Below are 55,073 nucleotides of genomic sequence, written 5' to 3'. Positions count from 1 at the left end.
TTGGGTAGACCTGCAGGGAGACCATTGAGGTGCTGCACGCGCTGATCCATCAAGCGCAGATCAGGCATCAGGATCGCGGCTTTATCCAAAGCCGCAAGCTGATACTTCGGCTCGGCCCTTAGAGCCGCCGCGGTACCATAGCCGAAATACGCAGCCACGATCTCGTGGGCGTGACCTGATCCGAGCTTGCCGCCGGCCAGATCGTTGAAGGTCATACGCAGAAAGTCTGCGCACTTCTTTTGGATGGTAGACATGGCAAATCCATTTCACACCGGCGTCTTAGTGGCAGTCACAAGCGCTTCATGACCACCGCGCGCCGGCAGAATGGTTGCCGTTCGGGTGTTCGATTGGGAAATCGAGATGCCGCCTTTTGGGTCGCTTGCAGCCCGGGCGATCGGCTCCTGACGCTCAATATGGTCATTTTGTCATTCGCCCGCAACCGGATTTGTGACGATTCCGGTCGCTGGCATTTGCTGCTATACTGCGTTTGCGCCGTGGTGGTGGTGGAAGGCGCGACCGTCAGACCCCTATCTCACGGAGCCCACCACCATGATTGCCTTGGGACCACTGCTTATTTTCCTCGCCATAGGCTTCTTCGCCTGGCTACTCTTCACGCTTGCGGTCTTCGCGGTGCCCGTCTTCGCCGGCGTGACGATTGGTCTTCGGGCCTTCCACACAGGGGCTGGCGCTCTGGGCGGAATCGCGGTTGCGTTCGCGGCTGGCGCCGTAACCTTCGGCATCGGCCAACTCGCGCTCGCCCTCGTGACATGGGCTTGGCTGCGGCTCTTAATCATCATCCTCTATGTCGCGCCCGCGACCGTCGCCGGTTACAGCGCGACGCATGGAATCGCCCAGATGGCGATGTCTTCGCCCACCTGGCAAACGGTCTTCGCGATCGCCGGGGCCGTTGCGGTCAGCATCACGGCCTTGGCTCGCTTCACCGGCATGGCCGCAGACGGGCCGGCAAGATAGCGCTTGACGCCGGGCTGATATCAATACCGGGGCGGGCCCGGCAGGAACCTAATCCGGCCGGATATCACGAAGGCTTCGAAGCTTACCGCCGATCGATGTGGACGCAGATACAATCAGCATCATGGGGCGTTCGAGTTCTTCGGCCAATTGCGGCATCTGCTGGATCTGCTCGCGTGTTGGGGCAAACTCCTCGATCCGCCGAATTTGAAGGCCTGCGCCGATCAGCGTATTCAAGGTAGTGCCAAGTGTCCTGTGGTATTTCAGAACGCCCTTGGCAAACCAGTCCGTCCGACGTTCGCCCTCGACGGAATATCGATTGACCGGCCAGGTTTTGCGGCCCTCCTCATCGGAAATCCAGTGCGGATGTGCCGCGGCCATGAAGATCGGATGCTCAATCGTAAAGACGAAATGCCCGTCAGGAACGAGCGTTTTGCGGATCACATGTACGAGACGGCCAAAGTCCTGAACATAGTGAAAGGTCAGTGCGCTGTAGGCGAGGTCGAAAGCCGCCTCAGGGAGGTCCAGTGTGTCGAGATCGGCGATGCGATACTCAATGGCCGTATCCGCTGTGTCCGCCCTGGCACGCTCGATCATGTTCTGCGACAGATCGAGACCCAGAACCGAGGCCGCGCCCTGCTCGCGCATCCAGCGCGAGGCCCAGCCGAAGCCACATCCGAGATCAACGACACGTTTCCCGACCAAATCGGGCAGCATGGCCCGGATCGCCGGCCATTCAGGAGCGCCGTCCAGCCCATGCACCTGCCGGGGCAATTGGCTGTAGCCAGCGAAGAAATCGGGATTGTCGTAGATATTCTGCGCCATATCTGCCTGCTATTCGGCTTTTCGCTCTGTGCCGCTCCGGATGATTCTTACGCATCCAAGTCGAATTGTCGCAGTGGGCTGCGCCATTTGACGAGCCTATCCGGTCAAGCTGCTTCTCGCGCCGGAAACGAAAAACCCCGGCATGAAAGCCGGGGCTCCCGTGATGCCACGACGTACATCCGGCCGCGACAAGCAGGCGACAGTTAGCACGGAGTTTTCGAAGAAAATGTGACCTTCGCCTCGTCGTTCTTGAATGCCGGCCGATTTCAGCGTGCTCGTTCATTTCATCGAGTGGGGCACTCTATTTCTTCTGTCCAAGACCTACGAACGGGCGGGACAACGGATCCCATCGAGCCGCTTTCGCGCGGAGACTTGCGATCGGCTCGTTCAATGATTTAGATGGGAAGGTGTTTTTTCTTTTTGGAGCAAATGACGTGGCGTTAGGGACTGTTAAGTGGTTCAACCCGACCAAAGGCTATGGGTTCATTGCGCCGGACGACGGTGGCAACGATGTTTTCGTGCACATCTCGGCGGTAGAGAAGGCCGGCTATACCTCGCTTGTTGAAGGCGCGAAGGTCAGCTACGAGCTGGTGATGAACCGCAGCGGCAAACAAGCCGCAGAAAATCTCCGCCTAGGATAAGGCGCAGCTCGACGTCCTGGCATACTTTGAGCTAGCCTGAATCTCGTGGTTTTGAGACCTTTGGAAGATATCCTAGTTGGCGCTCGAGGGCGGCCAAAGTCGAGTGGGCTGAATCCAAACGTGCGGTCGCCTCAGTTAGGTTGGCCCACGCTTCGTTCTGCCGCGAGACAGCTGCCGAGCCGATCTTAATGCTATTCTTAAGACACCGCGTGTCTTGGCTGCGTAAGGCGCGCCCCAATTCAGGCAGTATCCTGGTCACCGCTCGATGCGCGGAACGTTCTTTTCGCTCCAGGCGGCCGACCACGGCGAAGGCCTCACGATAGTTCCATATCGCTTCGATGGCTCTGTTTTCAAGATCGCTTTTGTCGCTCATCCGGTTCTCTTCTCACTCGAGCTCTTAGCGGTCATCATTTGCGCGAGATCCTCCTCTGGGTCCGCGCGGCGAATTGTCGTAACCCCTGTAGGGGCGGGAAGGCCTGGCGCAAGCCGGCAGCGTCCATTGGAAGGGGCTGACTCGATCAGACATCCAGCGTGCTCGCATTCTAGTCTGTGAGCTTCACACAGAGCGGCCAAGCATCGAGACACGACCGATCATCGCAGAGTGGCAGTTTCGTGGCAGTCGTTGTGCGGCATCGACCAAACGGTGACGGATCACAACTACGGCCAGCCGCTCTCGTGAATGGGGCGTGCTGCCGACGCGCGATCGCGGAAGCGGAGATCCGTCCGTCTCGATTACAGAGGGCTAAGCAGCATTGGATTCGTTGGGCCAGCTCTCTCGGTGGGCTCCCAAATCGCCACGTTCTCCTTGATGTCAGCTCTGTTTGGATCGAGCGCACCAACGGCCTCTTCGATGGATGGATCTGGCCGAAGGACGGCTGAAGCCTCGACCGCCTTTGGCGCAACAGCGGCGTCACAACTTTCTTCCCCTGCCGGCTGCGCCGCCATTCCTCGCGCGAGACAAGAAAGTTCCTCCTTTGCTGTCCAGCCCCTTCGGGGTGCGCCGTCGATCGCCTCCGGCCTGTCGATCACCATCGAGGCCGCAAGGTGCGGGCTCGAAAACAGAGATCAAGGAGAACTACCATGGCGACCATCGGCACCTTCAAGAAGACCGGCAACAACGAGTTCAACGGCGAGATCGTCACTCTCTCGCTCCAGGCGAGGAACGTCCGCATCGTCCCCGAAACCAGCCGCTCGGGCGACAACGCCCCCAGCCACCGGATCTATGTCGGCCGGGTCGAGATCGGGGCCGCCTGGTCCAAGCGCTCCAACGAAGGCCGCGATTATCTCGGCCTCAAGCTCGACGATCCGAGCTTCACCGCCCCGATCTTCGCCAACCTCTTCGCCGATGAAGAGGGCGAGGGCTTCAGCCTGATCTGGTCTCGCCCCAACCGTCGCAACGGCGACTGAGCCGATCCGCAATGCCCCGCCCGGCTGGCCCGGGCGGGGCACCGCCACGCTGAGGAAGCGCGAAGGCACCTCGTTTGCCGTGACGGCGCAAGCGGCAAGGGCGTAACCGATGCCGATCAGCGGCCGCGTGCCGATTTGATTGGACGTCTTTGGTTGGCCTCGATCACGCTCTCGACGATGTCTTCCCAGTCCGGACAAATGGCGACGAGACGATCCAGCACTGTGGGATCCCGTTCGATCTGGCCAAGCGCCTGAGCGCGCCACTGGTCGTTGAAACTAATGCTCATCAGTCCCAGGCATTCGACAACCGAACTGTCGGGGAGCAAGTGCTCCATCGTTGCCGTCACTATGCCGGTCCACTGTTGGATCAGATGCCACGGCTCCGCCTCGCGCCGCGCCTCCAACTTCTCTCCGAGCAGGCCAATCAGCGCAAAGAACCGCGTTGGCCAAGGTTGCGGCCTGAGTTCCGTGACCAGAGCATCCACTGTCTCGCGAATGTCGGCTGGCAAGTGCTCGTACAGAGTCATGAGGCCTACTCCATCTCCCCAGCATGCTCGTCCGTTTCTGAACTAGGCATGCGCTTTGGAGACAGATCAGATTTACGTAAAGCCGACTATCAACTTATGCGTGAGGCAATGCGGAGTTGATTCACGACGTGCCGGTGTTGCGGTGGGGCACAAAATTGTCGCGTCATCGAGCCCGATGGGAATGAACCGTCGTTCGCTTGACGAGATCGGTTGCTTCGACGCCGAGCGCCTCCGCGATTCGGCCAAGCACGGTCACGCTGGCCGACACATCTGCGCGTTCAATTGCGCCGACGTAACGGACGCTTAGTCCAGCGCCATCGGCCAACTCTTCCTGCGTCATTTTCTTCACATGACGTATCCGACGCAGATTGACCGCCATGACCTCCTTGAGATCCATGGCAACAAGGGAACTCACATCGGAATGATCGTTCCAGGAACGATCGTTCCGATTCGTGCGTCACTGTGCTATTCATATCGTCTGGCTAGGCCCTGGTGTGCCGCTTCCGGGGAGCGCCGCGATGCGATCTGCGCATCACGGCACAATTCGAGTGTGACGATTTCCCAGCTTGCAAAGTTCTGGAGCTTAGATGAATTCTAATCGCTGCATCAATGCTGAGGGGCAATTGCAATGAACGGCGCGCCATTCCAGGACCGGCCGCCAATAACGGATCGCGTCAACGCCTATGACGAGAAACATCTTGCTATCTACGTTCGGTTGTTGATGGCCGAAGAGGAGGGCGCCGACTGGCGCGAGGTGGTCAGCGTGATCTTCGGCCTCGACCCCACGCGCGAACCAGATCGTGCCAAAAATGTCCATGATAGCCATCTCGCCCGCGCGCGATGGATGGTGGAAGCCGGATATCAGGGCCTTTTGGAACCGCGGATGCAGTGATTTGCGCCCCAATCACGCAAATTGCGATCTCGCGTGATGCAACCTCCGGGTCTGGTCTCTTGTAGCGTCTTTAGGGATCGTGGTGCGGGGCACAGAACAAAAAGACGAGAAGACAGACCATGCCGACCCAGTACTGGCGCTCGCCGGAGACCATCGAACGCCTGAATCGTCTTGAGCGCCCGGGTTTTGCCCTCGAATTCCTTCGTCGCAATGCCGACTACCGCCGCGACTTCGCCCGCACTGAGCGACAGATCGCGCGCGGCGAATCCGATCCCAACACCATCCGAACCAGTTTCGCACGTCGATGGAGGTTGCGGTGTCGCCCATGACCCCGCCTCTCCGGTTTGGCCCGAACCAGCCATTTGGCTGCCCGAGGCATCACCGGGAACATTGATCCTGACGCCCGCGCCGCCGGACTTCGAGACCGTTCATTCGATTGATCGCAACGCTTTCGGACTGTCGATCGTCGGGCGGACAGATGCTGACGGTCGCGAGCTGGTTGTCGCCGACGGCTCGGGTGAGCTCCATGTCAGTTTGCGCGACGAGCAGGCCGCGCGCCGTCCCGCCGTGCTTGTGCCGCTCGACGGCATGGGCGAACTGCGGGCCGACGTGGCGCTACACTTCGTGCGTCGCCTCAGCGGCCAGCGCACCGGTCTTCTCCCGGCGGCGCTGCGGCTGACGTCGTTTCAGAAACGGCGACTGATTCAGCTCCTGCACGCCTTCGACGTCCACGACCTGGGTGGCGGCCCGCGAGACGTGGCAGCGAAGGTGCTCGCCTCCGACCACGCTCAGCGCCGCTCGGTCGAGTGGAAGGATTCTCATGCCCGCCGCAAGGCGAACCGGCTCATTCACGATTCAATCGCTTTGGTCGAGCGCGGCTATCTGAAACTTCTACGCGGCCTCTGATCGGCTCCCCGATTCCTTCAAGCCATCGACCTGATGAGTTAGTTGCGCCCCGGTAGTACGCCTGGCTTCGCCTGGTTGCGACGATGGGGGGACACAAACGTACGTCAATTTTCGTCCACCCCCAACGCCTGAACTCTCCGCCACTCTGGCCCGGACATGCCGCGACTTGGCCGCGGCACTTCGAGGCAAGACGGAGATCTCCCATGCTCGACAGGCCTGCGCAACTCGCCACCCGTTACGTGCGCACCCCCGAGGCCGCGCGCCTCCTCGGCATCTCGCCGCGCACGCTTGAAAAATATCGCTGCCATGGCAATGGCCCGACTTTTCGCAAGCTCGGCGGCCGCGTTGTCTACGCCATCGGCGATCTCGAAGCCTGGGCCGATCAGGCCGCCTGCAGCTCAACGTCGGATCCGCGCTACCTCGAAGCGCGCGCCGCCGGCAACGCGCATCGCTAAGGCAACGCTCGTCATGTCGTCGCGTCGCCTCATCACACCCAGCGAGCGAAGCAAGCTCGACCCGTTCGTTGTCGCCACCGGTGATGCCAGCCCGCGTGATCAACGCGACCTGATGGAGCGCCCGTTCTTTTCGCTCGCCAAGGCCAAGCGAACAAGACCGATCCTCTACCAGACCGGCGACGTGTGTGTCGAAGTCTATGCAGTTCCTGAGCACGGTATGGCGACCATTTGGGATGCCGACGTGCTGATTTGGGCGGCGAGCCAGATTGTCGAGGCCGAGAACCTCGGTCTGAAGACCTCGCGCTTCCTGCGCTTCACACCCTACCAGCTTCTGACCGCAGTCGGCCGGCAGACCGGCGCCCGCGACTACAAGCTCTTGAAGGGGGCATTGGCCCGCCTGCAGGCGACCGTCATCCGCACCAGCATCCGGCAGGGGGAGCATTGGCGGCGCCACCAGTTCTCATGGATCAACGAATGGGAGGAATGCGCGACGCGCGACGGTCGGGTGCAGGGAATGGAATTCGTCCTTCCCGACTGGCTCTATCGCGGCGTCATCGATCGCTCACTCGTTCTCACGATCGATCCGGCCTATTTCAGCCTGACTGGTGGGATCGAGCGCTGGCTCTACCGCGTCGCGCGCAAGCATGCTGGCCGCCAGCCGAGAGGTTGGCTGTTCGAGGTCGCACACCTCCATGAGAAATCCGGCAGCCTCGCCAAGCCTGCAGACTTCGCCTTTGATCTCCGCCGGATCGCGGCACGTCAACCGCTGCCAGGCTACTGCCTGAGCATCGAACGCAGGGAACGCCGAGAGCTATTGCGCATCCTGCCATCGAAGTCATTCACAGCTCCTGTGGACGGCGCTGTGAATCAGCTCGGGACTTCGGGCGTTCACACTATCGGGACTCCGGGCGTGCCGGTATCGGGATTCCGGGAGTGCAAACCACAGCTAACGCTTTGGCCAGGAAACACGATCGCCTGCCCTAACTTAGAGTCTAACTTAGAATCTAACTGTTGTAGTGGGGCCGCGCGTCTTGCGGATAACACCGACATCCGCGCTCAGCCGCCAACCGAGCACCCAAGCCAACCATCTCTGCCGCTTTCAGGTCGCAAGACGGGAGGCATGCGATGATCGTCGCCGTGCTCAACCAGAAAGGCGGTGTCGGCAAGACCACGCTCGCCCTGCACCTCGCCGGCGTATGGGCGCTGCGCGGAAAGCGCGTGACGCTGATCGACGCTGACCCCCAGGGCTCCGCATTGGACTGGTCGCAGCAGCGTGCGCGGGAGAATGTCGCACGGCTATTCGGCGTCGTTGGCCTCGCGCGCGATACGCTCCACCGCGAGGCGCCGGAAATCGCACGCACCGCCGATCATGTCGTCATTGACGGACCGCCGCGCGTCGCGGGACTGATGCGTTCGGCGCTGCTGGCGGCGGATCTCGTGTTGATCCCCGTGCAGCCGTCGCCATTCGACGGCTGGGCCTCGGCCGAGATGCTCGCTCTGCTGCGAGAGGCTCGCATCTATCGTCCGCAGCTTCCTGCTCGCTTTGTGCTCAACCGCTGCGGCGCGCGCACGATCATCGCCCGCGAGACTGCCGAAACTCTCGCCGACCACGATCCGCCGGTGCTCGCCAGCACCATCGGCCAACGCGTTGTCTTCGCCGACGCCGCTCAGTCCGGACGGCTCGTCTTCGAGTTCGTCGAGCAGAGCGCCGCCGCCCGCGAGATCGCCGCGCTCGCGGCAGAAGTTGCGAGGTTCGCGCCATGAGCGACCGCTCTATCAAACGCGGCTTCGCCTCGCGTCCGGGCGATGCCGAGAGCTGGATCAAAGCCAGTGATACGCCGCCACGCAGCGTGAATGATGCTGCCGCATTCACCGCGCGCCTGACGATTGACGTCACGCCCACGCTGCGCGGCCGCATCAAGGTCGCCGCGTTCCAGCGCGGCGTGACCGTCGCCGACATGCTGCGCGAATTGCTGGCGCGAGAGTTCCCCGCTGACGCCCCGGAGAACCGTCATGAACGACAATGAAGCCTTGCCGCCGCGTGCAGTGCCGCCCTCGCATCGACGGGATGTCGCGCTCACCCATGTCGAGCTGACCTGGATCGAGAAGCGGATCGAGCACTGGCTGCGCTTCGGCCGCCGCGCGGAGGAGAAGATTCTCGACCGTCGCCGCAGCATCTCGAGCTTTGAGCCGGGCAGCATCTTCGGCTTCGTCCGCTGGGCATCGAACGACTATGGCACCGTGGTGTCGCGCATGGACATCGTGCGTGCCGTGGAAGCCGGGCAGCGCTATCAGACGCTGCCCTTCGTCCGCCCCGGTGGCGAAATCCTGCTGCGCGTTGATAGCTGGCCGAAGGTCGAGCGCGTGTTGCAGGCCATCGACGCCATCGAGGCGCTCTCCATCGATCCGGCTGACGCCGCACCCGAATACTGGCGGCATCTCCACAACCGTCTCGCCGCCGACCATGTGCCGCGCGCCTACACGCGCGAGCAGCATATCGCCTGGCTCAAGCGCCGGAGCGTCACGCCATGACCCGCTTCGGCTATCTCATGTTGACCTACCTTGCGGCGCTGGTCGCCGGCGCCCTGGCCCTCGTTCATCCTGCGCCGCGGCTGATTTGGAACGCTACCGCGAGCACGCCAATAGGGCTCTACGCGCTGCATCCGCTCGGAGAGCTGCGCGACTTGGAACTGGTCGCGGTACGGCTGCCGGAACCGATCGCCAGCTTCCTTGCCGATGGCGGCTTTCTTCCAAAAGGTCTGCCGCTGCTGAAGCGTGTGATGGCGCTGCCCGGGCAAACCGTGTGCCGGTCGGGCGATGCCATCACGGTCGATGCTGTCGATGTCGGCGCCGCACACGAGCACGATCATCGCGGCCGTCCGCTGCCGCGTTGGAGCGGTTGCCATACCCTCGAACCGGGCGAGGTCTTTCTCATGAACCCGACCGTCCCAGACAGCCTGGACGGCCGCTATTTCGGCGCGCTCCCCGTCAGCTCGATCGTCGCGCGCGCAGTCCCGCTTTGGACGGACGAAGCCGCCGACGGCCGTTTCGTCTGGCGCGCCGCCACTCATTGACCCGTTTCCAACCCAGCAACCCAGGAGCTTTCCCATGGCACAAATCGGCCAGTTCACGCGCGATAAGTCCGGCTTCACCGGTCGCGTTGAAACGCTGTTCTTCGAGCGGATTCTCACCCTCGTCCCGGCCGAATCCTCGGATGCCGAGAACGCGCCGGACTACCGTATCCGCCTCGGCGATGCCGATGGCCCGGAGATCGGCGCAGGTTGGAAGCGGACCGGCGAGAAGGCCGGCGATTACGTTTCGCTCGTCATCGACGACCCGGCGCTGCCGCGGCCGATCCGCGCAAATCTCTTCCAGTCGGGCAACGACAAAGCGGCCTGGACGCTGAACTGGAATCGTCAGCCCCAACGCGCCGAGCGGGACTGATTGCATGCAGGATCCTGTCGCGCGTGCCGCCAACCAGGCGCATCAACGGTCCACCCCCTTGTTCGGGGAAAAGCCCTCTCATAACTCGGGTCCACGCAACCGTCGGGCGGCCGCCACGCACAGCGGCGGTCAAACCGGTGGTCCGTGCGCACCGCCGGTAGGCAGCAAGACGCCTCGCCATGATGGCGGAGACAGGGCGAGCCTTGCCGTTCTCCTCCTTACCGGCCTGCTGGTGATTGGCGGGCCAACGGCAGCAGTGTCCGGGCAGAGAGCACCGGCACGAAGTCAACCGGCGAGCGATCACTACGCATCTCATGTGGCAGAGGCCGCGCAGCGCTTTGGCATTCCGGCTGCATGGATACGAGCCGTCATGCGGGTCGAGAGCAATGGCGATCGGCGTGCCGTCTCACCCAAAGGCGCACTCGGCCTGATGCAACTCATGCCCAAGACTTGGGCGGACATGCGCGCGCGCTATGGTCTCGGGCGCGATCCCTTTGATCCCCGTGACAACATCCTCGCCGGCGCCGCCTTTCTTCGCGAACTGCACGACCGTTACGGCTCGCCGGGCTTTCTCGCGGCCTATAATGCAGGTCCCGGCCGCTACGAGGAGTTTCGGGATAGACACCGTCCACTGCCCGCGGAGACGACAGCCTATGTCGCGGCCATCGTCCCTTTTGTCGACGCGGAGGGAGCGCCAGGACCTCTTCTCCTCGCGGCTTCTTCTCGTTCATCCTGGACGCGGGCGCCGCTGTTCTTCGACCACGCTGACGGGCCGTCCCCTGGCGCGCGAGCGGCGCTCGATCAACCCGCGCACGGCGGCTCAGTCGGCACTACGGTGCACGATATTTCGGCGATTGCGCCGCAGTCGGAGGGCCTGTTCGTCGCGCTCTCGGCCATGGGGCGATCGCAATGACTGCACGGCATCTTCAACGTCAATGCGCGGATCGCGGTACGTCTGCAGGCACCCTTGTTGCGGCGGCTGCACATCGGGCAGCTCGCGATATCAGCTGTCAGTTTCCAGGTTCGCTGGCGCCCCTTGACGAACATTCGGTTTGCATTCGAAACGCTGCAACACAGTCATACGGGCGATGCCTTCGGCCCGCGCTCTACTCGTCGCTTCGCTCCTCACCGAGCCACCCTACGGGTGTCTCGGCCCTTCGCGTAACGATCGCTATCGCAAACACTCGCAAACAGTGGGGGCTTCCGCGAGTACCGACCGAACGATGGCGAGATAAAAGGCCGCAATGTGCGGCTCGGTCGGTTGGTTGTTTGTGCTGCTATTTTTCCTCGGGTCCGCAATGTGCGGCTTCGGCGCGCAATGTGCGCTCGACTATCAACCCGTTGCAGGGATTCTGCATTCCGCACATTGTCGAGGCTGGCCATGGCTGAAGACAGCGATTTTCAACCACGGCCCGGCCGCATCCGCTCCTCGAGGAGCCAGCGGGCCAAGCCCTTCATCGCCCAGGCGCTTGCCGCCGCTCAACGCGCTGGCGGCGGCATTTCGCGAGCCGGCCAGCTCGTCAGCCACCGTCATTCGCGCTTCGGCCGCGGCCGAGCCGCCAGCGTGCGGGCAAACCGTCTGCTCACCGGCCGCTCGCGTCTGGTGACCATCAAGACCCGGGTCGTCCGGCACAGGGCGAGGTCGGCGCCGCTCGCGACGCATCTCGGCTATCTCCGGCGCGAAGGCGTGACCCGGGACGGGGAGAAGGCCCACCTGTTCGGCCCGGGCACCGAGGATGCCGATCCCAAGGCCTTCGCCGAGCGCTGTCAGAATGACCGCCACCATTTCCGCTTCATCGTCTCCCCCGAGGACGCGCCTGACATGGCCGACCTCAAGGGTTTCGCCCGCGAATTGGTCGGCCAGATGGAAGTGGATCTGGGTACCAAGCTCGACTGGGTGGGGGTCGATCACTGGAACACCCAGCACCCCCACGTCCACATCATCGTGCGCGGCGTCGCAGAGGACGGCCAAGACCTCGTCATCTCCCGCGACTACATCAAGGAAGGGATGCGCGCCCGCGCCCAGGACCTGGTCACCCAGGAACTTGGACTGCGCTCCGATCTCGACATTCGTCGCTCGCTCGAGAGCCAGATCGGAGCCGAGCGCTGGACGCAGCTCGATCGCCAGCTTGTTCGCGATGCAAACCAGCACGGTGTTATCGACCTTGCGCCGCGTCCCGAGCAGCAGCCCGATCAATTCCATGCGTTGAAGGTTGGCCGGCTGCGACACTTGGAAAGTCTTGGCCTCGCTCATCAACTCGGGCCCGGCCAATGGTCCATGGACGAGGCCGCCGAAACGACCTTGCGCGAGCTCGGCGAACGCGGCGACATCATCAAGCGTATCCACCGCAGCTTGACCGAACGCGGCATCGAGCGCGGGAGCGCGAGTTACGTGTTATCAGGCGAAAATCTTGACGTCCCCGTCATCGGGCGTCTCGTTGATCGCGGTCTCGACGACGAGCTCAAGGCGACCGCCTATGCCGTGGTCGACGGGGTCGACGGCCGCACCCACCACATCCGGCTGCCCGACCTCGACGCTGCCGGCGACAGCGCGCCAGGCTCAATCGTCGAGCTTCGCAAATTCGATGACGCAAGAGGGCAGCGTCGCGTGGCGCTTGCCGTCCGCTCCGATCTCTCGATCGAAGCGCAGGTGACCGCGAGCGGCGCGACATGGCTCGATCGGCAGGCCGTCGCGCGCGACCCTGTGGCGCTTGGCCAGGGCGGCTTCGGCGCCGAGGTCCGCGACGCTATGGAACGGCGGCCCGAGCAGCTCATCGGGCAGGGGCTCGCCGAACGCCAGGCGCGTGGACTGGTGTTCGCGAAAAACCTTATCGGCACGCTGCGCCGTCGGGAGTTAGAGGATCTCGGCAAGCAGCTCGCCGCCGAGACCGGTCAGCCGTTCAACCCGTCGGCTAGCGGCGAGTATGTGGCAGGCACCTATCGGCAGCGCTTCGCGCTCGCCTCCGGCCGCTTCGCCATGATCGACGACGGTCTCGGCTTCCAGCTCGTGCCTTGGACGCCCTCACTCGATAAACAGCTCGGCCGGCATGTCTCTGGCGTCGCGCGCGCGGATGGCGGCATCGATTGGGGTTTTGGGCGCAACCGGGGGCTCGGCTTGTGAGTGATCCTTCCAATCACCGACGTCAGGAGAGGGCGGCCGCCATGTCGGCGACCAAGATTCTTTGGGGGCAGGTCATCATGGTCTTCGGCATCGTCCTGCTCACGATCTGGGCCGCGACGGAATGGACGGCTTGGCGCCTCGGCTTTCAGCCGCAGCTCGGGCAGCCCTGGTTCGAGCTGCTCCATTTTCCGTTCTACCTTCCGCCTGCCTTCTTCTGGTGGTGGTATGCCTACGATGCTTACGCGCCCTCAATCTTCACCGAGGGCGCCTTCATCGCGGCATCCGGCGGCATCATCGCTGCGGCGGTCGCGATCGGTATGTCGGTCTGGCGCGCCCGCGAAGCGAAGAATGCCGAGACTTATGGGTCCGCGCGGTGGGCGAAGGCAAAGGAGATCGAGCAGGCTGGATTGCTTGGACCCGACGGCGTGGTGCTCGGCCGGTTCGAGCGCACCTATCTTCGCCATGATGGACCGGAGCATGTCCTGTGCTTCGCACCCACGCGATCGGGCAAGGGCGTCGGCCTCGTCATCCCTTCGCTCTTGACGTGGCCGGGCTCGGCTATCGTCCACGACCTCAAGGGGGAGAACTGGCAGCTCACTGCCGGCTTTCGCGCCCGACACGGCCGTGTCCTTCTGTTCGATCCGACCAACGCGAAGTCGTCGGCCTATAACCCGTTGCTCGAGGTGCGCCGCGGCGAGTGGGAGGTGCGCGACGTCCAGAACATTGCCGACATTCTGGTCGACCCGGAGGGCAGCCTCGAGAAGCGGAACCATTGGGAGAAAACCAGTCACGCCCTGCTGGTCGGCGCGATCCTCCACGTCCTCTATGCCGAGGAAGACAAGACGCTCGCCGGTGTCGCAGCCTTCTTGTCCGATCCCAAGCGGCCCATTGAGACGACGCTTGCCGCAATGATGCGAACCGCGCATCTCGGCGAGGCCGGTGTTCATCCCGTCGTCGCGTCCGCTGCCCGCGAGTTGCTGAACAAGTCCGGCAACGAACGCTCCGGTGTCTTGAGCACCGCCATGTCGTTCCTGGGCCTTTACCGAGATCCCGTGGTGGCGGAGGTGACGCGGTGCTGCGACTGGCGGATTACCGATATCGTTGGCGGAGAGCGAGCGACCACGCTGTACCTTGTCGTGCCGCCCTCCGACATCAATCGCACCAAGCCGCTGATCCGTCTGATCCTCAACCAGATAGGCCGCCGCTTGACCGAGGATCTGCAAGCCAAGGCCGGCCGGCGCCGGCTCCTCCTGATGCTCGACGAATTCCCGGCGCTCGGCCGGCTCGACTTCTTCGAGTCTGCGCTGGCCTTCATGGCCGGATACGGCATCAAGAGTTTCCTGATTGCTCAGTCGCTGAACCAGATCGAGAAGGCCTACGGGCCCAACAACTCGATCCTTGACAACTGCCACGTCCGGGTCAGCTTTGCGACCAACGACGAGCGCACCGCAAAGCGCGTGAGCGACGCGCTCGGCACGGCGACCGAGATGAAGGCGATGAAGAACTATGCCGGCAGCCGGCTGGCGCCTTGGCTGGGCCACCTCATGGTGTCGCGGTCCGAGACCGCCCGCCCGCTGCTCACGCCCGGCGAGATGATGCAGCTCCCGCCCTCCGACGAGATCGTCATGATGTCGGGCCTCCATCCGATTCGGGCGAAGAAGGCGCGCTATTACGAAGATAGACGTTTCCAGGAGCGCATCATGGCGCCGCCGATGCTGACGAAATCCAATGGCGGCCGGTTGGACGATTGGAGCTCAAGGCCATTGCCGCCGCGCCCAAGGGCATTGGAGACGTTGAACGACGACCAGACGGATGACGAAGATCCAAAGGCCGCCGACCGCAGGCAGCAGCCGGAACTCGATCGAGACACGGTGGAGAATAAGGAACCACTCGAGAACGAGTTCGCTTCGGACCTCGTGGATGAGCTCGATGAAGATGTCCCGCGGATCAGGCGCATGAACGACATGATGCAGGGCGTGGCGCGCCAAGCCTCCCTCGATCCCGGCGACGATCTCGGATTGTGAGGTAGCCATGATCGGGACAAAAAAGAAGGCTCAGCTGTCGGTCTATCTCGATCCTGATGTCATGAAGGCGCTATCGGCCTACGCCGCCCGGCGCGAGCAGTCGCTGTCGCTTATCGCGGAAGCCGCGATCGCTTCCTTTCTGTCGCCGGACGCCGATGAACGGCGAGAGGCTGCTACTGCCAAGCGTCTTGACCAGATCGACCGCCGGATCGCGCGCCTTGAGCGGGATGTCGGGATTTCGGTCGAGACTATCGCTCTCTTCATCCGCTTCTGGCTCACGACAACACCATCACTCCCCGAACCCGCCGCCAAGGCCGCGAGAGCACAGGCCGGAGCGCGTTATGATAATTTCCTTGCCGCATTGGGCCGCCGGCTCAATCAAGGGCCGAAACTGCGGCAAGAAATCCCGGAGGATGCCCAGCAGACTGACTCGTCCCCAGGCGAGTGATGCTCAACCCCGACGGTCGGCTCTGGATCGATTGGCTGTCTGGCGGGTTGGAGGATAGCGGACGAACGATGTCCGCCGCCGACGGCGAGCGGATCGTGGACCATCCAAAAAGTGTTAGGCGACCCGCGTGCTCAACTGCGAAATGCATGCCCTCCCCTGGATCAACTCGATCAGAGGCGACCCCCTGGCCCCGTATGCGACCGTCTGATGCGAGCTATATCCCTCGACGGCCTGCCAGGATCGACTGCGACCTAGCGAGTGATGTCAACGGGATGAGGGGGGATCCTGTGTTTGCGACAATTGTACAAGCGTTGCCAAGATTGCCTCAGTCGAAGACACGGATAGTGTTCGCACATTCACGCTCGATTTCCCAGACTGGTTAACCAATGACCTCGCCATTGAAGCGGGCGTATCTTTAGACGGTGTGTGTCTCAAGGCGACGACTGGCATTTCTTCCACCCGAGTTCTTCTCGACTCCAATCGAGCGAGTAAGCCAGGAGCCAATCAGCGCGCCGCGCCCGTGACTTGCTGGCGGAGTTGCGGCTATTATGTGTTTGCGAACAGGATCAACGAGATTTTGTCAGGCCCCATCCGTTGATCTATCTTCGGTCGGGCTTCTAGAGACAAACCGCCGATGATGAAGACGTACACCGGCTCGTGTCACTGCGGCACCGTCCGTTTCGAGATCGACGCCGATATCGACCATGTGCGGGTTTGCGACTGCTCTATCTGCTCGAAGCGTGGCGCGCTGATTTATCGCGTCGCCGAGGGCGACTTCCGGCTCCTGACGCCCCTCCAGGAGTTGTCGGTCTATCGCTGGGGTTTATTCACTGCGGCTGACTATTTTTGCCCGGTTTGCGGTATTTTGCCGTTCCGCAAACCAAGCCAGCCCACCGCAGCAGAACGCGAAGCCGGCATTCGGCCGTTCGACGGATGGGCAGTGAACGTGCGTTGCCTGAAGGACTTCGATCCGTTTTCAGTGCCCGTTCGGCAGATTCACGGCAGCAGGCTGACAATTGATTCGCCATAGCGGCCCTTGCCATGGATTTCCGTTCGACTGCACGTGTTTATAATTGGTGATGTTCGTTGGACGTCGGCACTCAAAGAACGAAATCGGCCCTTTCCACCACGCTGAGTTTGGGAGTAGTGCCACTTCATAGCCGAGCATCGGGAAAACCTTCAGAAGATGCTCGTTTTCGACAGGCATCCTCGAAATCATGACGCGTCTCTTGATCGGTCGCGTGGATGGCCGGCCAAGGCGGAAGCGATGAACACGCGTCGATGATAGTGGCGTGCCTGTCCGAGTTCCTTGTCGCCGGCTCGCCTGTCACGCGTTCGAGACCCGCTGCGGCGTCGATCAGGCCGCGATCGAATAAACCCAGCCGTCGAACGCACTCGCTCGCGTCAGGTTTTCAAGGGAAAGATCAAACGCACTGTGCAGGCGCGCTTCAATACCTGTCCCGGGCAACGCGGGAACGCCCGACTCCAATTCCTTCCTTACGACCGGGCGTCCAGGCTCATCTATCGTCGCGTAGCCGCGTCGGCCGAGTTCGGTCAGCAGCGTGGACTTCCCACAGCCGGGGCATCCCGAGATCACGGCGAATCGATCAGATATTCTTCAAGCTCAATTGGCGCTCCAATAGACTTGCCTGATGAGGCGTAATCTCCGCGCCTTTGCGCCTCCGGACACATCACACGTGGACTACGAAAGATCGCCCCAGTGGGGATGAACCCGGTTGCCGTGGTCAATCGGCTGCGTACAAATGGTTGAAAAAGTCGAGGCAATTGCGATTATCGAAGTCTCCTCTTCCGATGCGACCGCGCCCGCCAATGCATTTCGCGAACCTGCATCCGGCAACCAGTCGTCACTCACTCCCGTGCTGTGAAACGCACTCCAATTTAATCACAGCCCTGTTCGGCCGGCAAAGAAGGCTTGTCGGGCGAAATTGGTGTTCTAAGTCCCTCAATTGGCTACGTAGAAGCCGTTGAAATTCGCTATTTTTTCTTGCGACGTGGACCCGCTGGCTTGCGGCTTTTAGGCAAGGTCTTCGGAGACCTAGCACCTTTGGGCGGCAGAACAAAGAACTCGGACAACTGCACGTCCAGCGTTTCGGCGATGCGGTCGAGAAGATCAATCGTCGGGTTCTTCGATTGCCGCTCAAGACTACTCATGTAGGAGCGGTCGATCCCGGCCTTCCAAGCCAATTGCTCCTGCGAGATACCCCGATTCACGCGAATCCGACGCACATTCCAGGCTACAATCGCACGAGTTTTCATACGTCAACTCATGCCATGGTGCTAGGCCTCAAAACACTGGCTATAATCCCGCTATTATTTCTTGGTCGGTGTTCCTCGACGTGATCTAGCCTCAAACGCGGCCGGGACCGTGATCGATGCACGTGGGCAGTCGGCGTCCCACGCGCTTCGCACGATGCCCGCGGCTTAGGATGTCGACAGTGTATCGGGGTATTTCGCCTCTAAGCTTTGGCCTATCTCCGAAAAAGCGCTCAAGACCGCATCGATCTGATCCCGTCCTATTCCAGCGTAGATGACCAACCGTACGTATCGATCGCCATAAGGGACGACAAGCACGCCCAATCCCGCTTCACCCAGCGTCCAAGATTTGAGGGCAGGAGCTCCGGAAAGACGTAGAACCACAGGAACATCTGGATCAGCAATGGCACGTTCCGAAAGAGAGCTGTGTAGACGAAGCCTATTCCACGCACCGCTCTCGATCGAGCAGTGCGGGCTGTACCGACTAAGGTTCCGATCGCAAGCGCTAGGAGGAAGCTCACCACCGCCATGACTATTGTGAGACGCAGACCTTCCAGCAGCCATCCAAGCTGCGGCTGCTGGAAGAGAATACTCCAGTTCCAATTGTAGGAGAGCATTCGACCCAGCCGCTATTGAGGGACTGCTTGCGCTTGCAAAACGGTCTCGAGCTTCTCGCTCAGTGGAATTCCAAATTGGTCAAACCACTTGTGGTAGAGAGATGTTATCTCTCCCGAGCGAAAGAGCTCGGCCAGCGTCTTGTTGACAGCCAAGCGAAACGCAGAGTCGTCACGGCGCATCATTAACCCGTACGGCTCGAAGGAGAGCGGGCGGCCGACGACCTCCAGACGGTCGCGAGCCGGCTTTTGTCGCAAAGTGTAGAGGATCGCGTCGTCCGAACAAAACGCGTCGGCGCGATCGCTATCGACAGCCAAGAGTCCTTCTGAAAAATTCGAGATGTTTAGGATTTTCACGTTTGGGACCTTTAGTTTCTGGACCCATCTGCGCCGCCGAGATCGATACTGCGCCGTCCGACGCCGAAGGCCATATGAACTTGCCGCGATCCAGGCGCTTGGCGTAGAGCGACATGCCCAGCCCGTCATGCCAGAGGATCTTGACCAGATCGCCGCGGCGACCCCGGAAGATGTAGAGATCGCCAGCATGAGGATCGCGCTTCAGGCTCTCCTGGACCGCAAGCGCCAGGCTTTGCATCCCGCGGCGCATGTCGGTGTGGCCGGTGGCGATCCAGACCCTGACGCCGCTCGGGATCGGGATCATCGCCGTCTCAGAAGCTCAAGAACCCGCTGCAGCGCCTCCGCGTCCACGTCCCGGTCAACGCGCACGCGACAGCCGCCCCCAAGCTCGATCTCGATAATGCCGGCCCGTGCACGTTGCGCAGGCGGTGAAGACACCGGTTGTGGCGCGCCACTCGAGATCGGAGCCGCCGCAGGCGTCATCTCAACCGGAACAAGCACCGGCGCGGCATCCCCGCTCAACTTGCCTTCCCGCGCCAACCGGCGCCACGTGAACAATTGGCTTGTCGACAGCCCGTTACGTCGTGCCGTGACCGACACCAGACGTGGCCCGCCATAGCTCTCGGTGACGATTCGCTGCTTTTCTTCCAATGTCCAACGACGTCGAGCGCCTGTCGAGACGACTTCAAGTCGGGAAACCTTCGGCATAGGCATATGGTCAGTCATACGCCTATGTCTTCATCCTCCATCAAACCGCACAAGGCGGTCCTCCCCGGAGCGATACGTCGTCTATGCCGAGTCGCTGGACGACCTAGCAGCATCAGCCAGACTGGCCAGCAGATCTGCAGCGCCAGCTCAACATCCAGCCGACGCTGACCATCCGGCCAGGTTTCCCCGTGCGGGTCATCGTTACCCGCGATTTGGTATTGGCACCCTACGGCAAGGGAGGAACGCCATGACGAAGCTCAAACTCGGTCCGCTACGCGACATCCCGGTCTGGCGTATCTTGATCCATCATGCGTTGCCGAACGCGGCCGTGCCATATTGACGGTGCTCGGGTTGCTTGTTGGGGGAGTGGTCACGGGCTCAATCCTTGTTGAGACGGTGTTTTCGTGGCCCGGGATGGGCAATCTGCTTATCACGTCGATCGGCAGCTGTGGTGCGCTACGGTGTGGCCCTGGGCGGCCATACGCCGCACGAGCTCGGGAAATTCCGCCGAGGATCGGCCCACCAGAAAGAACGTGGCTCGCGCGCATTCCTGTGCGAGCGCAGCCAACACCTTATCCGTGTTCGGCGGCCGCGGTCCGTCATCGAAGGTGAGGACGACTTCATAGTCCGCCATCTGCGAGTTCGGTTTGATTCTACGCTTCATCGCGCGATTCAAACACGGTGCACCTTTGTGTGTCGATATAATTAATGACTCAATACGTGTTATACAAAAGAATACAACTTAAACGTTGACATGGCCGAATGGTATTTCCTATCGTCGCATCCAGAAAACCTCGTACGGCAGGCGTAAGCCATCTTGCGCGCCGGCAGTTTGCCGAAGGCGTAACTGACGATCGTAGAGCGCTCCGTAGGGAGCGCTCTACGTATTTGAGCAACGCGGCCGGCAAAAGCCGGCATCTGATGGCCCCGGCACGCTCCGAAAAGGTGGTAATAACCCGTGCGAGACCTGATCATCGAAGCCTTTGACAGCGTCATCCGCTGCGAGATCGCGGAAGCAGACGACGTTCGCAAGGAAATCGCCCAGCGCGGCGCCTACTGGGCCGGCGACGAGATATGGAAGCTGGGCCGCCAAGTCGCCGCGCTGCGCAAGCGTATCGCCGAGCTGGAAGAAACCGACGCATGATCTCAGCAGACCGCGAGTATCTGCTCGATGCCCCTCTAGAACCGTGGCTTCAATCGCTTCGAGCGGCACCGTGCGCCGGTTATCACAGAAACCAGTTTCCTTCATGCGCGTGCAGATCGTTTGCCTCAGCAGTCATCCACTGCTCGCGCGGGTTTTCGCGGCTGATGCGCTTGCCGGTCTCCGGGACCTTTATGAACCTTTGGCGGTTCCAGATGATCCGCCCGGCGTACTGAAGGATGCCGTTCAAGCGCTTGCGGCTACCGTCAATGGTCGAGGCGTTCCAGGCGCCGCCACGTGGCCCGGGTACGCCTTTCTTGTTCAAGGCAGTTGCGATGTCGCGTGGCGAGTTGCCGCCTTCAACGGCTTCTTCATCTGCGGTGTTAGACTCACGAAGGCTTTTCCTTGCCGACGCATTCGATGAGGAAGCGTGACAGCGCTTCGAACGTGTCAAATCGGTTTATGGTGCGGCCCTTATAGACTTCCTTTGAGAACCAGAACATGCGACGACTGAAGGTGAGCCACGCCGAGGGCATCAAGACATAGTCGAAGATCGCTTCGTTCTTCTCGTCCAGCCGAACCGCGACAACCCATCCCTTCGGCCACCTCACGCGGTATTGCAGCGTCCAGCGCAAGGGCCGGTTTTCATAGTTGCGGCATCTCGCGACCCGAAAGACGACATTCACGACATTGTCGATTCGAAGACATTCAGTCGAAGCATTGAGGGTGGCACTGCGACCAAGTCTCTCGAAGGCGTCTCGAAGGCGAGCAGCATTGCTAAGCTGAAGGGCGGCCCACCGTTGGTGCGACGCGTATTTGTCAAACCATTCTTGATTGCCGTTGTACCCAATAAGACGGTAGATGTTCCGCAGCGCGCCGAAGTGCAAAACATACGATGACATGGACGGCAGTCCCGGACTTGAATTGATAATCGTCTTACTAAGCTTGCCTTTCTTCATCAGGACCTTACGGAGCCGAAGCAACATTTCCTCTTCGGGAATGCTGACGCGCCCCTCACCCATAATCTTTTGCGCGCGCCGGAATGCGTCGCGATGGACGATAGGTTCGATGGCATTCTCTTTTCTGATCCAGAGCTCCCTTGGGTTGCGCGTCACCTTGGCGCCAAGTTTTCTGCTTTTGCGATTGTAGGTCAGAACGCCGATATAAGCTTCGTTCCGGAGGAGGTCACCGACAGCCTTTCCAAGCCACGGTCTTCCCTGGCTATTCAAGATCCCTCGCTGGTTGAGCTCTCGGGCAATGGTGGCCTGCGATTTGTGACGGAGATATTCGTGGAGAATCCAATTCACGATCTCGACTTGATCGGGCGCACCGGGGATGAGCTTGACATGGTCGGTAAGCAAAGATTTGCGCTGGCCGATCGTTAAAATGCCCTTCGGTCTGCATTGATCGTCGACGAGACGTCGTTGGAACGCGTAAGCCGTAGGGCCGCCCATTTTGAAGCCGCGATGCGTCAGCCGGACTGACCCTGCGAAAACTTTGGCGGAGAGTTCCCGACTGAACTCAGCCGCCATCACTCTCTTAATATTCTTCATGATGCTGGCGAGAAGGCTTCCGTCATTGTCGAATTGCTCCGCGCAATAAGCAACCTCGACGCCCGCCCTGCGGCAGATGAACTCGTAGTGCGCGCTCTCGTCAACGTCCTGAAAGCGTCCCCATCGGCTCACGTCGAAGACAAGCAGATGAGCGAAGTCAGCGCGTCCCGATTGCACGTCTTCAACCAGTTCGGTAAGGCCCCCCCGGTTTTCGATTCTGAGGCCGCTTTCTCCCTCGTCACGATAGGTGTGGACGATGGTTAGCTTGTGAAGTTCGGCGTAGGTCGCGATGACCACTGCCTGATTCTCAATCGAGTATTGCTGGTAATCCGTCGACATGCGGACATACTGCGCCGCCCGTCGCGCTTTCTGCGACTGAGGCAGACGTTTCGCGTGTACAACAAGGGTGTTCCCCATGTTGCCTCCCCGCGGCTATATCGCGCCGCGCTGTATTGCGCATCGCAAACCATTTAGGCGCATCATCAAGTCCGCGCCATCGGAAAGTGTATTCAGAAAGAGTCAACTGCTATGTCGTTTTTCTTGAAAGCACGTTGCGGCGGGCGAAGCGAGCTGCAGAGAAATGCGGGTTTGCGCTTTTGGGCCCGTAGCCGACATGTCCGGCGCAGCTCTTTCGTCTGCTTCTGACGAGGCAACCAGCAGGATATCGTCGTTGTCCTTGTCGATGATGTTGAACGCCCATCCATCATGGCTGTGGCGATCGCCACGTCGGCCTTCTTCTCCTTATTGCCGCTATTCTTGTTGTAGACGTGGGTCTTGAAGCCGGCCTTGTCGACCATCTTCCAGAATGAGTCGCCGGGGAGGTGAACCCCACATACCGCCCGTCAGCTGGCAAACCGACAGCGCTGGCAGCAATTTAGGATTGGATGAATTCTTCAAGCTCGTCGATCATCGTTTACCGGGTTTGATTCCTCCGAAAGGATATCAATGGCCTCGAGCCTTGCGTCATACTCCTCGTATGTGCCGAGCAGGGCTTGGCCAACTGTCAAGTTGTGCACGGGATCGATAATCGAGGGGGAGTCGTAAGTTAGGGAGGTTGGTCCAGTAAATAGAACTTCTTCGCCACGCTCGTCGCGTCGCAACGTTCGGTCCGTACACCATTTGACGAGTTGCGTGACCTCTCCCTTCCCGGACTCAATGATGGGCGGCAGCTGCCGAACCGAGTAGAAATTCGTCCGCGCAGAATACATCTGCCGCGAATCCGAGCTCATGCGCTCGTCTGGTTGAGCGGTAAGGGTCAGCAGGCGCTTGCCTTTCGGACGCTCGAGCGTACCCTGAATTAGACCGCCTTCTCTGATCAGTCTAATGTGCGCCAGCTTTTTTGGAGCACCAAGAACCTCTCGTCCCGAGGCGAGAGCTGCATCATTTACCGTCACGTAAATGTAAGGGATGTAGTAGCCAGTCTCGCCGTCGGGATCACGAACTTGAATTCCTGAATAGCACTCCAAGTATGGCCCGACAGTGCTTGAGCGATAGCTCGCGACCCCCACAATGGCGATTGCAGGGTTTGCTGCAGGTGCTAGTTCCTTCGGCAATAAACAATTCGCCTCGTGCCCCACGCTGAACATAAGGTTTATGGCTTGGCAGCCGAGAAACGCACCGCCACGATTTTTGCCCCCATGGTAAAGAGGCGCATCAAGCGGAATGCCTTTGACGTCGGGCATCGCATCCTCCTTGATCTCAGAACAATTCGCGCGGTTGGAGATTGAGCTATTCATCTCACCGCGCCTCTCCGGTTGTTGAAGCGCCCCTGAAGCGACTGTACTGCGCTGGCAGCGATGTGGGTTCGGTAGTCCGTGCGGCACATCGATCCGGTGATAGCGATCTTCGCTACGCGAGGCCGCAGTGCCGTTTCTGCGCCTTGCACCTCAATCCGCCGGATTAAACGATCCGAAAACATCCGACACGCTTGACCTTTTCCATTCTAGAAGCCGGCAGCTGTCCTGTGCTGCCGGATGCGCCTGATTGTGCATCCATTCCGGCGGAGCCTGCTCACCGATGATGACGTCAAGGCGAGTGGGTGATTCCTATTTGTCTATCAGTCGTTATGCAACGTCGATGCCAGGCACCTCGTGCGGTTTATACGGCTCACTGGCTGACGTCAAATTGGGTACGAGTGACCCGACAACTTTCGACCCTTGTTCTGTTGCCTTCCTCGCTTGTCCGATTGACGACGCGATGTCGAAAGCCCGACATGATCAAGTATCCGGACAGAAAGTCGATGAGGCTCTCTCACGAGTTTTCGCAACAGCCTCGATTAAACCAGATCAGCGTAACATTGTCGCTGCGCATGGTCGAAAACGCAGGCCCTGACATCGCCGTCTCGGTGGAGAGTCGGAAGACCTCCGGCGCCTGTGCAAGAGTCACGTGAGGCTGACTTCCCATCAGAGTCTCGGCGCGCCGATTGCACGGAATGGATACTCCAATTCGCAAGACTAAGGAGAACCTCATGCGTTCTGCGCCCCACTTTTCGATCCACAAGGAGCTCAGCACCGTTCGGCACCGGTATCGCTCCGCTCGCGGGTACCGATCCTATCTCCGAAACCGGAGGAAATTCGGTCGCAAATTGTCGGCGTCTAGAAGGCGGGGTAGTTCGGCAAAGCCAATGCAATAATCCAAAGGATGGCTAACGCCTGAGCGGCGGAAGCATGTTCGCGACGTGAAATCGTTATCGAAGTGCTTTAGCGCCAATTTACACGGGTACTGCGCACAGGCTTTGGGAATCAAAGATGATACGTAGCAGAGGGCAGATCGCCAAGAGTCCGGGGCGTGGTGCAGACCGCAACTCTTGGCTTGCCCGACTTTCAATGCTCGTTCTCAACCATTTTGATCAACACGCCCGTCATCCTTTTTGATGCTGAAAACCCCTGCACCGCCACTGATCGAGGGAACCAAGAGTTATGGGACGTGTGAGCGAAAAAGTCATTTTGGTAACCGGCGGGGCTCAAGGGATGGGGGCCGCTCATGCGCGCCTGCTGGTAGCCGAGGGCGCGAAAGTCGTGATCACCGATATTCTTGACAATGAAGGAGCGACTTTCGCGGCCGAACTTGGCCCATCCGCGATCTATGTGCGTCAAGACGTCGCTCAGCCAGGGGAATGGTGCCAGGCGATTGCGGCTGCGGAGGGCAAGTTCGGCGCGGTGCACGGCCTCGTCAACAATGCAGGCATAGCGAGTATGGCTCCCATCGAGCGGTTCCCGCTCGAGCAGTGGGAGAAGACCCTGGCTGTCAATCTCACCGGTGTATTCTTGGGAATGCAGACTGCCCTACCTGCGATGCGCCGCGCGGGCGGAGGCTCGATCGTCAACATCTCGTCGGTCGAGGGGATGAGGGGTAGTCCTGGGCTTCACGCCTATGTTGCTTCCAAGTTCGGCGTGCGGGGCATAACGAAGTCCGCTGCCTTGGAGGCCGCCGCGTCCGGCGTTCGCATAAACTCTATCCATCCGGGCTTCATCAACACTCGGATGACAGAGAACATCGATCTTTCCAGTTTTCCAATTCCGCTCGCGCGGCCAGCCGAGCCGCAGGAAGTGTCACAGGCAGTCTTGTTCCTGCTTAGCGACGAGTCCTCTTATCTTACCGGCTCCGAAATCGTCGTCGATGGCGGTCTGACGATCGGCGTCCCGCAGAAGGGTCAGGCGGTCGAAAACATCTTCTGACTATCAGCGGACGGATTGTCACATCAAACGAGATCGAATGTCGCGATGTATTACACCAGTGGAAATTACGAAGCTTTTGCTCGGCCCCGCAAACCCGCCGGCGTGGATAGCAAGACAGCATGGTTCGTTGGTTCGGGGTTGGCTGCGCTCTCCGGCGCGGCCTTCTTGATCCGCGACGGGCAGTTGCGTGGCGACCGTATCACCATCCTCGAACGACAGACGGTTCCGGGGGGCGCGTTGGACGGTTGTCAGGATCCGGAAAGGGGATTCGTGATTCGAGGTGGTAGAGAGATGGAGGATCATTTCGAGTGTCTCTGGGATCTGTTTCGTTCGATCCCATCGCTCGAACTTGAAGGCGCCAGCGTGCTCGATGAGTTTTACTGGCTGAACAAGGATGATCCGAACTACACACTACGGCGGGCGACGGTGAAGCAGGGGCAGGATGCCCATACCGATGGCCTCTTCACACTGAGCGAACAGGCCCAGAAAGAGCTGATTGCCCTTTTTCTTGCCACTCGTAAGCAGATGGAGACCAAGCGCATCGACGAAGTGTTCGGAAGAGATTTCTTCAACAGCAATTTCTGGCTCTATTGGCGGACCATGTTCGCCTTTGAAGAATGGCATTCAGCCCTCGAGATGAAACTTTATCTGCATCGATTCATCCACCATATCGGCGGCCTGCCGGATTTCAGTACGCTGAAGTTTACCAAATACAATCAATATGAATCGCTCGTTCTGCCGTTATCCAAATGGCTGTTGGCGCAAGGCGTCAACTTTCGCTACGGGGTCGGAGTCACCGATATCGATTTCGACATAAAGCGTGGCCGCAAGCAAGCCACAGCCATCCGCTGGCTGGAGAATGGCATTGAGGGCAGTCTCATTATTGGCGCCGACGATCTTGTTTTCATGACGATCGGGTCGCTGACCGAAAACTCGGACATGGGGGACCATCACACGGCCGCCAGGCTCAACGAAGGACCGGCGCCCGCCTGGGATCTGTGGCGGCGTATTGCGGCCAAAGATGCGGCCTTTGGACGCCCAAATGTCTTTTGCGGCAATATTCCTGCAAGCAAATGGGAATCGGCGACGATCACGACCCTGGACAAACGCATTCCAGCATACATCCGCAAGATCGCCAAACGCGATCCGTTCAGCGGCAAGGTTGTCACAGGAGGCATCGTTACGGTGAAAGATTCGAGCTGGTTGCTCAGTTGGACCACAAATCGCCAGCCGCATTTCAAGCGCCAGCCCAGCGATCAAGTCGTCGTCTGGGTCTATTCGCTATTCGTCGATAAAGCCGGCGACTACGTGAGGAAACCGATGCAAGATTGTACGGGCGAGGAAATCACGCAAGAATGGCTTTATCACCTCGGTGTGCCGGTTGCGAGTATACCGGAACTCGCCGCTGGGGCCGCCAAGACGGTCCCGGTGATGATGCCCTACGTCACTTCCTTCTTCATGCCGCGGCAGGCGGGCGACCGGCCAGATGTTGTGCCGAAAGATGCGGTCAATTTCGCCTTCATCGGCCAGTTCGCGGAGTCGGGTGAACGGGATTGTATCTTCACGACGGAATACTCCGTTCGGACCGCGATGGAAGCCGTGTATATCCTCCTCAAGATTGAACGTGGCGTGCCCGAGGTATTCAACTCGACCTATGATATTCGCAAGCTGCTTGCAGCAATGGGTAGACTGCGCGACGGCAATGAAATTGAGATCCCGGGACCTGCGTTCCTGCGCGAGCTCATTCTAAAAAAGATTGAAGCGACTGAGCTTGGCGAACTACTCAATAAATATCACCTGAGGTGATTAAGGCAGCGGACGCTGCGGCTTCGCTCGGATAGAGAAGCGCTGTCCTGCGCCGTGACGGCTCGGACTCGCCAAGGCGCGGATCAAACGTTCGCGCCGATCTTCCAGGCAACCTTTAGGCGTACTCTGGAATTCGGTGTTCTTTCGGCTTGATGTTATTCTCGCCACACGCATCCGATTAACCTCTTGCCACGAGGTGAGGGCGAAACTAGCTAGTGGCTCGTCACAGTGATCTTGATGGTTTGATACCGGCCAGCTTAGGATAGGCAAGTTTTCTGGCGGCACAAGGACTTCGATGCTTCTGGGGATGCAGGATTCGGCGGGTGGCCGTCCGGACATGTGCGAATAGGTATAGATGAACGCCAGATAATGGCCCTGCTTCTCGGTAAAGCGTGCGCCTGGTTTTTGACTCATGGATCGATTCATCCGTGCCTCCTTAGTCGTCCGTGAAGAACAGGTAAGGGGCTGATCTGGAGTCGTTGTTTTTCGGCTGCGGCGATTTTGTGATTGCAGGCTTTGACAGTGCGGTAGCTCGGAACCTGCAATTTGCAGTTTGAGATTCCCTCGAATCGCACGGCATGATTCGGCGCTCGTATCGGGAGGAGCCGATGCGACCGAAGAAGCCGAAGGCGACGGACGAAGGTGATCTGTTCCGGGCCAGGCTCAAGCAGGTCATCAACATGGAGCACGAACTGGTTCAGCACGCCGGCAAGATCAATTGGGACTGGATCGACTATCGACATGAAGGCGCCGCGCGGGCTCGACAAGCCGCTGTTCCAAAAGCTCGTCGCCGGCGAGTGGATCGACCGGCATCAGAACCTGCTCATCATCGGCCCGACCGGCGTCTGCAAGAGCTGGATTGCTTGCGCCTTGGGCCACAAGGCCTGCCGCGACAACCGCTCCGTGCTCTGTCAGCGGCTGCCGCGGCTGTTCGAGGCGCTTGCCCTCGCGCGGGGCGACGGCCGATGGTTGGGTTGCCGATGAGCTCCGCGCTTTGACTTCCTTGTAGACGTTGCTGATCGACATCGCGGATGTTGCGACACCGCGCCATCGACGAACCGCGTTCGGATGCGAGATCGGCGTGATAGCCATCGATCTTGGCGAGCATCTCCTGCACGAGCGCCGGATCAAAGTCGATAGCGACTGCTGCTGACTTTGCCGTCGTTTGTCCCTGTTGCGTTGCTTGGCCTCGGCGAGCTCTCATGCGCTTGACCTTGCCGATGATGGCGTTGCGAGATACGCATCGCCACCCCTCGCAGACACCGAGTGGCCCGCGCTCCACATGCATTGCAGAAGCGACACCTCCTCAGAATCCCATGCCGATGTGGCTTGATTGACCATCGTTCGTCATCGTCACGAGCACGAGTCGATGGTCGTTTTGATTGTCGCCAAAAGCAGTGCGTGTCGATGTTTACGCTTGTTCGCCGCTATTCGATGTTCGGAAAGGTTTTTGGCTGCGACGATCGGCCTGCCTTATAAAATAGGCAGACGAACGTGTATTTATGCCTGCGGTTGCATCGTGTCCGGAAAGTTGATCCGCTTACGTTAACGGCTGTTGACAACATGCGTTAACGGCGTTGCAATCACCAGCACGACAAACGGCGGTGAGTTTACCAACTAACAACAGCAGCTAGTCACATGAATCTAAAGTTCGCCACATAGAGTCTGCTGGGCTTTGTGGCAAAAGCGTTTGACGGAAGCCAAGATCTGGTCTGCGGACTTGGTCCATTTGAAGGGCTTCGGGTTGTTGTTGTGCAATTCGATGAAGGTACGGATGTCGGCTTCGAGCTGCCTGACGGAGGTGTGAACACCTCGCCGGATCTGCTTTCTGGTGAGTTCAGCGAACCAGCGCTCGATCTGATTGATCCACGACGCGGAAGTCGGCGTGAAGTGGACATGATAGTGCGGCCGGCGAGCGAGCCACGCTTTAATCTTGGGGGTCTTGTGGGTAGCGTAGTTGTCCATGACGATATGGACAGCGAGCCCCTCAGGGATTTGAGCGTCGATCTCTTTGAGAAACTTCAAGAACTCGAGCGCCCGATGGCGCTTGTAGCATTTGCCAATGACGAAGCCGGAAGCGACATCGAGCGCGGCAAACAGCGTGGTCGTACCATGCCGCACATAGCTATGCGTGCGACGTTCCGGCACCCCAGGCATCATCGGCAAGACCGGCTGCTCGCGATCGAGTGCCTGGATCTGGCTTTTCTCATCGACACTGAGGACAACGGCTCGGTTAGGCGGCGACAGATAAAGCCCGACAATATCGCGCACCTTATCGACGAATAGCGGATCGCTCGATAGTTTAAATGTCTGGCTGCGGTGCGGCTGCAAGCCGAACGCCGTCCACATTCGGCGGATCGTGGTGTGAGAAAAGCCAGTATCCGCAGCCATCGAGCGGATCGACCAGTGCGTTGCGTCGGGCGGCGTCGTACGCAATGTCCGCTCGATTACCTCGGCAACCTGATCATCGTCGATGGTTCGAGGGCGGCCCGGGCGGGCTTCGTCAAGCAGGCCATCACAACGATCCTTCAAGAATCGGCGGCGCCACTTGCCGACGGTGTGTTCATGGATGCCAAGTTCGGCAGCCACAGACTTGCTTGGCAGACCAACTGCACACCGCAGGATCGCGCGGCATCGCTCAGATAGCGATCGGGCTACACGATGACGACGAACTTGCCTCTCCAAGTACGCCCGCTCCTGCGAACTCAGCACCAACGGCGCGATCGGCCGGCCTTTCACACCTGCATTCGCCACGAGCGCTCTCCTCTCTAGAGATCCGAGCGATCAACTAATGTCACGAACTTCCGTTCCAGATGACTAGACCACGACGGCGTTACTGCTCGCACACGGCTACTAGCGTGGGTACCCGAGCGTTTGCGCGGAAGGATGGGCCATGCAGTCGATCCCTTGCTAGGTGTCGTCGGTGCCGGGGATCGTGCCGTTCTCGGAATACTGCCAGAGCTTCCGGTGCCGCGACGCCGACGTCTCCGGAGGTGACGATGCTGACGTCGACTCGACTTCAACCATTTCAACAGCGACGATGCAAACTTGGTCGCTTGGATCAGCCCTGCGGGCAGCAGGCCGCCGGAGCCGCCGCCGCCGCCGCCGCGGATGGTCGAGCAGCGCCTGGACGGCCTCGTGCAGATCGTCGAGCGGCTCAAACCCACCTTCGAGAAGGTCGTTCAATTCGAGCCGCAGCATCTCGTCATCCCAATCGGTGCGTCGAAGGCCTCGAAGAGACGCGACCAAGCGCGAAGCTCGAGACAATACCCGAGAGTGTACCAACAGCAACGGGACAGCTCGCAGAGATGGAAGCAAAAGTAAAAAGATCAAACAGCGTCATAGCAAGTCCGCCGATCTGGAAGCTAAGCGCGCGCTGAACCGCCTGAAGGAGGTTGACCCGGAGGGATATGAGGCCTTCCTTCGTAAGCGCGAGAACCGCGGGGACACTGGCGGTTTCGGCCCGGCTGGACGGGCGAGGCCATAGTCACCACCACATTCCTCGCCGTCGCATTCGCACAACTCTGGCGCGTCGTCGCCATGCGCAGCAGCCGCTCCGGTACCGTTTTCAACGAGTTCACGCGCAATCCATGGGTCTGGCTGCGCTCGGCCTGTACGGCCCTCTGCTCGCAGTCCCTCTCTACTGGCCGCCGATGACAGAGGTCTTCCACGTCTGCCACCGACGCTCACGATGTGGAGCATTGTCGCGGGCTACAGCCTGACGCCGATGCTGCTAATTCAGGTCAGCCGCGCCGTCATCGTGCTTGCCAAACGAAGCCGTTAAATGGTAGCCGCGTTGCTTGGCTCGAATTCGCCGTCTGCATCATCGTGATCGGCGTGGCCGGATGTATGCTCATGGTCATTGCGCCCTACGGAGTCCTGATCTCCGAGTGCGAGCCTATTGCCCTCAGGCGCCCGGCCAATTCCGTTCGCTCGCGTTCCCGCGGATTACAGCCCCCCGATCTCCCACAGCGGACCCAACGTCACTGCAAATTCGATCGCGAGGATGGGATGGCGGCTCGAACAAGAGCTCGTCCGAACGCTCTAGATGTTCTTGTTATGCGGTCAAGTTCGCCCATTCCACAGACCACCGATTGTGACGTCAGAAAGAATAGTGATCGCGTCTCAAGGACGTCAACAGCAGGGGTAAGCCTACAAGATCATGTAGTTGTAGTATTACTGTTTGCACGGCTCTCTGCTGGAGGCCGTTCGCTGACACGGGGGAGCCATGTCGACAGTTACCAGCGCAATTCGGCGCCTTTGGTGGCGACGCTTTCTTGTTCTTCTGGCGATCATCGTGGTCATTGCTTTGATCGCAGTCATGACCAGCTCCCAGCTTGGCGCGACAATCGAAGCTCTGACGCCGCCTGGTCTCCCTGAACCGGTTTCCGCGAGCGAGCAGGTTTCGCTCGATCAGGGCTGGAACGCCGAAGACGCCGATCGATTCCATCATAAAGCCCAGGGCACGCAGACCTTACCGATCCCGCTGTCATGGTTTCTCGCCCTGGAAGCGCCGCTGAACTCGCCTTTCGCTATCCCCTTTTTCAAACGAGAACGGTTTTCTGACAACCGCTATTTACTGCGGTTTGGATTCATAGAGTCTGCCGAAAGCGAGAACAATGAGTACGGTTTGCCGATCGGCTTTGCATATTCGCCGTTTCAGTCGATCCGCGGACTTTCGCGTAAGGAGACTGCCGTTGGATTGACCTGTGCCGCGTGCCATACCGGCCAACTGATCTTCAAAGAGAAGCGCTATGTCATTGAAGGCGGCCCCGCCGTGACCGATCTCGGTCAATTGACAAATGCGCTCCGCGCTGCGCTCGCACAGACCGCTTTGTCGGCAAAGCTACCCTTCTTCGACGGTCGCTTCGGGCGGTTCGCGAAGCGCGTTTTAGGAACCGAGTACAGCGATCTTACACGCGTCCAACTGTCCAAGGAGCTCGATGGAATACTTGGTGCTCTGATCGATCAGCCCGCTGGGATCGACGTCACGGAAGGGTTTACCCGCCTCGATGCGCTCAATCGCATCGGCAACCAGGTGTTCGCACTCGACCCCAAGCGCTACGGCAACTACGTCAACCTCAACGCCCCTGTCAGCTACCCGCACATCTGGACATCGTCATGGTTCGATTGGGTGCAGTACGACGGCTCGATTATGCAGCCATTGGTGCGCAATGCCGGCGAGGCGATGGGGGTTTCGGCGGAGCTCAACCTCACCGCCCCGCCCAAGGGGGGACGTTTTGCCAGCAGCATCCCCTTCGATAATCTGCACTGGATCGAACAACAGCTCGCTGGAAAGGACCTGCCGCTGGTGGCGAAAGCCTTCACCGGACTGAATGCGCCAGCCTGGCCCGACAGCTTTCCTGCGATCGACAAAGCCAAGGCCGCCGTGGGAGCCCAACTCTACGACAAACATTGCAGCGGCTGCCATCTTCCAGCGCTGACGCCGGACATCGTGCACGGCAAGGCCCCGGACGCGGAGTTCTGGAAGAACTTCGGCCCTATCCGCTGGCGCGGTCGCGATGGGCAGGAGAAGCAGACGAGGGAATCCGTACTCAACGTCAAGATCATCAAGCAAAGCCATATCGGCACCGATCCGGCCCAGGGCGACGTGCTGCGCAATCGCACCGTGGACACCGCCGGCAGCGAACTGGCCAGGGCGGGCCAGAGCAGCCCAGGGCTCGGCCTCGACATCGATGTCTGCCAACGGAAGGCTGACAACACGCTGGATACGATCCACCTCTCGGACCATGCGATGCAACTCTACGCGCTTGCGCTCGGCGCCGTGGTCCAATCCGGCATCGACGAATGGCTTCGGTCGACCGGGACGGTCCAAGCGGAGATCGAAGGCGATCGGCCGAACTGTCTAGCGGCAGGTTTCGGCTATAAGGCGCGTCCGCTGAACGGCGTATGGGCGACTGCGCCGTTCCTGCACAACGGCTCGGTGCCGACGATCTACGATCTGCTCAGCCCGGTTGCGGAGCGCCCACAAGTCTTCCTGCTCGGTGAGCCCAGCTTCGATCCTGTCCGCGTCGGTATCGTGACACGGACGGTCGCTCCTGAAGGCAGGACCTACGACAGCAAGGGCTACTTCATCATCGATACGTCGAGGCCCGCCAATCGCAATACCGGCCACGAATTCTCGAACGAGAAGCATGAGGGCGTCATTGGCCCTGCGCTGTCTCCGGAGGAGCGCAACGCAATCATCGAGTTCCTCAAGTCGATCTGAAATTGATTGGGTCAGCTCCAACTGGAGCAATAGCGAAGACCATCTCGCTCCCGCAGGGGGAAAGGTGGACGGAAGCCCGGATCGACCGACCAGGCGAAGCTTTTCGGAGTTAGGGTGCGGCAGCAATGGCGGAACAGAAACAGGGGCCGGCGGCGAAGTTCCTGAAATGGATGATCGCCAAACATCCGGATGCATTGTTCGCATTCATCCGGCGCGTCAGGCCCAACCTGGCGTTGGGCGCCGCGGGGCCGGTGTTCATCACCCGCTTCCCCGACGTGCAGGAAGCGCTGAGCCGCCCCGACATCTTCAACGTCACCTATGCGCCAATGATGGACCCTTCGGTCGGCCCCTTCATGCTCGGCCGCGACTGCACCGAAATAAACCAGCGCGACAAGGGTATCATGCGCGCCTTCATGCGCATGGAGGATCTGCCGGCAATTCGCCAGAAGGTGCGCAGCCTCGCCAATGCGTCTGTCGAAAAGCAGATCTATACCCAGAACCAGATCGAGGTGGTCAGCACGTTGTCGCGCCTGGTGCCCATTCAGCTGACCCGAGAATATTTCGGCTTTCCCGGCCCCGATCTGGCCTCGATGTTCCGCTGGTCGCGCGCGACGCAATATGACATGTTTCACAACCTGGACAAAGATCCGAAGGTGCACCAGGACAACATTGACGCTGGGCAGGAGATGCGCGCCTATCTGACACAACTGCTCCCGCAGCGGCGCGAGCAGCTGAAAAATGGGGCGCCGCTCGAGGACGTGTTCAGCCGCCTGCTGAATAGCCATTTTGACGATTCGATCGGCTTCGCCGACGAACGCATTATTACCAATATGATGGGCACACTGGTCGGCGGGATTGAGACCACATCGGCGGCCATCGTGCAGCTGCTCGACGAGTTGTTCAAGCGCCCGAGGATCCTGAAGGAGGCCATCGACGTCGCCAGCAGCAACAACGACCATCTGATGTATCGCTATTGCTGGGAAGCGCTGCGCTTCAACCCGATCAATCCGTTCGTGGTGCGCCACTGCCGGACCGATTACCGGATAGCCAAGGGCTCGCTGCGCGCGACGACAATCAAGGCCGGCAGCACGGTGCTGATCTCGACCCGGTCGGCGATGCGCGATGGCTTGCAACTGCCGGCGCCGTCCAGCTTCGCGATCGACCGGCCGGAGTCGGTCTACATGCATCTGGGCTACGGGATGCACACCTGCCTCGGCGACCAGATCAGCCGCATCCAAGTTCCGGAAATCGTTCGCCGCATCCTGCAAATCCGGGGCGTCCGTCCCGCCGCGGAGATTGACTACGCAGGAGGGCCGTTTCCAGAGCGTTATCCCATCACCTACGACACGCCGGTCTGAAGGCCGGACTTCCCAGCAACGAGCCGCGAGTACCGATCCGGCCGCTGGCGTGGCGGCCTCTGGCGTCAGCACTAGGTCGGTCGTCGCGAAGTCTCCGTCACGCGATGCGCGTGAGATGCGTGAGGCAATAATCAATCGTGTCGGTGGTGTGTTCCGCTTGCGAAACACATCAATAGATGAGAGGCAGAGCTTCGCATGCGCGGCTACTACATTGGCTTACCGAGGAAATGGTTTAAGCGAACGGAAGCCGTACGCTGAAGCGGGCCTCGGCAACCGGCAGTTATGCACGAACATCGCGCAATCAGCGCAACAGCAATGATACGCTCAAACGGCACCTGCAGGATCACCATTACGCACGACGCCGACGACTACAAACAGCGCATAGCATCGAGCGCTGCTTCTGCTCGCTGATACACTCTTTCGACGCTTGGCACCCGTTATGACAGGCGAATAGGACAGGCGAACCGTAATTTTACCGGCTTCTTCATCGATCTCGCGGCCGCATTGGTCTGCGGTTGCACGCGTTTCCCCGTAGCTGTCCGGATTGGCAAGTGTTGGAACACGGTGTTCTACTTGAAAGAACACCGGCTGAGGGATTTTATACTTAAACTGTCTTTTCACTAAATTCCGGTGGCGAGGCCGCGGGACTGCATCGTCTCGCGGCCCCATTGATTTTTCGTCGTTGAGGTCCGGGCGAGCTCCTCCACCGAATTCCGACTCTTTACTCCCAGAAGGGGTAATCGCTTCGATCGCCCGTTGGCATTCAGACGCGTCAAATTCGGGCCGTCGGCAAGTCCTCGCTGGACAGCATTCCGGAGTATGTTGTCGTGGAGTGCACATGGCTGCTGCCAACCTGATCGACAGTAGCGACAGCGATCGTACGAAAACGCGCTCCGCATCGAACATGGCGCGTGCTGTTTGACGTCCCAAGATGGCTGGAGTTCTCCCATCGAGACAGCTTCGGCCGAGCTTGTTTGGCTTTCTGGCTCTGCCAAAGGGCAGAGCCAGACTGATACAACAAAGTCGGCTCGCTGTCGCGCGCGCCATCGAAAACTGCCCCCTCGACGTCACGAGGAATTGCCCCCTCCTTGGATAGCCGAGGAGAGAGCGAATGAACGAGGAACAGAGCTGGCCCCGGTTGTTTGGACAGCGCCCCGCTGGATTTAAGTGGATTCCTGCCGGGTTATGCTGAACGCGAGGCTTTACGGTTTTGTCGTTGCGTCGGGAGGGCGTAGCCCGACCAGAGCGACGACAAAACCGTCGGCGACGGTCATGCGGCCATCACCATAGCTTGCGTGCCGAAGTAAGCCTCGTCGGGCGTGCGCCCGTCAAGGCTCGAGTGAGGGCGTCCCTGATTGTAGAAGGCCAGATACTTGGCAATTGACGCTCGCGCCTCGGACACGCTGTCGTAGGCGCGGAGATAAACTTCTTCGTATTTGACCGTGCGCCAGAGCCGCTCGACAAACACGTTGTCGCGCCAGGCGCCCTTGCCGTCCATGCTGATGGCGATCTTCGCGTCCAGCTCGTCCAGCAGCACATCGGTGAACTCGAGGCTGGTGAACTGGCTGCCCTGATCCGTGTTGAAAATCTCGGGCCTGCCGTGCTTCGCCAGCGCCTCCTGGACCGCTTCGACGCAGAAGGCCGCCTCCATTGTGATCGAGACGCGATGGGCCAGGACCCGTCGGCTGAACACATCGACGACCGCCGCGAGATAGACGAAGCCACCCGCATCGGAATGTAGGTGATGTCCATTGCCCACGCATGGTCGGGCCGCTCGATCTTCAATCCGCGCAACAGGTACGGGTAGATCTTGTGACCCGGAGCCGGCTTGCTCGTGTTCGGGCGACGATAGACCGCCTCGATCCCCATGCGCTTCATCAGCGTCGCGATGTGGCGGCGACCGGCGTATACGCCCTCCCGCCGCAGCAACGATCGCAGCATACGCGCTCCCGCGAAGGGATAATCGAGATGCAGCTCATCGAGCCGACGCATCAAGGCAAGGTCCTCGGCCGAAACTGGCCGAGGTTCATAGTAGACCGTGCTGCGAGCCAGCTTCAGGACCTTCGCCTGGCGCACGATAGAAAGATCATGACCGCGGTCGATCATCGCTTTGCGCTCAGCAGGCCCGCCTTGGTGAGCGCGCCGGACAAAAAATCGTTTTCCAACGCCAGCTCGCCGATCTTGGCATGTAACGCCTTCAAATCGACCGGCGTCTCGGCCGATGTCTTGTCATGCCCAAACACGCCGGCGGCGCCTTCCAGGAGCTGGTTTTTCCAGATCGTGATCTGGTTCGGATGAACATCAAACAGTTGCGCCAGCTCCGCCAGTGTCTTGTCGCCTTTGACCGCAGCCAAAGCAACCTTCGCCTTGAATGCCGGAGAATGCGTCCGGCGGCTCTTCTTCGTCATCTTCGCTCCTGATTCGCAGCAAGAATCCTCGCCGCTGTCAGGCAGAAAATCCACTCAAGCTACTGTCCGAATTTGCGGGGCCAGCTCTGCCTTCAGCAGCCGGTAGACCGAGGCCTCGGATACAAAGTACTTTCGTTCGTCGGTGAACCGCACGGCCAGCTCGCGTGGCGACAGCTCAGGCAACTCCAACGCCAGGTCGATGATCTGACCCCGCACATCGTCGGGGATGCGATTCCAGACCCGGTCTGGTCGAGACCGGTGATCGGCCAGCGCTTCAACGCCTCCCTCGCGGTAGCGATCATACCAGCGATAGAATGTGGCGCGCGGGATACCGAGCTTGTCCAGCGTGCGCTTGGCGGGAAGATGCGATTGCTCGACCTGCTGGATGATCTCGGCCTTCTCAGAGGCGGGATACCTCATGCCTCGTCCTCCCCCTCTCTCACCCGACAGGTGAATGCGGAGCATTCACCTATAGAGCCCGTTCATGCTATTTTTGAGCAGACGGTTCTCCAGGGTCAGATCGGCTACGGCCTCCTTCAGGGCAACAGTCTCCCGGCGGAGATCCTTCACCTCGCCGGAGGTCGCAGCTCGTGCCGTGTCGCCCGCCAGGCGGCGCTTGCCGGCCTCGAGGAACTCCTTGGACCAGCCGTAATACATCGAGGCGGCAATGCCCTCGCGGCGACAGAGCTCGGAGATATTTTCCTCGCCGCGCAATCCTTCCAGCACAATGCGGATCTTCTCCTCCGACGAATAATGCCGGCGGGTTTGTCGCAGAATGTCTTTTAGAACTTGTTCTGCGGCACTTTGCCCGGTACGGATTTCTGCTTCATCTTCGCTCCTGGTGGCTACGATGAACCAGAAATCCTCCCTCCGCAAAATCCTTCAATTTGTCTCACAGGTCCTGACGGCGAACACCCTTCGACGATGAGGCGCGCGCCGTGAAGTTGGCCAACGACACCGAATTTGGGCCGATTTCCTACGTCTACACCGAGGACCTGAAGCGTGGTTTGCGCCTTTCCGGGCAAATGCAGAGCGGCATGGTCGCGCTGAACAGAGGACTTGCGTCCGATCGGGCGGCGCCCTTCGGTGGCAGCAAGGCAAGCGGCCTCGGTCGTGAAGGCTCGAACCGAAGGCATCAAGGAATACCTTGAAACCAAAGTACATTGCGGTCTCGCTCTAGCGCGCGATGGGTAGTCGTGTGCCGATCTTTGGACGAGCGGATCGAGCCCGACGACGTCATTGAAATGGATGTAAGCGGGATCGGTGTTGCGCTTGGTGGTGCTCGGCGAGAGCAGGATTGGTAGGTTACAGAATACAATGCTTTTCATAGAACGCGGCGGCCCCCGGGGGGTGATCGCCAAGAAATAAAAAAGATACCAACAAGTGGAGGAGGAGAAATGGGCGCGGTGAAGAAGGTTTTCATCGTAGGTGGCGGGATTGGCGGCTTGACGGTCGCCCATGCGCTTCAGCGGATAGGCGTATCTACCAGAGTCATTGAGATGGGAGATAAGCGTGACCGGATCGGCACCGGTATCACGCTGCTGGGGAATGCCTTGCGGGCACTTGCCGAATTGGGATTGGTGGATGCCTGCCTCGAAGGCGGCCTTGGTTGGGATACCGTGTCGGTACGCGATGGCGCGGGAACGATTCTGAGCGAACAGTCCTCACCAAGAATTTGGGACGCTGATCGTCCAGCCGCACTGGGACTCATGCGGCCACGTCTGGGACAGATTCTGGAAGACTTTGCGACGAAGAGCGGCGCGAAAATCGATTTCAACACAACGATCACCCGTATTGATCAGGACGATCGAGGGGTGACGGTTCAGCTATCGAACGGCGAGACAGATCGCGCCGATCTGCTGATCGCTGCGGATGGAGTCTATTCCAAGATCCGCCAGAGCATCTTCGGCGACGAGTTCAAGCCGCACTACGCCGGCCAAGGGGTATGGCGTTATACGGTTTCTCGCACCGAGGCGATGAATGGCTTCGTCCTGTACCGCCTTCCGACGGGCCGCGTAGTTGGCGCGCTGCCGCTATCGAAGGAATTGTGCTATCTATTCTTCCTGGAAAGCACGGACGAAAAGCTTCGTATTCCGCAAGATCGGGTGTGCGACTATCTCCGTAACCTGCTCGCCCCCTTTACGGCGCCCGAACTGGTCGCGGCTGCCAAGGTGATCGGCGAAGACAAGCACATAAGCTACCGCCCATTTGATGTCTTGATGATGCCAGCCCCCTGGCACCGTGGCCGTGTCGTGCTGCTCGGCGATGCTGCCCATTCGTTGATGCCGCAAATGACATCCGGCGGCGGAATGGCGATCGAGGATGCGCTGGTTCTGGCCCAGGAACTGAATCGCAACGACGATCTGGAGACTGCGCTCAAGACCTATTGCCGACGCCGCGAAGAAAGAGTCGGGCGCGTATACGACATTGCATACGCCATTTGCCGGGAAGAGCGCAAACCGGAGCATGGCCGCGACTATTCGATGGGCCTTCTTCGTGAAGGCTACGCGTTTCTGGCTGCGCCCGTCTGATTAGAAGCAGGCGAAGTCACATGGGAATTTGACGGACGTCGCTACCGCGGTGGATCGGCCACATCCGTGGACTGAAGGTAAACTCTGTAGCATTTTGGCCGACAACAAGCATGTCACGACAGGGGAAATGCATGACAAGACAAGCAGGTTCGTTGCAGGGATGGATTTTGACCTCCGCCCATGGATGACGGTGTTCGGAGTGGTCCTGCTATCGCCAGTCCTGCCACTTGCGCATTCGGGTTTTGTGCGAAATCCTTCATCATGAACGGTGGTTGTATTTCCGGTTTCCCTTAAGCTTGCGCTTGGTCAAGGAAATGCTGGCGGCGCGTGGCATTGGCATGACCTATGAAACCGTGCGCCAGGGGGGACGGAAATTCGGCAAGCTGTTCTCCGATCGGATCCGTCGAGCGCGCTCCCACCCGCGGTGACAAATGGCATCTGGACGAGGTCGTTATCTCGATCGCGGGCGAACAACATTGGCTCTGGCGCGCTGTCGACCAGAATGGCTTCGTTCTCGACGTCTTGATCCAGCGCCGAAGAGAGACTCGCGCGCTGCCCAGCGGCTCATGAAGAAGCTCTTGAAATCCGCCGGCACGCCGCCGCGCGTGATGATCACGGATAAGCTGCGTTCGTACGGCGCTGCGAGGGCGAAGATGGGCTTTCACGTCGAACATCGCCAGCACAAAGCTCTCAACAATCGGGCCGAGAATTCTCATCAGCCGACGCGGCGACGCGAGCGGATCATGAAGCGTTTAAAATCGTCCCCATCAGGCTCAACGGTTTCTGTCAGTTCACGATCAGGTCGCGAACCTTTTCCACATCCCCTATCCCGGAGCCGTCACGGCCGACTTCCGTCGAGCTTCGCGCGAACGAGCCTTTGCGACTTGGCGCGAGATCTCCAGGACAAGCGCTATCGCCGACTCTCGACCTCTGAGACTCGCCTCCTTCAGCTCGGCGATCGATTAGTTGACGATGCCTGCGATGGACCTCGGCTTCATCGGGCTTGGCCACATGGGTGCGCCAATGGCGCGGAACCTGCTAAAGGCTAGCCATCATCTCATCGTCTACAATCGCACGCGCAGCGATATTGAAGCCCTATCACTACTTTGGGTGCGCCGGGAGACCGGCAAGGAATAGATGGTGGAAGTCCATTGCGATGAAGGTGTAGCGAACCACATCGGCCCCGAGCCGTGCGCAGGCGTCCGCGAGGGTGTCGGCGAAGCGTCGGTAGGGGAGCATGCAGGCCAGCCATTGAGCCGCGAAACAGTGTTATCTCGGGAGCCGACGCTGTCCAAAGAGCGGAAGGCAATATGGGCGAGTGCGCAAACGCGAGCACCCGTCCAACCCGGCGTGGTCGTAGACCCTGGCATGTATGGAAGCTCCTTGTACGGGAACCGGGATATCTCCGGGTCGGCCATCTTCCTTCTCGGAGGAGATGGTCCGCAGCGGGAAGGCGAGGAGCTGTAGCCGCTGATGCACGACACGGAGAAGTCTGACTCTGGCATAGTAGCTGAGAAGCCAACGAACAAAGCCGGATTACTGGCGGCGGAGTGGGCGGAGCCAAGGCCGGGGACCAAGGGAAACGCGGAACAGCAGCGCATGCACCGGACACAGGGCCGGGCTCGCATGACCCAGTCGCTGGACCGCGTACGGACAGCCGCAAGGCTGAGGAAGAAGGACCGGTTCACCGCGCTCTTTCACCACATCAATGTCGATACACTGCGGGCGGCGTTCTTTGCGCTCAGGCGTAAGGCTGCTCCCGGAGTGGATGGCATGACGTGGGAGGACTACGAGGAAGATCTCGAGCCCCGGCTCGCCGATCTGCACAAACGGGTCCAACGAGGAGCGTATCGCCCGCAACCGTCTCGCCGGACGTACATACCAAAGGCAGACGGCAAGCAGCGCCCGTTAGCGATCGCGGCTCTCGAAGACAAAATCGTCCAGGGCGCCAACCGTCATCGTGCTCAACGCCATCTACGAAGGAGACTTCTGTGGCTTTTCCTACGGGTTTCGGCCCGGCAGAGGACCACATGATGCGTTGGACGCGCTCTGCACAGCGATCGAGACGCGGAACGTGAACTGGATCATTGACGCCGACATCCAAAACTTCTTTGGCGCAGTCAGTCAACCTTGGCTGGTTCGCTTCTTGGAACATAGGATCGGCGACAAGCGCATCATCCGCCTCATTCAGAAATGGCTGAAGGCGGGGGTGTTCTCGAAGACAGCGTCGTAGCCGCTGATGACAGGGGAACGGGTCAAGGTTCGGTGATTTCACCGCTTCTCGGCAACATCTACCTGCACTACGCTCTCGACCTGTGGGCCAAACGCCGGCGACAGCGCGAGGTCTCCGGCGGCATGATCATCGTGCGTTACGCGGACGATGTAGTAGTCGGCTTTGAGCGCGAGGATGACGCACGTCGTTTCCTTGACGCGATGCGCGCGAGACTGGAGGAGTTCGAGCTGACGCTCCATCCGGCCAAGACCCGCCTGATTGAGTTTGGTCGCCATGCGGCGGCTCAACGCAAGCAGCGCGGACTCGGAAAGCCGGAAACCTTTGCGTTCATGGGGTTCACGTTTATCTGCGGCAAATCACGCCAAGGGCGCTTCCAGCTTCAACGGAAGACCCGTAGCGACCGCTTGCGAACCAAACTCCGCGAAATCAAGGAGGAGCTAAGGCGCCGAATGCACTGGCCGATCCCTGCACAAGGGAAATGGCTGAGGCAGGTCTTGACCGGCCACTTTGCGTACTTTGCTGTCCCGACGAATGGCCGAGCGCTCAATGCGTTTCGGTTCTATCTGACCGATCTCTGGAGGCGGACGCTTCGGCGGCGCAGTCAGCGGACCTGTCTGACCTGGGATCGCATAACGCAGATCACCGATGACTGGCTCCCCAAGGCTCGCATCCTTCATCCATGGCCGAAGCTGCGCTTCGCCGTCAAACACCCGAGGTAGGAGCCCGGTGCCTTAATTGGGCTCGCCGGGATCTGCGCGGGGGGCGCCCAGTGATGGGTGTCCCTACCGCGAACAGAATGCGTTTGCGCCACTGCTTTTCAAGGATTTGCTTTCGGCAATATGGGCATTGCTGAGGCGGCGGCCGAAGGATGAGATCGACGATGGCATGGCGTGCGGCGGGCATGGTTGGTTGAGGCGGAGGCCCGTTGATTCTTTTTTTTCCGCCCCGCGTATGCGAGGCGACGATGTTGCAGGAAGGCGTAGGCAATCATTGTCATAAGGGCGTGGCGATGAAGACCTTGCCATGATCGCCCTTCGAAGTGATCAAGTCCAAGCTCCTCCTTCATATCGACAAGGCTGTGCACGACCCGCGTCGGATCGCGCCGATCCGGGAACACCCGGGCCAGATTGTCGGCCAAGCCGAGACGCCGCTCGGCCATCGCCAGAAGCATCACGCCCCCGTTCGAGGTTAGGCGCCCACCATCGAAGGCAGCTGTGACTTTCTTGGCGTGAATGGCTGGAAACGAGAAGGGCGGAATCGTATCGTCGGTCATGGCGGGCGTGGCGTTCGCGGTTGGAGGTGATGGGGTTGGCTTCACAACCGAATCCTACGCCGTATGAGCGCTTTACACCACGCTCGCCAGCCTCTCGGGCGCCTCTTACGAATAAGACAGGTTAGTCGGTCCGACCCGTCATGTTTTTGGGGTTTCGGACAAGGTTCTGACGATGACGCTTTCATCCGTTTTGATGGCGGATCGCGAGGCCCGTCCTGATTGGTATGCAGTTGGCATTGCCATGATCGTCGTGGATCGGCTGGTTCACAACTTTCTGGTCCGAACCGGGATTTTGGAGCAACTTGGCATGGTTCATCCGTACGGTCCCCGTTGCTATGCAGACGGCGGCTGCGCCGAGGTCTTGCGGCGCGTCTCGGCACAGATCGACGCGCGCCAGTTTGATCGTAATTTTCCGGCGGATTTTCCGCGCTTTGTTCAGCACGCTCTTTGGCGTTACTGCGCTGCTGACGGTTTGAACGTCTGCAACGGCAACAATATTGATGATCGCAAGTCATGCGATCTTTCGTCGTGTATTGTTTACAGTAATTGTGCCAAAAAAGCGCGGAAATTACAGTAATTATCTTCTATTTAAGCGCAATTTTTCTGCAGCTAAATTATTGCAATCATTGCGCTTTTGGATGATATGCTTTATTATACTTACGACGAGATTGTTTGAACGCTCTTCTCGTCTTCAGCAAAGGAGTCGTCCAATGACAAGACCGCCATTGCCGGGAGCATCCCGCAGGACCAGCGACAACGCCGTTTCAGAAAGGGGCCCAAATCGGGCCCCTTCGGCTTTTCAGGAGGGCAAAATGGCCAAGCCCAATCTCACGAACCAAAAGACACTCTCCGCCTCGGCAATCATCGTTTACGGGATCGACGCGACCGGCAAGCCGAAGGCCGGCCGGTTTCCGGAGCGCCAGGCGGCGGCGGCCAAAAAGGCCGCGCGCTCACTCAAGCTCGCTGTTTGCAACGTCGATCGACCAGCTCTTGTCGAAATCGTTGCGAAAATTCCGGTCGGACGCGTTCACGACCAAGGCAGTCGCTTCTGCCCTACATCAAACGCAGCTTGTACGTGAGCGTCACGACAGGATCACCGGTTCCCGGGCTTGACTTGCGCGGAATGCTCTGGATAGCGCGGTCGGGATGATTGACGCCGCCGGGGCGCGGTGATGGGGTGATCCCGGTTCGGAGCGGGCAACGGGATCAGAATGAACAGCGAGTCGCAGCTGCGCGAGAAGCTTCGGAAGATCGAGGCGTTGTTCGTGGGGGCCGGAACTGCTGGTGAGCGCCATGCGGCGGAAGCCGCGCTGCAGCGGGTGCGGGCCCGGGTCGAGGAACTCGCTCGCCACGATCCACCAATCGAACAGCAATTCTCACTTCCCGACCAGTGGTCTCGGCACCTTTTTCTGGCGCTTTGCCGCCGATATGGGCTGCGGCCGTTTCGTTAGCTTTGAGCGTCTTCAGCAGCCAGCGTTCGACATCATGACCGGACAGCAAGTACGGCAAGACGGCTTCGCTCGATTCCAAGCAGTCCCTGAGGCCGGCAAAGAATATCTTGGCAGCGGCATCCAACGGCGACAGCGCGCTGTTGTGTCGTCTACAAAGGCAGTTCGCGGTGAGATTCTTTGGAGCCAGCGCCTTTGTTTCGCCTGCTTCGAGCCAAGGCAGTCCAGAGGCCGTGAAATTACCGTCCCCGCGAAGTATTTCGATCACAGCCTCGCTGATCAGATGCTCGCCGGAGATTGGCGCTTCGCAATTTCCCAGCTCCTGCATGTAACAGCGTTCAAGTGTCGTACTGGGCGAGCCGGATCGAAGGTCAAGCCCTGAAGCCGGCTTGTGCCATCGAACACCATCAAAACAGCAGGAAGCCGATTGTCGCCCCGATCGACAACGACAAGGTGCCACCTTCATTTCCTCAAGTCTGCGCTTGGCTTCACCCATCGGAGTGACCCCCAGCGGCAGTCTAGCCCGTCTTATTCGTAAAGGACCGGCTCATGCGTCGGCTTTGTCAGCTTTCTGTCAGCTCGTCCAAATAGTAGCTCGTTGTGATGAGAACCAATTACAACAACTGGCCCTCCGACGGGCAAAGTGTGGACCAGCAGCGCGATGCGCTGGCCGGCACTTCTGGCGCAGATGGTGCTGCTTTTACGGCCGCTTTAGCTGCTGGACCAGCGTCTTCCGCTTTTGACAAGAGGACAGGTGTGTCAGTCCGCCTACACAGAGTAAGTAGCAATATTGGCAACGCCCAAAGTGTTTCTTTGTTTACTGATGCCAATGAACGCAATAAGGTGGGAGCGATGACCGTGGCGCCGGGGCGCAACAGTTTGCGAATTCTCAGCATAGAAAATCTCGGCCGGTCGAGGTACAAAGGGGTCGGGACGGCTATGATTGAAGTCGCCGATCATACTAGGCAGTCCGCGGGCCTTTCCAAGCTATCCCTTCTCTCTCAAGATGAAGGAGCTTCAGCATTTTTCTACAAGAAGGGATTCCGGTTTGCGGACGAGGGCAAGAATGCGGAAATGCGGACTGTCATTTCCAATCCACGATACGTCTCAGATGAAATTCTTATGGGCGAGATGGAGCGCTAGCCCGTCTTATTCGTAAGAGTGCGCCTGAGGGCTGGCGAGCGTGGTGTAAAGCGCTGATGCGGCGTAGGATTCGGTTGCGAAGCCACCCCATCACCTTAAACCACGCCCGCCATGACCGATGATACGATTCTGCCATCCTCGTTTCCAGCCGTTCACGCCAAGAAAGTCACAGCTGCCTTCGATGGTGTCATTCGGCTTGCAATATTGACCCCCTAAGCCGGGGGATCGGCGTCCAAAATTGCCCCCCTACAGGTTGGTCTGTTGCGCTGCCTGCTTCGTAACAAAGCAGGTGGTGGAGGATGCTGGTCGTGGAGACGATTGCGCGGATTCGGCGCGAGCACTTCATCAAGGGCAAGACGATCAAGGAGATCGCCCGTGACCTGAAGGTGTCACGGAACACGGTTCGGAAGGTGCTGAGGTCGGGAGAGACCTCCTTCGAGTATGAGCGGCAAGTGCAGCCGCGGCCAAAGCTCGGACGATGGGCAGTCGAACTTGACGGGCTGCTTGCGGCGAACGCGGCTAAATCGGCTCGTGAGCAGCTGACATTGATCCGGATCTTCGAAGAGCTGCGCGGTCGCGGCTATGACGGCGGCTACGATGCGGTGCGACGTTACGCCAGGCGGTGGAGCAAGGAACGCGGGCAATCGACCGCGGCGGCCTATGTCCCGCTGAGTTTTGCGCCAGGCGAAGCCTACCAGTTCGACTGGAGCCATGAGGTGGTGCTGTTGAGCGGAACCACCGTGGTCGTGAAGGTTGCTCACGTCCGGCTCTGCCACAGCCGTATGCTATTTGCCCGGGCGTATCCGCGAGAGACGCAGGAGATGGTGTTCGACGCCCACGACCGAGCGTTCGCGCTGTTCAAGGGCACCTGCACCCGCGGCATCTACGACAACATGAAGACCGCCGTGGAGACGATCTTCGTCGGTAAAGGGCGTCTTTACAATCGCCGGTTTTTGCAGATGTGCAGCCACTATCTGGTCGATCCAGTCGCCTGCACGCCGGCGTCTGGCTGGGAGAAGGGGCAGGTTGAGAACCAGGTCGGGCTGGTCAGGGAACGCTTCTTCACGCCGCGTCTGCGGTTCAAAAACCTCGACGAGTTAAACGCCTGGCTGCTCGACAAATGCATCACCTACGCCAAGGCTCATCGCCATCCGGAACTGGTCGATCAGACGATCTGGGACGTGTTCGAAGTCGAACGCCCTAGGCTCGTTCCCTATGCAGGGCGATTTGACGGCTTCCATGCGGTGACGGCGTCGGTCTCGAAGACCTGCCTGGTGCGCTTCGACAACAACAAGTACTCGGTCGCAGCCAGTGCAGTCGGACGACCGGTCGAGGTTCAAGCCTATGCCGATCGCATCGTGATCCGCCAGGATGGACGTATCGTTGCCGAGCATCAGCGATCCTTTGGCCGCGGCGATACCGTCTACGACCCTTGGCATTATGTGCCGGTGCTCGCCCGCAACCCCGGCGCCTTACGCAACGGCGCTCCCTTCAAGGACTGGGTGCTGCCGGCCGCGATCGAGCGGATCCGGCGCAAGCTTGCCAGCATCGACGATGGCAATCGGCAGATGGTCGACATCCTCAACGCGGTGCTGACTGACGGTCTGCCTGCGGTGGAAGCGGCCTGTGCCGAAGCGCTCAGTCACAGCGTTCATTCCGCCGATGTGGTGCTCAACATCCTGGCCCGTCAACGTGAGCCAGCCCCGCCGGCCAACATCATGACGCCAGCCGCCCTGACGCTCCGTCATGCACCAATCGCCGATTGTGCCCGCTACGACAACCTTCGGAGGACCAACTGATGGAACGAACTCAAATCTTCGACCTCATGGGCGAGCTCAAGCTCTATGGCATGAAGGCTGCCTTCGACGAGATCATGGCAACTGCCGTCAAACGTCAGCATGAACCCCAGCGCATCGTTGGCGATCTACTCTCCGCCGAGATCAACGAGAAGCAAGCCAGATCTATCAAATACCAGCTCACCATTGCCAAGCTGCCGCTTGCCAAGGACATTGCCGACTTCCAGTTCGACGGCACGCCGATCAATCAGACGCTCGTCAATGATCTTGCTGGCGGCGGCTTCGTCGCCCAACAGCGCAACGTCGTGCTGGTCGGCGGCACCGGCACAGGCAAAACCCACCTGGCCATTGCCATCGCAAGAAGCTGCATCCGATCTGGTGCCCGCGGCCGCTTCTTCAACGTGGTCGACCTCGTCAACCGCCTCGAGACCGAGACCCGCAATGGACGGCAGGGACGGCTTGCCGAGCATCTGACCCGGATGGACTTCATCGTGCTGGACGAACTCGGCTATTTGCCCTTCGCCCAGTCCGGTGGCCAGCTTCTCTTCCACCTCGTCAGCCGGCTCTATGAGCGCGCCTCCGTCATCGTGACCACCAATCTCGCATTCGGCGAATGGCCCAGCGTGTTCGGCGACGCCAAAATGACCACAGCGTTGCTCGACCGATTGACCCATCACTGCGACATCGTCGAGACCGGCAACGATAGCTGGCGGTTCAAAAGCCGAGACGACGATCACGCCACCCGCGCTCGTCTCGCCTCCGCTATCCCGGCCAGCTCCGACGAGACGAGCGCTACCAGCAAACCCCGCCGCGGAAAGGGGTCAAAATTGGACGCCGATGAAGGGTCAAATTTGCAAGCCGATTGACACTTTACACTTCTGGATCTGAAATGCGGGTCAGCATCCTCACGTGCGGTCCCGCCCGTTTGAAGACCGGCTCCCAAAACGCATAGGCGTTCTCGACGAAACTCGCGGTTACGGAGAACTTCGTGAGCGCCGCCCGATATGCGGCCTGGCGCCCGCAGCCCTGTCCCTCGACAAGGTGCCAGATGAACTGAGCGACCTGGCGCGTGTACGTGCTCGGACGACCTCGGTGGTTGGGTACGATCTCAAGTCGCTTGGTCCCGGTGTCACGCGTCTCCGGTTCGGTGATATTGGCAAGCCAAATGAAGATTGATGGATCAATGCTCGCGGGATAGCCGTCGCGCTTGAGCTGCTGATTGATGATAGAGAACGCGCTGGCGGCTTCCCTGAAGCACTCGCTCAGGATGAAGTTCGCCTGGTTCTCCAGCTTGCCGCTCCGAAGATCGTCGAGCAATCTGACCGCCTCGTCGGTGAGCCGCCGCATATATCGCGGTTGCGACTGTCCCGCGCTGTCGGCTGGTTCCTTCTGCATGATTAATTCGGCCGCATCCGCGCGAAACCCCGTTGCGGCTTCTTTGAGAACGGTCAAAAAATTGCTTTCAAGTCCGGAAGCGACGACGGTTTTCGACGCCGCTTCGCCTCCCACCCGCGTCTCTACGAGGCCGTTTGCATGGTCCAAGGCAGCATTCAGGCTGGCTTTGATGTTTTCAGAAGCTCTGTCTTGAGAGTCTTCGGCAACCTTCACCATCATCTCGGTGGTAGTGTCGGAATCTAGGAGTTCGTCCTTGCGCGGCGCCGCCGCATTCCGAGATTCAAGCACCGCAACGGGACTCGGAGCCGTCGCTTGCCTTGCAAGAATTGTTTGATCAGACGTATTCGGGCCTGAGTGCTCCGATCGCAGATTGGAAGCAGCAATCCCGCGGGGCAGCACAAACAGGCCATCGTCAACGGCTCGGCTCGCCGCCGCGGTAAGCTCCACGAGCGAGCGTCGCGCGCAGCGCGTCTGCCTAGTACGCGGCTTTTTCGTTTCTTGCGTGTGGTTCATGATCTGACGACCCCTCGACAAGCTTCTTCAAGATCCAGCGCCACAGCTCACGAACTTCCTCCGAGGCTCTTCCCTCTTGTGCAAACTCCGTCACGCCTAATCCTGCCCCAAGCGCGTCCTGATGGTCATTGCGCTGTCCGACATAGGGAAGCGCGAGCACCCCGAGCGAATTGAGCGACGTCGCGGCTTCACTCACGCGGCAGCCCCGCGGTGGCGTCTGAGCGAGGACGAAAGCAAATCGGCGGTTGAGCCTACGAATAGCAATCAGCGTCGGTATCGCAGCTTCGATGTCGGCGGGACTCGGACGCACCGGGATCAGGCAAAGATCGGCCCTCGCGATGGCGCGCATGGCCAGTGCATTGTTCGTGGCGGCGGTATCGATAACCGTAAGCCAGATCCCCTCGGCTTCAAGGCTGACGAGCGCCCGTTCTATTTCGGCCGAATCAGCGACCCGAACGACCCGGGGATCGGGATGGCGGCGCCGCTCTTTCCATTTTGAAATCGTGCCTTGTGGATCCGCCTCGACAATTGCGACGCGCTCCCCGTTCCCCAACGCTGCGACTGCAATTCCGACCGCCAGCGTGCTCTTGCCGCTTCCGCCTTTTTGGGTGACCAGAGCAAGGACATACATCTTCTACGCGTCCCGGACGACAACGACATGAAACGCACGAGTCGTCGACATCGAGCCTACCCTTCCCGATGGTGGGTCGCATCAAGAGCGAACGTGGAAATCGCAGCCAAATCGAGGCCCAGCCATTAACGATATACCGCGCAATACGTCGGCCAAGGGCCGCGAGAATCACCACGACGTGGCTTTGTAAAATAGCCCATTATTCGGCCGTGTCACGGATCTTCGCGAAAGGATTGCTGAGCACCGTCGTACAAGCATGAAAGCAGAGCCTGCTCGCCTCTCTGGAATGGACACGGCAAGAAGCGGCTGTCGCAGTTGCAGCAAGATGCTGCCTCCTACCAGATTGGAGAGGTGATCTGCCTGCCAGCTCGAACTATCGAGCTAACCACAACTTGGGGACAAGCTACGCAATATTTTTCCGTGCTCAGCAGGAGGACTCTCGGATGAAGTGCAACAAGCAATTGTCGCTCGCGAGCATCATTGCGTTCGGGACGATCGCTTTTGGGAGCGGAAGTTTAGCTGCTGATTTGCCTGCGGCACCTGTCGTCAAAGCGCCGGCTCCCGTTTATCCTCTCTTCAGCTGGACTGGAGGTTACATCGGCGGCAGTGTAGGCTCGGGTTGGGGTACCAGCCAGACCGACCTCGCTGTGGGCAATACATTGATTGGCGCCCCCGTCAACCAGACCGTAAACCAGCTCATCGGCGGCACTGCCGATTTGAATGTGCCATTGCCGCAGGTGCAGCTGAACGGCTTCCTCGGCGGCGTACAAGCCGGTTACAATTTCCAGTCCGGTGTGATGGTCTACGGCGTGGAAAGCGATTTTTTATGGAGTGGTATCAAGGGGCGCACTGGCTGCTTTGTGGTCTTGAACTGCACGAACGACACCAAATGGATTGCCGATATCACCGGACGGGTCGGCGTCACGGTGGGCGACCGCGGCCTAGTCTACATCAAGGGCGGCGCAGCTTGGGCCGATTCCAGCATCGGCATCAACCAGTCCTTTGCCGTTACATCGAACTTGGGGGCTGGCTTTGCTGCTAACGGTGCTGCCGATGGCCGAGCGACCAAGAACATATTTGGCGGCACATTGGGTGCGGGCATCGAGTATGCCTTCCTGCCCGGCTGGTCAGCCAAAGTTGAGTATGACTACTTCGATTTCGGCAGGCAAGACGTAAAGCTGCCGGTTTCGGTAGTCGAGAACACGGCGATTGGTGATGAACCTAGTAACACCGAGAATATCCGTTCAGAAACTTCAGACCTCGCTGCAGGCGAAAGCTAAGGCTGAACCAGATTATCGATTCTACTCTCTTTGGGACAAAATCTGCAGACTGGATGTGCTGGAGGAAGCCTACAGGCGCTGCCGAGCAAACCGGGGGTCGCCGGGGGCGGATGGCATCACATTTGCTCAGATCGAAACCGAGGGACGCGAACGATGGCTGGAAAATGTCAGACAGGAGCTGACGGCGGGTGACTACCGACCGCAGCCCCTTCTGAGGGTATGGATACCGAAGAGCAATGGCGGACGCCGACCGCTCAGCATTCCAACCGTAAAAGACCGAACGGTCATGACGGCGGCGATGCTGGTGATCGGCGCCATCTTCGAAGCGGACCTGCTGGAGAACCAGTATGGCTTCCGCCCGAAGGTGGACGCCAAGATGGCAGTGCGCCGCGTGTTCTGGCACATCAGAGATCATCGGCGATCAGAGATCGTCGATGCGGACCTGAGGGATTACTTCACCTCGATTCCGCATGCACCACTGATGAAATGCCTCACACGCAGGATCGCCGATGGTCGGCTTCTTTCGATGATCAAAGGCTGGCTGACAGTCGCGGTTATCGAGAAGGACGGCCGGCGGATCACAAGGACGGCGGAGGCTCGGACGAAGAAAAGAGGAACTCCACAAGGCTCACCTTTGAGCCCGTTGTTGGCGAATCTCTACTTTCGTCGGTTTCTGCTGGCTTGGCGCAAACACGGACACCAAGATCAACTCGATGCGCATATCGTGAATTACGCGGATGACTTCGTGATCTGCTGTCGCCCCGGTTCGTCCGAGACGGCAATGGCGCGGATGCAGACGCTAATGAACAGGCTCGGGTTGGAGGTGAACGATACCAAGACGCGACTCGCTCGGGTCCCAGAGGATAGCGTAACATTCCTCGGGTATACGATCGGACGCTTCTATGGAAAGGGAGGTCAAGCCTTTCTTGGCACAAGACCTTCCAAGAAAGCCGTTCGACGATTGCTCAGACAGGTCCACGACCGCACGACACGTCAGTGGTATCCGGACTCACCGGAGAACACAGTCGCTGTCATCAACCGCTTCCTACGCGGCTGGTGCGGCTACTTCGACCAAGGTCCAGTGGTGGAAACTTACAACCTCATTCGGCAATACGTCGACCGTCGTCTGCGTCATTGGTTGGTCCAGCGCACCGGGGCACGTGGCCGGGGCTTCAACCGTTACTCGCAGGAATACCTGCATGAAACGCTTGGCCTCTACCGCCTCCCAAGAGCGCGTGCCGACGTGCCGAGAGCGAAGGCTTGATGGGTTGAGAGAAAGCCGGATGCGGGAAATCCGCACGTCCGGTTTGACGAGCGGCGACTGGAAACGGAGCCATGGTCCGAAATGAGCCACCGGCACTCAGCGAAAGCTGCCGGCCAACGGCAACTCCTCGGAACCTGTAGCCACCGCGTCAGTCGTCGACTCTACCGAGCTCGATGCGACCATCGGTCAGAAATCGTTCGAAGATGGCACGGCGCGAGACGGCATAGCGGATCGCCTCAGCCAGTTTTGATTTGCCGAAGATCCGACGCAAGGTCTGCTGCCAGAGATCGAAGAGATCTGCGACGATCGCCGCGGAGGCTTGCTGGCGCGCGGCAACGCGAGTGTCGGGGCTTTGACCGCGCATCGTTTTCTCGACCTGCCAGAACTTCGCCATCCGCTCGACCGTCGCCGTTGCCACTTCTGAGCTCCCTGCAACATGCAGCTCGTAGAACTTGCGTCTGCAGTGTGACCAGCAGCCAGCCTGTGATGCAATCATTGCCGCGATCGGATCGCGCGAGCTTGTTATAGGCGGCGTAGCCATCCACCTGCAGGATTCCGCGATAACCATTGAGATGGCGGACCGCGCATTCACCGGAGCGGCTGTCTTCGAAGCGATAAGCCACCATCGGGGGACCGTTGCGGCCAAACGTTCGATCATCCCTGGCATAGGCCCATAAATAGGCCGTCTTTGTCGATCCGGAGCCCGGAGCGAGCGTCTGCAAAGTGGTTTCGTCGGCAAAGACCCGTTCGGCCTTCTTGACCTCGCTGAAGATGTAGTCGGCCATGATCTCGAGCTCGAAGCCGAGCTTGCCCATCCATTGCGCCATCAACTGGCGGTCGAGCTCGACCTTGTCGCGGGCGTAGATAGCCTCCTGCCGGTAGAGCGGCAGGCCATCGGCATATTTGGCGACGGCGATCTGGGCCAGAAGCGCTTCCGTCGCCTGAGACGCCCGCCTTCTCAAGTCCCCGGCGCATCATCTCGACATCCGCAGCGGCGTATCGGTGGGTCGTGGCGACCTGAGCATGGCCAAGCCAAGCCTGAATCGTCAGGAGGTCCACGCCTGACCGGAGAAGCTTCATGGCGAGGGAATGCCGGAAGATGTGCGGCGATATCGGCTTGCCCTCCAAGCTTGGCCTCGTGGACCCGGCCTGGGAGGCGGCACGCCGCACGATGTGTGTCGCGCCGAAACGCGTCAGGCGCTCGTTGTGGACCCCGACGAAGATTGGCCGCGGTTCATGATGGGCGAGGCCGCGTTCGCTCAATAGGTTGGTCAGCGATCGCACCAAATCCTGAGGAATGGGAACGACGCGATCTCGGCGTCCCTTGCCATGAAGCAGCACCTGCGGGCGTCCTCGCTCCAACTGAAGGTCGTTCGCGTTGACGCCGGTCGCTTCGGACACGCGAGCGCCGGTTCTCGCCAAGAAGAGCAGAAAGGCCCGGTCGCGCCGACCGCGGGACGTCGTCTGATCAGGGGCTGCGATGATAGCCTCCACCTCGGCGTTGGTGAGATGATGCGTCACCTCGATGTGGGCCCGTTTGGTGGGGATCCGACGAGCCGGTGAGGTAGTAGGCTGTGTCGCTATAGTTGGCGTGGCCGAGGTAGGTGGCGAGTAAGGGCAGCAGCGCTTGGACGTCCGCGCGCTCGTGGTGCCACAGCCTCAGCCTGGTCACCGCGAACCGGTGCCGGAGATCGTGCGGTCGCAGAGGCTTGCCATTGTCAAGGCCCGCGAGCTTGCGGGCCTTAGCGAAGTTGCTTTGCAAGCCGGTTGCCGACAGACGGC

The 55,073-nt window shown here is 59.8% G+C and carries 58 protein-coding genes and 11 pseudogenes (2 of these 69 only partly in view); 41 read left to right on the top strand and 28 right to left on the bottom strand.

All coding sequences use genetic code 11. The annotated features are described in order from the left end of the window. Positions 1-254, bottom strand: partial view of a hypothetical protein gene (locus JEY66_RS40225; RefSeq protein WP_011082894.1) — the 5' portion only. It extends 415 nt beyond the left edge of the window; the window shows 254 of its 669 coding nt (coding positions 1-254); the start codon lies at positions 252-254; its stop codon lies beyond the left edge, outside the window. Between the two features lie 295 nt (positions 255-549). On the opposite strand from JEY66_RS40225, the gene JEY66_RS40220 reads away from it, so the two are divergent. Then, positions 550-972: a hypothetical protein gene (locus tag JEY66_RS40220; protein ID WP_014490276.1), complete on the top strand. Its 423-nt coding sequence runs from the start codon at positions 550-552 to the stop codon at positions 970-972. Positions 973-1,020: 48 nt separating this feature from the next. Here the strand turns inward: JEY66_RS40220 and JEY66_RS40215 are convergent, their stop codons facing one another. Beyond that, positions 1,021-1,794: a class I SAM-dependent methyltransferase gene (locus tag JEY66_RS40215; protein ID WP_011082892.1), complete on the bottom strand. Its 774-nt coding sequence runs from the start codon at positions 1,792-1,794 to the stop codon at positions 1,021-1,023. A gap of 434 nt (positions 1,795-2,228) precedes the next feature. On the opposite strand from JEY66_RS40215, the gene JEY66_RS40210 reads away from it, so the two are divergent. Continuing rightward, positions 2,229-2,435, top strand: a complete 207-nt coding sequence (locus JEY66_RS40210) for a cold-shock protein (protein ID WP_014490275.1) — start codon at positions 2,229-2,231, stop codon at positions 2,433-2,435. 31 nt (positions 2,436-2,466) lie between these two features. Here JEY66_RS40210 and JEY66_RS40205 read toward each other — a convergent pair whose 3' ends face one another. Then, positions 2,467-2,808, bottom strand: a complete 342-nt coding sequence (locus JEY66_RS40205; RefSeq protein WP_011082890.1) for a hypothetical protein — start codon at positions 2,806-2,808, stop codon at positions 2,467-2,469. Positions 2,809-3,515: 707 nt separating this feature from the next. Between JEY66_RS40205 and JEY66_RS40200 the strand changes: the two genes are divergently transcribed. Next, positions 3,516-3,842, top strand: a complete 327-nt coding sequence (locus JEY66_RS40200; RefSeq protein ID WP_011084751.1) for a DUF736 domain-containing protein — start codon at positions 3,516-3,518, stop codon at positions 3,840-3,842. A gap of 116 nt (positions 3,843-3,958) precedes the next feature. Here the strand turns inward: JEY66_RS40200 and JEY66_RS40195 are convergent, their stop codons facing one another. Both JEY66_RS40195 and JEY66_RS40190 read right to left on the bottom strand, forming a co-directional pair. After that, positions 3,959-4,369, bottom strand: coding sequence for a hypothetical protein (locus JEY66_RS40195; RefSeq protein WP_011082888.1), 411 nt, complete (start codon positions 4,367-4,369; stop codon positions 3,959-3,961). A gap of 163 nt (positions 4,370-4,532) precedes the next feature. After that, positions 4,533-4,766, bottom strand: coding sequence for a helix-turn-helix domain-containing protein (locus JEY66_RS40190; RefSeq protein ID WP_016841283.1), 234 nt, complete (start codon positions 4,764-4,766; stop codon positions 4,533-4,535). Between the two features lie 231 nt (positions 4,767-4,997). On the opposite strand from JEY66_RS40190, the gene JEY66_RS40185 reads away from it, so the two are divergent. From JEY66_RS40185 to JEY66_RS40110, 16 genes and pseudogenes are all read left to right on the top strand, one after another. Next, positions 4,998-5,261 carry a hypothetical protein gene (locus JEY66_RS40185; protein WP_011082886.1) on the top strand — a complete coding sequence of 88 codons (264 nt, stop codon included), beginning with the start codon at positions 4,998-5,000 and terminating at the stop codon, positions 5,259-5,261. A gap of 119 nt (positions 5,262-5,380) precedes the next feature. Continuing rightward, the gene (locus JEY66_RS40180; protein WP_014490272.1) at positions 5,381-5,590 is read left to right on the top strand and encodes a transcriptional regulator domain-containing protein; all 210 of its coding nucleotides are present in this window, start codon (positions 5,381-5,383) and stop codon (positions 5,588-5,590) included. Positions 5,591-5,651: 61 nt separating this feature from the next. Further along, entirely contained in the window at positions 5,652-6,167 is a 516-nt protein-coding gene (locus JEY66_RS40175) for a DUF2285 domain-containing protein (protein WP_014490271.1), read from the top strand. 203 nt (positions 6,168-6,370) lie between these two features. Continuing rightward, a complete protein-coding gene (locus tag JEY66_RS40170; protein WP_014490270.1) occupies positions 6,371-6,622 on the top strand; it encodes a helix-turn-helix transcriptional regulator in 252 nt (83 codons plus the stop codon). Between the two features lie 13 nt (positions 6,623-6,635). Next, positions 6,636-7,751, top strand: coding sequence for a replication initiator protein A (locus tag JEY66_RS40165; RefSeq protein ID WP_014490269.1), 1,116 nt, complete (start codon positions 6,636-6,638; stop codon positions 7,749-7,751). After that, positions 7,748-8,386, top strand: coding sequence for a ParA family partition ATPase (gene parA, locus JEY66_RS40160; RefSeq protein WP_011082882.1), 639 nt, complete (start codon positions 7,748-7,750; stop codon positions 8,384-8,386). The genes JEY66_RS40165 and parA overlap by 4 nt, the downstream gene beginning before the upstream one ends. Continuing rightward, complete coding sequence (locus JEY66_RS40155) at positions 8,383-8,649, top strand: ribbon-helix-helix protein (RefSeq protein ID WP_011082881.1); 267 nt, start codon at positions 8,383-8,385, stop codon at positions 8,647-8,649. Before parA ends, JEY66_RS40155 begins: the two co-directional genes overlap by 4 nt. Continuing rightward, complete coding sequence (locus JEY66_RS40150) at positions 8,636-9,154, top strand: DUF2840 domain-containing protein (RefSeq protein ID WP_011082880.1); 519 nt, start codon at positions 8,636-8,638, stop codon at positions 9,152-9,154. Before JEY66_RS40155 ends, JEY66_RS40150 begins: the two co-directional genes overlap by 14 nt. Further along, entirely contained in the window at positions 9,151-9,696 is a 546-nt protein-coding gene (locus JEY66_RS40145; protein WP_011082879.1) for a S26 family signal peptidase, read from the top strand. Before JEY66_RS40150 ends, JEY66_RS40145 begins: the two co-directional genes overlap by 4 nt. Positions 9,697-9,730: 34 nt before the next feature. Beyond that, on the top strand, positions 9,731-10,066 hold the full coding sequence (locus JEY66_RS40140; protein ID WP_011082878.1) for a DUF736 domain-containing protein: 336 nt from the start codon (positions 9,731-9,733) through the stop codon (positions 10,064-10,066). Positions 10,067-10,070: 4 nt separating this feature from the next. Continuing rightward, the gene (locus JEY66_RS40135; RefSeq protein WP_011082877.1) at positions 10,071-10,979 is read left to right on the top strand and encodes a lytic transglycosylase domain-containing protein; all 909 of its coding nucleotides are present in this window, start codon (positions 10,071-10,073) and stop codon (positions 10,977-10,979) included. A 468-nt stretch (positions 10,980-11,447) separates the two neighbouring features. Then, entirely contained in the window at positions 11,448-13,187 is a 1,740-nt protein-coding gene (locus JEY66_RS40130) for a relaxase/mobilization nuclease domain-containing protein (RefSeq protein ID WP_018269524.1), read from the top strand. Positions 13,188-13,228: 41 nt separating this feature from the next. Next, positions 13,229-15,211, top strand: coding sequence for a conjugal transfer protein TraG (locus JEY66_RS40125; protein ID WP_018269525.1), 1,983 nt, complete (start codon positions 13,229-13,231; stop codon positions 15,209-15,211). Positions 15,212-15,218: 7 nt separating this feature from the next. Then, the gene (locus tag JEY66_RS40120; RefSeq protein ID WP_011082874.1) at positions 15,219-15,659 is read left to right on the top strand and encodes a ribbon-helix-helix protein, CopG family; all 441 of its coding nucleotides are present in this window, start codon (positions 15,219-15,221) and stop codon (positions 15,657-15,659) included. Then, a pseudogene (locus JEY66_RS40115) lies at positions 15,656-15,757 on the top strand (P-type conjugative transfer ATPase TrbB); the annotation flags it as partial. The gene JEY66_RS40120 and the pseudogene JEY66_RS40115, both read left to right, overlap by 4 nt. A 536-nt stretch (positions 15,758-16,293) precedes the next feature. Beyond that, positions 16,294-16,689 (top strand): GFA family protein, encoded by a 396-nt coding sequence (locus JEY66_RS40110; RefSeq protein ID WP_014490264.1) that lies wholly within the window; start codon positions 16,294-16,296, stop codon positions 16,687-16,689. A 327-nt stretch (positions 16,690-17,016) separates the two neighbouring features. Here JEY66_RS40110 and JEY66_RS40105 read toward each other — a convergent pair whose 3' ends face one another. After that, positions 17,017-17,256, bottom strand: coding sequence for an AAA family ATPase (locus JEY66_RS40105; protein WP_011082871.1), 240 nt, complete (start codon positions 17,254-17,256; stop codon positions 17,017-17,019). 166 nt (positions 17,257-17,422) lie between these two features. On the opposite strand from JEY66_RS40105, the gene JEY66_RS45235 reads away from it, so the two are divergent. After that, positions 17,423-17,545 (top strand): hypothetical protein, encoded by a 123-nt coding sequence (locus JEY66_RS45235; protein WP_256379488.1) that lies wholly within the window; start codon positions 17,423-17,425, stop codon positions 17,543-17,545. A 109-nt stretch (positions 17,546-17,654) separates the two neighbouring features. On the opposite strand, the gene JEY66_RS40100 is transcribed toward JEY66_RS45235, so the two are convergent. The 5 genes from JEY66_RS40100 to tnpA form a co-directional block, all read right to left on the bottom strand. Next, positions 17,655-17,936 (bottom strand): helix-turn-helix domain-containing protein, encoded by a 282-nt coding sequence (locus JEY66_RS40100; protein ID WP_011082870.1) that lies wholly within the window; start codon positions 17,934-17,936, stop codon positions 17,655-17,657. A gap of 257 nt (positions 17,937-18,193) precedes the next feature. After that, positions 18,194-18,550, bottom strand: coding sequence for an ABC transporter permease subunit (locus JEY66_RS40095; protein ID WP_011082869.1), 357 nt, complete (start codon positions 18,548-18,550; stop codon positions 18,194-18,196). Positions 18,551-18,562: 12 nt separating this feature from the next. Beyond that, complete coding sequence (locus JEY66_RS40090) at positions 18,563-18,865, bottom strand: transporter substrate-binding domain-containing protein (RefSeq protein WP_014490263.1); 303 nt, start codon at positions 18,863-18,865, stop codon at positions 18,563-18,565. Continuing rightward, on the bottom strand, positions 18,852-19,208 hold the full coding sequence (gene tnpB, locus JEY66_RS40085) for an IS66 family insertion sequence element accessory protein TnpB (protein WP_011082867.1): 357 nt from the start codon (positions 19,206-19,208) through the stop codon (positions 18,852-18,854). The genes JEY66_RS40090 and tnpB overlap by 14 nt, the downstream gene beginning before the upstream one ends. Further along, a complete protein-coding gene (gene tnpA, locus JEY66_RS40080) occupies positions 19,205-19,630 on the bottom strand; it encodes an IS66-like element accessory protein TnpA (protein ID WP_011082866.1) in 426 nt (141 codons plus the stop codon). The genes tnpB and tnpA overlap by 4 nt, the downstream gene beginning before the upstream one ends. A 78-nt stretch (positions 19,631-19,708) precedes the next feature. Between tnpA and JEY66_RS45595 the strand changes: the two are divergent. After that, positions 19,709-19,863, top strand: a pseudogene (locus JEY66_RS45595) (TrbI/VirB10 family protein); the annotation flags it as partial. 179 nt (positions 19,864-20,042) lie between these two features. Here JEY66_RS45595 and JEY66_RS40075 read toward each other — a convergent pair. Further along, positions 20,043-20,246: a polysaccharide deacetylase family protein gene (locus JEY66_RS40075; RefSeq protein WP_223154120.1), complete on the bottom strand. Its 204-nt coding sequence runs from the start codon at positions 20,244-20,246 to the stop codon at positions 20,043-20,045. A gap of 324 nt (positions 20,247-20,570) precedes the next feature. On the opposite strand from JEY66_RS40075, the gene JEY66_RS40070 reads away from it, so the two are divergent. Beyond that, positions 20,571-20,756: a hypothetical protein gene (locus JEY66_RS40070; RefSeq protein WP_011082864.1), complete on the top strand. Its 186-nt coding sequence runs from the start codon at positions 20,571-20,573 to the stop codon at positions 20,754-20,756. An 82-nt stretch (positions 20,757-20,838) separates the two neighbouring features. Here the strand turns inward: JEY66_RS40070 and JEY66_RS40065 are convergent, their stop codons facing one another. From JEY66_RS40065 to JEY66_RS40050, 4 genes are all read right to left on the bottom strand, one after another. Next, positions 20,839-21,078, bottom strand: a complete 240-nt coding sequence (locus tag JEY66_RS40065) for a recombinase family protein (RefSeq protein WP_014490262.1) — start codon at positions 21,076-21,078, stop codon at positions 20,839-20,841. A 64-nt stretch (positions 21,079-21,142) separates the two neighbouring features. Beyond that, positions 21,143-22,723 (bottom strand): recombinase family protein, encoded by a 1,581-nt coding sequence (locus tag JEY66_RS40060; protein ID WP_011082862.1) that lies wholly within the window; start codon positions 22,721-22,723, stop codon positions 21,143-21,145. A 92-nt stretch (positions 22,724-22,815) separates the two neighbouring features. Continuing rightward, positions 22,816-23,103, bottom strand: coding sequence for a hypothetical protein (locus JEY66_RS40055; protein ID WP_011082861.1), 288 nt, complete (start codon positions 23,101-23,103; stop codon positions 22,816-22,818). A 96-nt stretch (positions 23,104-23,199) separates the two neighbouring features. After that, positions 23,200-24,042, bottom strand: a complete 843-nt coding sequence (locus JEY66_RS40050; RefSeq protein WP_011082860.1) for an acetoacetate decarboxylase family protein — start codon at positions 24,040-24,042, stop codon at positions 23,200-23,202. Positions 24,043-25,224: 1,182 nt separating this feature from the next. On the opposite strand from JEY66_RS40050, the gene JEY66_RS40045 reads away from it, so the two are divergent. Further along, a complete protein-coding gene (locus JEY66_RS40045) occupies positions 25,225-25,983 on the top strand; it encodes a glucose 1-dehydrogenase (protein ID WP_011082858.1) in 759 nt (252 codons plus the stop codon). Positions 25,984-26,028: 45 nt separating this feature from the next. Beyond that, on the top strand, positions 26,029-27,789 hold the full coding sequence (locus JEY66_RS40040; RefSeq protein WP_011082857.1) for an oleate hydratase: 1,761 nt from the start codon (positions 26,029-26,031) through the stop codon (positions 27,787-27,789). On the opposite strand, the gene JEY66_RS40035 is transcribed toward JEY66_RS40040, so the two are convergent. Further along, positions 27,790-28,215 carry a hypothetical protein gene (locus JEY66_RS40035; protein WP_223153801.1) on the bottom strand — a complete coding sequence of 142 codons (426 nt, stop codon included), beginning with the start codon at positions 28,213-28,215 and terminating at the stop codon, positions 27,790-27,792. It abuts the gene before it with no gap. A 318-nt stretch (positions 28,216-28,533) separates the two neighbouring features. Here JEY66_RS40035 and JEY66_RS40030 point away from each other — a divergent pair. Then, positions 28,534-28,758, top strand: a pseudogene (locus JEY66_RS40030) (ATP-binding protein); the annotation flags it as partial. Between the two features lie 675 nt (positions 28,759-29,433). Here the strand turns inward: JEY66_RS40030 and JEY66_RS40025 are convergent. Both JEY66_RS40025 and JEY66_RS40020 read right to left on the bottom strand, forming a co-directional pair. Further along, positions 29,434-30,543, bottom strand: coding sequence for an IS630-like element ISBj5 family transposase (locus JEY66_RS40025; RefSeq protein ID WP_011082855.1), 1,110 nt, complete (start codon positions 30,541-30,543; stop codon positions 29,434-29,436). A gap of 156 nt (positions 30,544-30,699) precedes the next feature. After that, positions 30,700-30,990, bottom strand: a complete 291-nt coding sequence (locus JEY66_RS40020) for a hypothetical protein (protein WP_011082854.1) — start codon at positions 30,988-30,990, stop codon at positions 30,700-30,702. 1,027 nt (positions 30,991-32,017) lie between these two features. Between JEY66_RS40020 and JEY66_RS40015 the strand changes: the two genes are divergently transcribed. Continuing rightward, positions 32,018-34,018 carry a c-type cytochrome gene (locus JEY66_RS40015; protein WP_011082853.1) on the top strand — a complete coding sequence of 667 codons (2,001 nt, stop codon included), beginning with the start codon at positions 32,018-32,020 and terminating at the stop codon, positions 34,016-34,018. Between the two features lie 125 nt (positions 34,019-34,143). Further along, positions 34,144-35,376, top strand: coding sequence for a cytochrome P450 (locus JEY66_RS40010; protein WP_011082852.1), 1,233 nt, complete (start codon positions 34,144-34,146; stop codon positions 35,374-35,376). Between the two features lie 1,270 nt (positions 35,377-36,646). Here the strand turns inward: JEY66_RS40010 and JEY66_RS40005 are convergent. Further along, a pseudogene (locus JEY66_RS40005) lies at positions 36,647-37,784 on the bottom strand (IS3-like element ISRj2 family transposase). 84 nt (positions 37,785-37,868) lie between these two features. Continuing rightward, positions 37,869-38,614: pseudogene (locus JEY66_RS40000) on the bottom strand (helix-turn-helix domain-containing protein); the annotation flags it as partial. A gap of 108 nt (positions 38,615-38,722) precedes the next feature. Here JEY66_RS40000 and JEY66_RS39995 point away from each other — a divergent pair. The 6 genes and pseudogenes from JEY66_RS39995 to JEY66_RS45740 all read left to right on the top strand — a co-directional run bounded on the left by JEY66_RS39995 (position 38,723) and on the right by JEY66_RS45740 (position 43,267). Beyond that, complete coding sequence (locus tag JEY66_RS39995; protein WP_014498644.1) at positions 38,723-38,935, top strand: aldehyde dehydrogenase family protein; 213 nt, start codon at positions 38,723-38,725, stop codon at positions 38,933-38,935. A gap of 246 nt (positions 38,936-39,181) precedes the next feature. Beyond that, on the top strand, positions 39,182-40,315 hold the full coding sequence (locus JEY66_RS39990) for an FAD-dependent oxidoreductase (protein ID WP_011090930.1): 1,134 nt from the start codon (positions 39,182-39,184) through the stop codon (positions 40,313-40,315). A 227-nt stretch (positions 40,316-40,542) separates the two neighbouring features. Further along, positions 40,543-41,281: pseudogene (locus tag JEY66_RS39985) on the top strand (IS6 family transposase). 15 nt (positions 41,282-41,296) lie between these two features. After that, a complete protein-coding gene (locus tag JEY66_RS39980; RefSeq protein WP_018269530.1) occupies positions 41,297-41,452 on the top strand; it encodes an NAD(P)-binding domain-containing protein in 156 nt (51 codons plus the stop codon). Positions 41,453-42,275: 823 nt separating this feature from the next. After that, positions 42,276-42,548, top strand: a complete 273-nt coding sequence (locus JEY66_RS45745) for an RNA-dependent RNA polymerase family protein (RefSeq protein ID WP_014498649.1) — start codon at positions 42,276-42,278, stop codon at positions 42,546-42,548. Beyond that, on the top strand, positions 42,509-43,267 hold the full coding sequence (locus JEY66_RS45740; RefSeq protein ID WP_011090923.1) for a reverse transcriptase domain-containing protein: 759 nt from the start codon (positions 42,509-42,511) through the stop codon (positions 43,265-43,267). The genes JEY66_RS45745 and JEY66_RS45740 overlap by 40 nt, the downstream gene beginning before the upstream one ends. A 98-nt stretch (positions 43,268-43,365) precedes the next feature. Here JEY66_RS45740 and JEY66_RS39970 read toward each other — a convergent pair. Both JEY66_RS39970 and JEY66_RS39965 read right to left on the bottom strand, forming a co-directional pair. Further along, a pseudogene (locus JEY66_RS39970) lies at positions 43,366-43,614 on the bottom strand (IS701 family transposase); the annotation flags it as partial. Further along, a pseudogene (locus tag JEY66_RS39965) lies at positions 43,612-43,821 on the bottom strand (transposase); the annotation flags it as partial. The pseudogenes JEY66_RS39970 and JEY66_RS39965, both read right to left, overlap by 3 nt. 172 nt (positions 43,822-43,993) lie before the next feature. On the opposite strand from JEY66_RS39965, the gene JEY66_RS39960 reads away from it, so the two are divergent. The 6 genes and pseudogenes from JEY66_RS39960 (at position 43,994) to istB (ending at position 49,074) form a co-directional block, all read left to right on the top strand. After that, positions 43,994-44,398, top strand: a complete 405-nt coding sequence (locus tag JEY66_RS39960) for a hypothetical protein (RefSeq protein WP_011090921.1) — start codon at positions 43,994-43,996, stop codon at positions 44,396-44,398. A 235-nt stretch (positions 44,399-44,633) separates the two neighbouring features. Then, a complete protein-coding gene (locus JEY66_RS39955; RefSeq protein WP_014498652.1) occupies positions 44,634-44,900 on the top strand; it encodes a hypothetical protein in 267 nt (88 codons plus the stop codon). A 132-nt stretch (positions 44,901-45,032) separates the two neighbouring features. After that, positions 45,033-45,272: a hypothetical protein gene (locus JEY66_RS39950; RefSeq protein ID WP_018269532.1), complete on the top strand. Its 240-nt coding sequence runs from the start codon at positions 45,033-45,035 to the stop codon at positions 45,270-45,272. Positions 45,273-45,872: 600 nt separating this feature from the next. Continuing rightward, positions 45,873-46,412: a GNAT family N-acetyltransferase gene (locus JEY66_RS39945; protein ID WP_014498653.1), complete on the top strand. Its 540-nt coding sequence runs from the start codon at positions 45,873-45,875 to the stop codon at positions 46,410-46,412. A gap of 299 nt (positions 46,413-46,711) precedes the next feature. Further along, positions 46,712-48,314 (top strand): annotated as a pseudogene (istA, locus tag JEY66_RS39940) (IS21 family transposase). After that, complete coding sequence (istB, locus tag JEY66_RS39935) at positions 48,211-49,074, top strand: IS21-like element helper ATPase IstB (protein ID WP_011090918.1); 864 nt, start codon at positions 48,211-48,213, stop codon at positions 49,072-49,074. The pseudogene istA and the gene istB overlap by 104 nt, the downstream one beginning before the upstream one ends. Before the next feature lie 4 nt (positions 49,075-49,078). Here istB and JEY66_RS39930 read toward each other — a convergent pair whose 3' ends face one another. Together JEY66_RS39930 and JEY66_RS39925 are read right to left on the bottom strand one after the other, a co-directional pair. Then, on the bottom strand, positions 49,079-50,116 hold the full coding sequence (locus JEY66_RS39930) for a hypothetical protein (protein WP_011090917.1): 1,038 nt from the start codon (positions 50,114-50,116) through the stop codon (positions 49,079-49,081). Further along, positions 50,079-50,747 (bottom strand): nucleotide-binding protein, encoded by a 669-nt coding sequence (locus JEY66_RS39925; RefSeq protein WP_011090916.1) that lies wholly within the window; start codon positions 50,745-50,747, stop codon positions 50,079-50,081. Before JEY66_RS39925 ends, JEY66_RS39930 begins: the two co-directional genes overlap by 38 nt. Positions 50,748-51,190: 443 nt before the next feature. On the opposite strand from JEY66_RS39925, the gene JEY66_RS39920 reads away from it, so the two are divergent. Together JEY66_RS39920 and ltrA are read left to right on the top strand one after the other, a co-directional pair. Continuing rightward, on the top strand, positions 51,191-52,027 hold the full coding sequence (locus JEY66_RS39920) for an outer membrane protein (RefSeq protein ID WP_026192140.1): 837 nt from the start codon (positions 51,191-51,193) through the stop codon (positions 52,025-52,027). Continuing rightward, the gene (gene ltrA, locus JEY66_RS39915; RefSeq protein ID WP_014498615.1) at positions 51,963-53,291 is read left to right on the top strand and encodes a group II intron reverse transcriptase/maturase; all 1,329 of its coding nucleotides are present in this window, start codon (positions 51,963-51,965) and stop codon (positions 53,289-53,291) included. Before JEY66_RS39920 ends, ltrA begins: the two co-directional genes overlap by 65 nt. A gap of 166 nt (positions 53,292-53,457) precedes the next feature. Here the strand turns inward: ltrA and tnpC are convergent. The 3 genes and pseudogenes from tnpC to JEY66_RS39900 form a co-directional block, all read right to left on the bottom strand. After that, positions 53,458-54,229, bottom strand: a pseudogene (tnpC, locus tag JEY66_RS39910) (IS66 family transposase); the annotation flags it as partial. A 103-nt stretch (positions 54,230-54,332) separates the two neighbouring features. Further along, positions 54,333-54,785 (bottom strand): annotated as a pseudogene (locus tag JEY66_RS39905) (tyrosine-type recombinase/integrase); the annotation flags it as partial. Further along, positions 54,760-55,073, bottom strand: partial view of a tyrosine-type recombinase/integrase gene (locus tag JEY66_RS39900; RefSeq protein ID WP_307724540.1) — the end only. 703 nt of this gene lie beyond the right edge of the window; the window shows 314 of its 1,017 coding nt (coding positions 704-1,017); its start codon lies off the right edge, out of view; the stop codon is at positions 54,760-54,762. The gene JEY66_RS39900 and the pseudogene JEY66_RS39905, both read right to left, overlap by 26 nt.

This window comes from Bradyrhizobium elkanii USDA 76 (assembly GCF_023278185.1).
Taxonomy (GTDB): domain Bacteria; phylum Pseudomonadota; class Alphaproteobacteria; order Rhizobiales; family Xanthobacteraceae; genus Bradyrhizobium; species Bradyrhizobium elkanii.
This window is presented reverse-complemented; position numbering and strand designations above follow the sequence as displayed.

Bases quoted from the DNA above. Each gene is read 5' to 3' on its own strand.
- JEY66_RS40220 (WP_014490276.1), top strand. From the start codon at position 550: ATGATTGCCTTGGGACCACTGCTTATTTTCCTCGCCATAGGCTTCTTC.
- JEY66_RS40215 (WP_011082892.1), bottom strand. From the start codon at position 1,794: ATGGCGCAGAATATCTACGACAATCCCGATTTCTTCGCTGGCTACAGC.
- JEY66_RS40205 (WP_011082890.1), bottom strand. From the start codon at position 2,808: ATGAGCGACAAAAGCGATCTTGAAAACAGAGCCATCGAAGCGATATGG.
- JEY66_RS40200 (WP_011084751.1), top strand. From the start codon at position 3,516: ATGGCGACCATCGGCACCTTCAAGAAGACCGGCAACAACGAGTTCAAC.
- JEY66_RS40195 (WP_011082888.1), bottom strand. From the start codon at position 4,369: ATGACTCTGTACGAGCACTTGCCAGCCGACATTCGCGAGACAGTGGAT.
- JEY66_RS40190 (WP_016841283.1), bottom strand. From the start codon at position 4,766: ATGGATCTCAAGGAGGTCATGGCGGTCAATCTGCGTCGGATACGTCAT.
- JEY66_RS40185 (WP_011082886.1), top strand. From the start codon at position 4,998: ATGAACGGCGCGCCATTCCAGGACCGGCCGCCAATAACGGATCGCGTC.
- JEY66_RS40180 (WP_014490272.1), top strand. From the start codon at position 5,381: ATGCCGACCCAGTACTGGCGCTCGCCGGAGACCATCGAACGCCTGAAT.
- JEY66_RS40170 (WP_014490270.1), top strand. From the start codon at position 6,371: ATGCTCGACAGGCCTGCGCAACTCGCCACCCGTTACGTGCGCACCCCC.
- JEY66_RS40165 (WP_014490269.1), top strand. From the start codon at position 6,636: ATGTCGTCGCGTCGCCTCATCACACCCAGCGAGCGAAGCAAGCTCGAC.
- parA (WP_011082882.1), top strand. From the start codon at position 7,748: ATGATCGTCGCCGTGCTCAACCAGAAAGGCGGTGTCGGCAAGACCACG.
- JEY66_RS40155 (WP_011082881.1), top strand. From the start codon at position 8,383: ATGAGCGACCGCTCTATCAAACGCGGCTTCGCCTCGCGTCCGGGCGAT.
- JEY66_RS40150 (WP_011082880.1), top strand. From the start codon at position 8,636: ATGAACGACAATGAAGCCTTGCCGCCGCGTGCAGTGCCGCCCTCGCAT.
- JEY66_RS40145 (WP_011082879.1), top strand. From the start codon at position 9,151: ATGACCCGCTTCGGCTATCTCATGTTGACCTACCTTGCGGCGCTGGTC.
- JEY66_RS40140 (WP_011082878.1), top strand. From the start codon at position 9,731: ATGGCACAAATCGGCCAGTTCACGCGCGATAAGTCCGGCTTCACCGGT.
- JEY66_RS40135 (WP_011082877.1), top strand. From the start codon at position 10,071: ATGCAGGATCCTGTCGCGCGTGCCGCCAACCAGGCGCATCAACGGTCC.
- JEY66_RS40130 (WP_018269524.1), top strand. From the start codon at position 11,448: ATGGCTGAAGACAGCGATTTTCAACCACGGCCCGGCCGCATCCGCTCC.
- JEY66_RS40125 (WP_018269525.1), top strand. From the start codon at position 13,229: ATGTCGGCGACCAAGATTCTTTGGGGGCAGGTCATCATGGTCTTCGGC.
- JEY66_RS40120 (WP_011082874.1), top strand. From the start codon at position 15,219: ATGATCGGGACAAAAAAGAAGGCTCAGCTGTCGGTCTATCTCGATCCT.
- JEY66_RS40110 (WP_014490264.1), top strand. From the start codon at position 16,294: ATGATGAAGACGTACACCGGCTCGTGTCACTGCGGCACCGTCCGTTTC.
- JEY66_RS45235 (WP_256379488.1), top strand. From the start codon at position 17,423: ATGGTTGAAAAAGTCGAGGCAATTGCGATTATCGAAGTCTCCTCTTCC.
- JEY66_RS40100 (WP_011082870.1), bottom strand. From the start codon at position 17,936: ATGAAAACTCGTGCGATTGTAGCCTGGAATGTGCGTCGGATTCGCGTG.
- JEY66_RS40095 (WP_011082869.1), bottom strand. From the start codon at position 18,550: ATGCTCTCCTACAATTGGAACTGGAGTATTCTCTTCCAGCAGCCGCAG.
- tnpB (WP_011082867.1), bottom strand. From the start codon at position 19,208: ATGATCCCGATCCCGAGCGGCGTCAGGGTCTGGATCGCCACCGGCCAC.
- tnpA (WP_011082866.1), bottom strand. From the start codon at position 19,630: ATGACTGACCATATGCCTATGCCGAAGGTTTCCCGACTTGAAGTCGTC.
- JEY66_RS40075 (WP_223154120.1), bottom strand. From the start codon at position 20,246: ATGGCGGACTATGAAGTCGTCCTCACCTTCGATGACGGACCGCGGCCG.
- JEY66_RS40060 (WP_011082862.1), bottom strand. From the start codon at position 22,723: ATGGGGAACACCCTTGTTGTACACGCGAAACGTCTGCCTCAGTCGCAG.
- JEY66_RS40055 (WP_011082861.1), bottom strand. From the start codon at position 23,103: ATGGTCGACAAGGCCGGCTTCAAGACCCACGTCTACAACAAGAATAGC.
- JEY66_RS40050 (WP_011082860.1), bottom strand. From the start codon at position 24,042: ATGAATAGCTCAATCTCCAACCGCGCGAATTGTTCTGAGATCAAGGAG.
- JEY66_RS40045 (WP_011082858.1), top strand. From the start codon at position 25,225: ATGGGACGTGTGAGCGAAAAAGTCATTTTGGTAACCGGCGGGGCTCAA.
- JEY66_RS40040 (WP_011082857.1), top strand. From the start codon at position 26,029: ATGTATTACACCAGTGGAAATTACGAAGCTTTTGCTCGGCCCCGCAAA.
- JEY66_RS40035 (WP_223153801.1), bottom strand. From the start codon at position 28,215: ATGAATCGATCCATGAGTCAAAAACCAGGCGCACGCTTTACCGAGAAG.
- JEY66_RS40020 (WP_011082854.1), bottom strand. From the start codon at position 30,990: ATGCTGCGGCTCGAATTGAACGACCTTCTCGAAGGTGGGTTTGAGCCG.
- JEY66_RS40015 (WP_011082853.1), top strand. From the start codon at position 32,018: ATGTCGACAGTTACCAGCGCAATTCGGCGCCTTTGGTGGCGACGCTTT.
- JEY66_RS40010 (WP_011082852.1), top strand. From the start codon at position 34,144: ATGGCGGAACAGAAACAGGGGCCGGCGGCGAAGTTCCTGAAATGGATG.
- JEY66_RS39990 (WP_011090930.1), top strand. From the start codon at position 39,182: ATGGGCGCGGTGAAGAAGGTTTTCATCGTAGGTGGCGGGATTGGCGGC.
- JEY66_RS39980 (WP_018269530.1), top strand. From the start codon at position 41,297: ATGGACCTCGGCTTCATCGGGCTTGGCCACATGGGTGCGCCAATGGCG.
- JEY66_RS45740 (WP_011090923.1), top strand. From the start codon at position 42,509: ATGGCTGAAGGCGGGGGTGTTCTCGAAGACAGCGTCGTAGCCGCTGAT.
- JEY66_RS39960 (WP_011090921.1), top strand. From the start codon at position 43,994: ATGACGCTTTCATCCGTTTTGATGGCGGATCGCGAGGCCCGTCCTGAT.
- JEY66_RS39955 (WP_014498652.1), top strand. From the start codon at position 44,634: ATGGCCAAGCCCAATCTCACGAACCAAAAGACACTCTCCGCCTCGGCA.
- JEY66_RS39950 (WP_018269532.1), top strand. From the start codon at position 45,033: ATGAACAGCGAGTCGCAGCTGCGCGAGAAGCTTCGGAAGATCGAGGCG.
- JEY66_RS39945 (WP_014498653.1), top strand. From the start codon at position 45,873: ATGAGAACCAATTACAACAACTGGCCCTCCGACGGGCAAAGTGTGGAC.
- istB (WP_011090918.1), top strand. From the start codon at position 48,211: ATGGAACGAACTCAAATCTTCGACCTCATGGGCGAGCTCAAGCTCTAT.
- JEY66_RS39930 (WP_011090917.1), bottom strand. From the start codon at position 50,116: ATGAACCACACGCAAGAAACGAAAAAGCCGCGTACTAGGCAGACGCGC.
- JEY66_RS39925 (WP_011090916.1), bottom strand. From the start codon at position 50,747: ATGTATGTCCTTGCTCTGGTCACCCAAAAAGGCGGAAGCGGCAAGAGC.
- JEY66_RS39920 (WP_026192140.1), top strand. From the start codon at position 51,191: ATGAAGTGCAACAAGCAATTGTCGCTCGCGAGCATCATTGCGTTCGGG.
- ltrA (WP_014498615.1), top strand. From the start codon at position 51,963: ATGAACCTAGTAACACCGAGAATATCCGTTCAGAAACTTCAGACCTCG.